The organism is Hymenobacter psoromatis (genome assembly GCF_020012125.1).
Classification (GTDB): domain Bacteria; phylum Bacteroidota; class Bacteroidia; order Cytophagales; family Hymenobacteraceae; genus Hymenobacter; species Hymenobacter psoromatis.
Genome location: NZ_JAIFAG010000004.1, coordinates 1 through 57,671 on the forward strand (window position 1 = coordinate 1; position 57,671 = coordinate 57,671).

Consider the following 57,671-nt stretch of genomic DNA (forward strand, 5'->3'; position numbering starts at 1 on the left):
CCACGGCCTCGTCGGCGGGGTGCGGATTTTCGCGCTGCACGTTTTCAATCAGACGGGCTTCTTCGGCCTGCCGCTCACTCATTTCGCGCACGTTGCACAAGATGGTGGGCAACCCGGCCCGCTCGTGGGCCGCGTAACGCCGCGCCCCTGCCACCAGGGCAAATTGCTTGCCCTCGACGGGTTCCGCCAGTGGGCGCACCGTAATGGGCTGAATCAGGCCCGAATGCCGGATGCTCTCGGTCAATTCTTCTAAGCCCGGCGCATTCATGGCCGTGCGGTAATTGCCACCGATGTACAACGCATCAAGCGGAAAGTGGCGCAGCTCAACGCCCATCAGGGCCACGGCGGCAACGGGTTGAAGCGCGGGGGCTTCGTTGGGCTCGGCAGCAGCTACCAGCGTCTCTAATTTTAGGGCTCCCATGATAATAGACAAGATTTTAACGGTTTAATGAGTTACCAATCTGCTCCTTTTGGTACCGGATAGGAGTTTCTACCCGGTACCGTGGGGGCGACTTAGGCGGCCAGCGCCATCTGCTTCGGCTGGGCTATAGCGGCCGGGCTGCTGGGCAGCGCCGGTATCTCCGGCTGGGGTGGCTCGTAGCCTAAAATCAAATTAGCGGCTTTCTGCGCGTGGCTGGCTGCCTGTATCAAGAGCTTCTTGTCGTTGCGGAGGCAACCAAGCCAGAATTGCAGATAAGCGGCCGTGTTCTCGTCGGTGGCTTCGGGGCTGATACCGGCCGCACCGCACAGGAAGGCCGCGCCCATCTCAGCGGTCAGCTCCTCGCGGGCGTACCCGGCGGCTCCCTTCGTGGCCATGTTGCCGGCGAGGTCAGGGCGGTTGAGACGCTTGGCGTGGCCGGTGGCGTGGGTGAACTCGTGGAACAGCGTTTTATAGTAGTGTTCCGCGTTGATGAAGCTGCCAAAAGCGGGCATATTCACGTAGTCCTGGCCGGGCACGTAGTAAGCGCGCTGGTCGAGGCTGGTGAGGCGGGGGCGGTCGGCCCAGCTTGATACAATGGCCTCCGCCACTTCGAGCGGCTGGTGCTTACCCGTCACTTCCTCGGGCAGTAGCAGGTTCACACCTTCCACGTCGGCCACGTTGAAAACGGTCGAGTAGCGCACGAAGGCCCGGCGCTCGGTATCCTCGTCCGACTGCGCGCCCTCCTTCATTTTCTCGGTGACGTTGTAGAAAATGATGGGAAAGCCCTTGGCCCCCTTGCGAATGTTGCCGCCCAGCTTTTTAGCCTGCTGGAACGTCACGAACAACGGCACGCCCTCGCTGAGGAAGTGCAACAGAAAGGCGTTGATGCCCGTGTAGACGTGCTGCGTGGCGTAGTTGCGGGGAGAGCCCAGCGAGTGCCAAGGCTTCTGCCACGGAATTTGGCCGGCCGCCATCTTTTCCAAGATGCGGTCGGTGATTACCTGGTAGGCGTCGGCTTTTGCAGCGCCGGCACCTGGGGTAGGAGTGTTGCGAACACTATCCATTTTGTGAGGATTTTTAGGAAGGGCTTCGTTACCCTTTCCTTACTATAAAGATACCGCTTTGTTGCTAAATTAGCAACAAAGTGAGCGAATATTTTCGCTGTTTTTCTATCTTTATTTTCTCGCAAAACTGCCTTAAATCGTAGCAAACGGACTTTTTCTTCCCTTAAGTTATTTCATCTGCTCAGCTTTAATGACGATTGTTTACGTGTTGCCCAAATAGCAATTGCAATGACCTTGCTAGTATCATTCAATATCTTTTTCAGAAAGACAATATCATAAATTCTCAAGCCAAGAATTTTTAGAACCCACTTCTTGACCCGATAAAATGAAGCTTCTGGTAGTCATAGGGGTTTTTGTTCCAAAAGGGCGGTTTTACACGCTAAGCCCTTTATCAAAAAGGGTAGCTCAAAAACCTACTTAAAAAGGGCGATTCCAAGAGATTGAGAGGGGTAGGGCAAGCCTATCCGAAAGGATTTTCTTTTTGATAAAACTGGCATCCCCTCTGGCAATAATCAATAAATCAATTGGTTAACTACTTAGCGTGTAAAACCGCCCTTTTGGAACAAGAACTCCTTTATCAGCTGCGAAACAGGAGAGCATCAAAAAGTGTGGGGCAGTCGCGGTCACCAATCTTTTGGCCGCTATAGGAGAAACCGTTGTCGCTAGCCACTTATCCAACTGCCCCACACTTTTTGATGCTTTCCTGATTACAGTAGTCAAAATAGTCAGCGACGCTGGCCTGCGTGTCGGCTAAGTCAGCAAAATGATAAGTATATTATTTATAATGAATATAATTTTTGCTAAAATGCATTCTGCATTTGTCTTCCACCATTCGGCAAGCAAAAGTATTCATTCAGCGAGTGATTGACCTAAAATATAATTTATGACCATCTTTATTGGCAATAAAACAGTTTTAATGGCATGGTTATAGTACTTTGGCAATAACCTCTGCTCTCTTTAATTACTCATTTACTAGCGGGCCGCTGCCAGAAAAGCGGATTTTACAATAGCCCTAGTGACCGTCAACTTTGATGATAACTAGCACCTAACGCGTTACGTTATTGAACGCTTCAGGTCTTTATACCTTAAAAGATGTCGCACTTAGCTTACCTAATCGAAAATGACCATATCACGGCCGTCGTCACCGAATTGGTACTGCGGAAAAACCTGCGGCGAGGGGAAGTACAGCACTTTGTCAATGGCCAAGTCGCCTTCAACCAACTGCTGGCAGATGTAAAAGCAGTCGATAAGATTCCTGATTTAATATTATTGGACTTAAATATGCCCGTCATGGACGGCTGGGAATTTCTGGATGCGTTCATGAAGCTTCCCCTGACTAAGCAGGTGTGCGTGTTTGTACTCACCTCTTCTATTCATCCCGACGACCGCGAAAAAGCCAAGCATTATGGCATGGTGAAAGGCTTTTTCTCCAAACCGCTGGATGGCAATAGTGTGGCGTGGATGCAGCAGTTTGTCCAACTGGCGGGGGCCAGTACCCGGGCAAAAAGGTTATACACCAGTCAAATAGTCTAGGGGCTCCTCCAAAGGCCAAGTAGTGCTATCTCAACCATTTTACTGATACTTTATTCGTGTCAACGCTACTTAAACAGCATCCTGAGCTAGCCGCGTCAATCACCTATAATCCGGTGGTGGTTGACTTTCTGCAAAACTCGTTGACGGATGGTCTTTTATACTGGAATTTGTTGCTACCCACCGAAAGTTGGGTGAATGCTGCCTTCTGGCAGACATTAGGCTATTCTCCAGACCAAGTGCCTACTAACCCCGCTGCCTGGCGCGCTTGTATCGACCCCACCGACTTAGCCACCGCTTGGCAAAGGGCAGAAGTATGCGCCCAGGACCCCTCCCAGGATTTCGACCTGGTGCTGCAGGGTACGTACCGCGAGGGCTCGCCCGCGTGGCTACGTTGCCGGGGGGTAGTGCTGCGCGGTGATGGGGGTAGTGCCTCCTGGCTGGTAGGGGCGCTGTTCGACGTGACGAAGGAAAAACACAAAGAAGCCTATGCTCAGGAGGTAGCGACCCACTACAGCTCTATTCTGAGTAACCAGTCGGTTTACATCTTAAAGACGGACCCGCAGGGGAACTACACCTACGCGAATGACTTTTTCTACGCGCGCTTCGGCTGGGATAACAACATTATTGGCACTTCGTCGCTCCTCAGCATTGTGGAGGAAGACCGGCCGAAGTGCCTGGAAGTAGTGATGCAGTGCTTTCAGGCCCCGGAGGTACCGCACCAGGTGATTCTGCGCAAGCCCTACCGCGACGGCTCCATCAAGTCCAATCACTGGGAGTTTAAAGGTATTCTGGGCGAAGGGGGCGAGCTAAAGGAAATCCTGTGCGTTGGCTACGACGTGACCTTGCTGCTGGAAAACCTCCAGCGGGCGCAGCACCTGCTCGACGTGACCAGCCAGCAGAACCTGCGGCTGCAAAACTTTGCCTACATTATTTCGCACAACATTCGCTCGCATTCGGCCAACCTGACGTCGCTCGTGCAGCTTTTGTCGGAAGCCAAGGGCAAAGAGCAGAAAACCATGTTTTTGCAGATGCTGACTACCAGCACCGAGCAACTGGCCGATACTATCGTTAACCTCAACGATATCGTCACCATCAACAACAACGTCAGCAAGCCCAAAGCGTTGCGCACGCTCAAAACGGAGATTGACAAAGCGCTGGAGGCGCTGAGCGTGCTCATTCGCCAGCACCACATTACGGTGGAAGTGGCGGTGCCCCCGGCCCTGACCGTGACCGTAGTGCCGGCGTACCTGGACAGCATTCTGCTCAACCTGATTAGCAACGCGGTCAAATACCGGGCCCTGGACCGGCCCGCCTTTATTCGGCTGCACGCGCAGGCTACGCCAGGGGGGGTAGGGCTGACGGTACAGGATAATGGGCTTGGGATTGATGTGGTCAGGTACCGCTCGAAGCTCTTTGGCATGTACAAAACGTTTCATGACAACGAAGACGCGCGCGGGGTAGGCCTGTTTATTACTAAAAACCAGGTGGAAGCCATGCAAGGCACTATCGCGGTAGACAGCGAAGTCGGCGTGGGCTCCACCTTTACTATCCAATTCCATGAAAACCCCTAAGCTGGCCTACGTAGTGGAGGATGACCGTATTACGGCCGTTATCACGGAGTTTATCGTTAAAAAGGACCTGCGTTACCGCGCGGTCCAGACGTTTGGCAACGGGCAGCTGGCCTTCAACCAGCTGCAGGAAGTGGTGCGCACGGGGGGTAGCATCCCAGATTTGATTCTGCTCGACCTGAATATGCCGCAAATGGATGGCTGGGAGTTTTTAGATGCTTTCGGTACCCTACCCCTGGCGCAGGAAGGGGTGCGCGTGTTCATCCTCACATCGTCCATTCAGCCCACGGACATAGAAAAATCCACGCATTACAAAGAGGTGAAAGGCTATTTTTCCAAGCCCTTGGGCAAGGTAAACGTGCAGCGTATGAAGTCTTTGCTTTGGGAAGCGAGCGATTAGCAGCAGGAAGCCGTCCATGTGTAAAGCTCGTCCTTTTTCTACTTTCTTAGGGAAGGTATCTGGGCTGATGTGCGCTATTCTTTCCATTATTGCAATGCCTGCTTTGTCGGCCACGAACTCGTTACCGCCCTATTTTTCTTATCTAGCCGTGGCAAGCGCTAGCGGGGTAGGACTGGCTTTTCCGGGAGTTACGCCCGCCGTATTGGGGCCAATAGTAGTGGTGGGCCTGGTAGTGTTGGGCTTAGCGCACGGCGCTTGCGACCAGCTCGTGCTGCCGGCCACGGGGCAAGTGCGCCGTAGCCAGCGAGCCTATTTGGGTAGGTTTGTGCTGGGCTACTTAAGTTTGGCGGCGGTAGCAGGGCTGGGCTGGTGGTACTGGCCGGGGGTAGCGGTAGGCTTGTTCTTTATGCTAACTATTTGGCACTGGGGCTCGGCCGATGCGCCGGCCCAGCCCGGCCAACTGCTGCTCTGGTTGGCGCACAGCTTGTTGCGCGGGGCACTCTTATTTGCGGTCCCGGCCTGGTGGTGGCCCGCCGAGATTCAGCACAGCGTGAATGGTCTGCTGACGTTTGCTGGGGCGGTGCCACTAGGGGCGGCTGGGTTTACCAGCGTGGCGCAGGGGCTCTGGCCGCTGGTAGGCGTTGGGCACCTGGTCCTGTGGGCCTACTACATCAAGCACCGGGAATTTAAGCGTGCGTATACCGATTGCAGGGAAGTAGTGCTCCTAACCGTCCTGTTGCTGACCGTGCCGCCGCTGCTGGCATTGGGAGTGTATTTTGTCTTCTGGCACAGCTTACAGCACATGCTGCGTCTCAACCGGGTGTTCGGTCACGTTGCCCTAGGGGGGCATCGCAGGGCGTGGGCAACGTTGGGGCAGGAGGTAGTTTTTTTTATTCGGCGGGCCCTGCCCTTGTTGGTGGTAAGCTTGGCTGTGCCCATCGGCTTGTATCTGCTTGTGCCAGCCAAGCTGGCCGCGCTCGATACCTTATTGGGAATCGTGGTAATTACGGCCGCTATCCTGACCCTGCCGCACGCACTGCTAGTGAGTATCGCTTTAGATTCCGCTAACTGGCGCGCCGGGAAAGATAAGCCGGGAATGGCGGCGTAAAACGGAGGTAAATTAAATAAATATATAATTTACTTGTATCTTTATTACGCAGCCGTTTTCTGTATTGTGTAATCATGTAAGATACTACTTAGTAGTGGATTATCTTCTAAACTACGTAATTATTTTGTCCTTCACTTAAGTAAAAGTTTAGCGCTTGCTGGCCCCACCTCCGCTGAATCAGTGCCTAGCCATCCCCAGTATGCCCAAATCTGATTTGAAGCTAGTTTACGTGATTGAGGATAACCACCTCACGGCTACCATTACGAAAGTGCTTGTAGAAAAAAGCTTGCTCGAAGCCCAGGTGCAGCTCTATGCGAATGGCCAGCGGGCGCTAAAACAGCTCACGGCGGTGCTGCAGGAGGGGGCCAATCTGCCAGACCTCATTTTGCTCGACCTGAACATGCCGCTGATGGACGGCTGGGAATTCCTAGATGCTTTCGAGTCCCTACCCCTCACGCACCCCATATGCGTACTGCTGCTAACGTCCTCCATTAATTCGGAGGACCGGCTAAGAGCTGCCCGCCACCAGGCGGTGGCGGGCTATTTTACGAAGCCGTTAGTACTGAATGTGATGTCCCGGATACTACGCTTGCACCGGGATGCCAGTGGGCCAGATGATGGGGAACCTGTACGGCCAGGGGGACTCCATTATCTGGTTTACCAGAGCCACGCCACAATGCCATTTGGCGATGTGCAACTGGCGAAATTGCTCGCTCAATCCCGCGCCTTCAATGCGTCCCACGGCTTAACGGGGGTGCTGCTCTATAGTCACGGCAATATCGTGCAATTATTAGAGGGAAGCGAAGCCAACGTGCGCGCGGTTTTCGCGCGCATCGCACAGGATCCGCGCCACACCAACATTATAAAGCTGGCCGATGGCTTGGCAACTCACCGGTTATTTGCCCAATGGTCGATGGGGTTCCACACTAGTAATCCGGTTGATTTTAGGCAGCTGACCGGGTATCGCAACCCCGACGACCAGAATTATTTCGGGGACAGTGCTGACCTGCTAGAGGCGGAGTTACCGAGGTTACTAGCTAACTTTTTTACCGATAGCAGCTTAGCTGGAACAGTCGTGTAAGCTTGCTGAGCGCACGTGCAGTAGACTATGCTTCACAACTTACTCTTTCTCGGCTACTTGACTTGGGCTGCTCTAGAAGAGGTAGGAACGACTAGAAGAAGGGTGCAATAGGTTGGCTTTCTAGGCGAGCTGATTAAGGCTATACCTTGAACAGTAAGACGTTAAGTGCTAATGGCACGGGCTTTGTCCTGTTTAGAAGAGCTGCTCAATGTGACCCATCATGGCGGCAATGTTAAAGTGGAGGTTGGAGGCGAGCCGCTGGTGACTTGACTAGCCCACATTGCGCCAAAGACGAGAACGAAATTGTATTAAGCTTGAAATGCGAAGACCAGCTTGCGATAAATACTGATTAATAAAAAATAAATAAAAGCCGTCAAACAGTTCATAATTAGCTAAGTTATACGTAGCGGATTCACAACCCTCCACCGCCTCACCAACTAATCATCAAATAGTACTTTTAATTGTTTTCTTATGAGCTTACCCTTACTCACCGCCAGTTTGTTCACGCCCTCCTCCCATATCCCGGAAAACGAAGTCGTGGGCTACTCCTTTTTTTACAGCACCTTCGCCCTGCTGGGGGCCGCCATTTTCTTCTTGTTCGAGCGTCATAACGTCCCCAAGCGCTGGCGCGTCAACCTGACGGTGGCCGGCCTCATCTGCCTGATTGCCTCGGTTAGTTACTTCTACATGCAGGCCATGTACGTGGGGCAGGGTGTCTCGCCCACTCGCTTTCGCTACACTGACTGGCTGTTTACGGTGCCGCTGATGTGCACGCAGTTTTACCTGCTGGTGCGCCCGGCCGGCGCGCCCACCGGCTCGCTCTGGCGGCTGGTGTTCGGGGGACTGTGGATGATAGGGTGCGGCTTCTTCGGCGAAAATACCGAGCTGAACAAAACCATTATCTGGGGCTTGATTTCGACGCTGGGCTACCTAGTAGTGCTCTACGAAGTGTGGTTTGGGCCGCTGGCCAAGGCCGTGGACCGCTCGACCGACCGCGACGTGGTACGGGCTTTCACCTACCTCTCGTACTTCGTGCTCTTGGGCTGGGCCATCTACCCAATGGGCTACATGACCCTGCCGTTCAATGTGTTTGCTACCCTGCACCTCGACCGTAACCTGGTCTACAACTTCGGGGACGTCATTAACAAGGTAGGCTTTGGGCTGGTCGTGTACGTGATGGCCCGCAAATCGGCCGCTCGTAAGGCCACCGCCCGGCGGGCCCGCCAGCGGGAACTCGTAGTGGAGTAGTACTGGGCGGCCCGCCGCCGCGCGGTTCCGCCCCCAGCCTCTTAGTTACTAACTAATCAATCCAACCCGACCGGCCGTTATGTACGGCCGCCTGACTCTTATGCCTGCCAATCAAATTTTTAAGCCGGGCACGCGGGAACTGCTGCCCACTACCCGCGATGCTTACCTGCGCAACGCGCTGGACCCCGCCGAGGCACGGGCTATCGAGCAGGTGCTCGCAGCCGACTCGGTGGAGCGGGGCGTGACCCTGGCCCGCTACCACGAATTAGCCCAGCTCGCCCAGGTGCCCAGCCCCCCGCAGTGGGTACGGCGGCAGTTGCGGCGACAGCCCAGCGTTTCAGCTTGGGGGCCGCTGCGGCGACCCGTGCTGCGGCTGGCGTTGGGGCTATTGCTGCTGCTAGGGGGCTTTAGTGTGGTGCAGTGGGTGCGTAACCAGCCCCTGGTGCCGGTGCCGGTCGTAGCGGCCTTTCAGCGCACGATAAACTCGGCGGCCCAGGGTCTGGGCCGGCCGGTGGTGTACACCCCGGCCGAGCTAGCGGCCACCCTAGCTCCCGAAAAGCCAGTGCCCGCTGCGCTGGCCCGGCCCGCGCGCGTGCCGCGGGCCAGCCGCCGTGCCCCACGCGCGGCCATTCGGGAGCTAGCGTCCCAGCCCATTACCCCCATTTCCGTACTGATTCCCCCGCCTGCCGATACCTCTGATTCGCTGCGCCAGCGCGGCGCGGCGCTGGCGGGTAGCGACAAGGCCAGTCCGGTGCTCCGCGTGGTGCGGGGCTTCATCTACGACCCCCTGGGCAAGCCCCTGGCCGGTGCTACCGTGCTGGTAAAGGGCACTACCCAGGTGGCGGTAACTACGGTTACGGGGGTTTATGAGGTAAGCGTGCCCCTTGGGGCAGTCTTGGAAGTCGGCTACGCGGGCTATCAGGACGAAACTATGCAGACGGGCCAGGAAACGGCGGTGGATGTGACCCTGCAGCCCCTGGGCCAGCGGGAGCGCCGAAAAATGCGGGGCGCGCACCCGCGCTAAAGTTGGCGGGCCATTTACCCGGCTAGGGGCAACCCCATTTGCTACTAGCTGCCCATTAGCTCGTTACGTCCCTCAACGCGGCAACTTAAGCTGCCAGTAAGATGTCGCGCGTAGCTTATGAACTTGAAAACGACCACCGAACCACTTTCAGCACGGGACTGACTTTACAGAAAACTCTTCGCTAGGTCAAGGTCCAGCACGTGGTAAACGGCCCGGTAGCCGATGATTAACTGCTGGTAGACGCGCCAGGATGGAAAAATATTATCTTGCCTACCCTCTTGCCGCTACGCTGGTAGCCTGTCTCTTGCGGCTGGCTAGTCCGGCCGGCGCGGCTACGACCCTCAGCGACCCCCGCACCACAGGCCCGGCTACCAAACAGGCACCTGTTGTCCCGCAAACCGCTTGCTGCGCCGCGACTGCGCCGGGCGCTCAGCAGGGCCCAACCCCGAAGTCGAAGGTCCCTGCTGCTGCGGTGACCGAAGGAGCGACCCCGCAGCTAGTGCAGCTGCGCGGCATCGTGCTGCGGTCCGATGGCCAGCCTTACGCCGGGGCCAGCGTGTATCTGGCCGGGGCTCCCCGCCAGCTAGTGGTAACCGATGCCAAGGGCGCTTTCGCGCTGCCCGTACCCGCCGGTACGGCCCTCTCACTACGGGTCGAGTACTTCGACGAAGGCAGCAGTCACGTGGAACTACCAGCTCCCAGCAGAGAGCCGCTCCGTATTATCCTTGGGTGTTGTTAAACAAATAGGGGAAAACCTCCGACTCGGCAGTTAGATAGCTTAAATGCTACCGATAAGGCACAAATGCGTCGTAAGAGTAGCGAGAGGCGATAGTGTCACACGTCCCTTAAGAGCATCGAAAGAGCATGGCGAAAACGAACGTTTATGCTATCGCTCACGCCGTTGCAATCGGTATTTTATTACTTGGCAAGGTGTTAAGCCTGGGAAATAGGCAGATGTGCTCCTGAGTCGGAGGTTTTACCCTATTTGTTTAACAACACCCCTCTTACGGCGTATTTGTGCCTTGTCACCAGCGTTGAAGCTGATTGGCTGGGGAGTCGGAAGTTTTCCCCTGTTCATTCAACAACACCCTCTAAAGTACGCCCCGTGCGTAAGTCCTATTTTAATACAATGCCATGGGTTTTATAAATAATGTGCCGAGGCAGGTTTTAGAGCCTCTTGACAACGAGACCCTTCAGCGCATGATTGCGGAGGAAAGGCGCAAAATGGTGGCGAAATATGGCCCAAGTGGCCCCGACCTGCCCGTGTTGGATGATTTATCGCTCTATTTCATCAGCGACTTCGACTTCAGCGGCCTGAACCTGTGTGGAATCCATGCTCATAAAACGGTGTTTCAGCGCTGCCGCTTCGTCGGGGCCGACCTATTCGGCGCTGATTTATCTGAGATGGTAGCACCCGGCGCTGATTTTCAGCGGGCAATTCTGGCGAAGTCAACTATCAACGACGCAGACCTGAGCAGCGCAAACTTCGATGATGCCAACCTGATACGGACTGATTTTTTCAATTGTGACCTGCGGGGAGCGACGTTTCGGAACGCTGATTTTTCCGGCGGCATAGTCTCAGGCTGCAATGTAGCGGGGGCCATCTTTGGTCCAGGGTATGTCCAAATAATGTAATCAGGGGGCCGGGGCCGCCCCCAGTGCGCCTACCCCCGGCCCCCTGCTCTACAAGGCCACACTTGCAAAGCGCGTTGATGAACAACGACTTGGGGCTTGTAGTAATTTTCCGCCCCATTGGATACTGATACTGCAAGAACCCCTACGAGCGCTACGCACCACTGCGTCTTACCGCTGCGAGCGAGCTACTGTGCGTAAGTTCTAACTAAATAAACCTGCTTGGGCGGGCTGCCAGCCATCTTCCTGCCCGGATGCAGCTAGTGGCTCCGCCAATTTTTTATGCTTATGCGTTTCACCACCGCTCCCCGCTACCAGACCTTGACCGCGCTTTGGGCCACCGACAACTACGCTACTAGCGACACGGCCCCCTACGCCGTGGCCAACTTGCGGGCCCTGGACTATAAGCTGGAACCGGGTGAGGTATTGCGAGAAGAGCTTGTTTTTCAAGGTTTTATCAACGCCGTTAACTTGTCCATGCGCAACCCATTTCGGGACGGGGCCCGCGGCCGGCTGCTGGACCGCGCCACGGCACTCTACCACTTGAACTGGTACCTGCGCTACGGGCAGTGCTGCGAAACAGCCGTTTTCGACGCCCGCCCCGATTTGGCGCGGCAGTTTGGCGAACTGTTCGCTGAACTAGTGCCGGCCGACGCTTTTTTTTACGAGGTAACGGACCCGAAGTTGCCCACCGCCTCCTACACCGACCAAACGGCGCTGACCTGGCTCGGGGCCGAAACCGTGGGCGTGCTATTTTTTCTGGGCTACGACTAATGGCCTTGGGTAGAAGATTGGTCCAACAGTTAAACGGGCCACCGGGCACCGGCCCCTGAGCCGCGCCCACCTACGTAGCTGACCGTACTTGCAAGTAGAGCGAACTCGGGACCAGCAAGGCGCAGTGGCTGTTGCAGAAGCAGGTGGCCGGCCAGTTGTATCTTAGGTCTATGCAAGGCCACAAGCCGTTCACCGGTAAAGTCGTGCTGCGCTTTCGCTTGTTGGAGCACGTACCGAAGCAGAATCTCTACCGCCGGCTAGCCGAGCTGCTCGACTGGGACTTTCTCTACGAGCAGACCCAGAGCCTTTACAGCCACACGGGCCAGCCTTCGCTCGACCCCGTCGTGTTCTTCAAGTTGATGCTTGTCAGTCGGCTGGAAAATCTGGTCAGCGACCGGCACCTGGTCGAGCCCTGCAGCTTGCGGCTCAATATCCTATCCTTTTTAGGCTATGAGGTGGATGAGGACTTGCCCTGGCACTCCACTATCAGCCGCACCTGCCAACTCTTTCCAACTACCGTTTTTGAGCACCTGTTCGACCATGTCTTTACCCAGTGCGTGGCTGCTGGCCTAGTCACGGGCCACACCCAAGCCGTCGACTCCGCCTTCGTCAAGGCAAACGCTTCGCTATAGAGCCTGTGCGAAAAACAGCCCGCCGAAGTCCTAGGGGGTGTTTACAGTTAGGGCCGACCTTTAAGCATGAATAAAGACCGCAGTGTGTTAACTGCTGCGCAGTGGGTACGGCTTTCGCCGCTGCTGCCAGGCCAGGAAAGTTCGCCGGGTACGACGGCTAAAGACACGCGCTTGTTTGTGGAAGCCGTGCTCTGGCGGGCCCGCTGCGGGGTGTCGTGGCGCGATTTGCCGGCGGAACGGTTTGGCCCCTGGCACACGGTGTACGCCCGGTTTCGGCGCTGGCGCAAGGCCGGCGTGTGGCCGAAGGTGCTGGCCCAAGTGCAAAATGCGACGGGGCTGCACCGGCTCATGGTCGATTCCACCGCCGTGCGAGCCCACCAAGTGGCCGGTAGCGCGGAAAAAAAGACAGCCCCGTCGGGCAGGCGCTCGGTCGCAGCCGCGGTGGGTTCACCACCAAACTCCACCTGAGTTGCGACGCGCTGGGCCGAATTTGTGCCCTGGCCCTGACCGGGGGCGGGGGCCAGGCTGGAGATTGCCCGTAGGCCCCCGGCCTGCTGCGCAGTCACCTGCGGGCGGGGCAGGCAGTAGTGGCCGACCGGGCCTATGAGGCGGACTACGTGCGCACCCAAATCCAGCAAGCAGGGGCTCTGGCTGTGATTCCAGGCAAGAAAAACCGGACGGTACCTGTCGAACACGATGCCGAAGTTTATAAAGAGCGAAACCATCTTGAACGGGCCATCAACGGCTTAAAACGTTTTCGGGCGGTGGCAACCCGATTTGATAAACGGGCCGCCAACTACTTTGCCACCTGCTGCTTGATTGCCGCTTTGACTTGGCTCTGATTGTAAACACTCCCTAGCTTAGGCTATGCTCGCGCACGATTTGGGCCACGGTTTGCCCGCTGTGTTGTTGTTCCAAAATCGCAACAATTTGCGCTTCGCTGAATCGTCCTTTTTTTATGAGGCTGTCGTTGAAAATGCGCTTTTCTCTACTGCCAACTGGCTCACTATTTAGGGGAGCATACAATCCTGCACCCGCGCATAAACGCGAAAGTCCAGGGGCAGAAAATCTCCGCTTTACCCGCTGCTATGCACCAGATTGGCCAAGTCGATGCCCGTGACTACGCCGTAGACGTTACCGGAATACTGGCGCTGCGTCACTTCAATAAATCGACTATAGCGCTTGTCTTGCACACTGTCGTCCACGAGCAAAAAGGCTTCGGGCGAATTCGCCAGCAGAGGCTCCACTAACATGCGCAACTAACTGGATGAGAACGTACTATCGCGCAGAAAGCAGTTCACTTAGTTATGGCTCACCTCCGGCAACTGGGTCGCTAAATGCGTCCCTGTATAGTTGTGCGGTGTGTTGAGTAGAAAATAAATATGCGTGCGTTGAGTTAGCGTAAGCAGCCTTTTTTGGTCCAAAGTACGTCCCGTGCGTAAGTCCTAAACTAATAACTCAAGCGGCGGCATCGCGGCTTGGCTCAATTATTAAGCAAATAAATTCCTTCCGTGACGCTAGCAGCCTCCGACCCGTCTGACCTGTCCGCCACCCCGCCCCCCTTCCCCAAGCCGGCGGTAGCGGCCCCGGCGTATCCGCCGGCGGCCGACCCTACCGAGGCCGACTACAACCGCAAAACGGTGGAACCGCAACCCAACTCGGGCGACTTCCGGTCGGTGGTGCTGCCACTACTGGCGCAGCCCGAACCTGTTTACTACGTGCTCACCGCGCGCTGGGAAGAGCGCGTGCACAGGGAAATACGGCGTACCATTATCAAAAAGGCGCTAACCCTAACCAGCTCGTTTCAAGGCCAGTACCTGCTGCTTACGTTGACCACGGCGGCACCCACCCTGCGCAAGCCAGACCCGACGCCGCTGGAAGAAATCGTGCTGTTACTGGCGGCACTTTACCAGCGGTTGGTGCTGAGGATAACCCGGACCGGCCAAATCCTGGAACTGGTGAATTACGAGGAACTTTTGCAAAGCTGGGCGGGAATAAAGCAGCAACTCAGAGCCCGCGCCGGCGGAGGCGAACCGGATACCATTACGGCTGCGCTGTTAACTGCCATCGAGGAGCAACTGCGGCACCCAGAGCAGGTCCTGGCCTCGTTACGTTACGACTACGCGTATTATTTTTTCTTTAAGAATATTTATTACCAGCGCTTCGAGAGTAACTTTCGCTACGGGCAGGCCGCGGAGTTTCCGCGTTTTTTCGCCGGCACCAGCCTGTATTTTCACGAGCGCATGACGTTAGCGCTGCCCACCGCGCCCGGACGCACCTCGCTTAGTTTCCGCGGCGAGTTGGACGAGGCGCAAACGGACCGGGCCGTGGTAGCCTGGGAAGTGGCTGCGGGCCTATTGCCGGCGCAGGACCCGGCGACTCGGCCGCTCCCGGACCCTGCCGCGCTGGCCTTCGCCTACGCGGCTACCTATGACGTAGATGCCGTTACCGGGTGGCCCCTGGCCATCGAAGCCCGAGTAAATTGCTGTAACCCCGCTGGCTACGCCAAAGAATACGACTTAACCATCACGCGCACATGAGCCAGACCGGACAGCAGTACGTGTGCAACGGGGCCATGTGCCACTGCGATAAGGGCACGCTGCCCAGTCCGCTGCAAGTGCTCAGCAACCAGACGGTATACTTGCAGGGCAAACTCATGGCCACCAACCAGGACAAGCTATTTGTCCCGTTTGGCACCTGCGCCCTGAAGAACAATACGCCTTGCGTGTCCGCCCTGCTGCTGTGGGAAGACTACTTCGAGCGGGTCAGCGTGACGCCCGGTGGCTACCGCCCGCTGCTCGAAAAAAGCACCATTAAGTGCGCGGTGGGCGGCACGGTAAGTATCCTTTCAACCTTGCAAATCAAGGTACCGGCCTCCCCCCTGCCCGCGCAGGTGGAGGCCTTGCGCAACAGTATTATGAGCTTGTGCCCAATGCTGAGCGAAGCAGCATCTTACTTTAGGAATGACTCATGAATACTCCCTTGAAATCTCACTCGCCGCCGCAGCCGGGCGTTGGCTTGGTAGTGGTGGGCCAAAAGTCAAAACCTATTAATAAACCGCTAATGGATATGACAGCGGCGGTCTACTTTGATGGCACCGGAAATAACCGTACCAACGTTACCTATCGCATTCATGCGCAGCATAAAGAATATAATGCTCAGTCAGTTATCGTTAATGGCCACACGATGCCCTTCACCGACAGCTATGGACGCGGCTACTCTAACATTGCCATCCTGGAGTATATGTCCGTGGTGGCTCCCAATCACGTGTCCATATACATCGGCGGGGCCGGCGCGCCATCCGGGGCTTACCCGGACCAACTGGGTAATGCCTTTGGGGTAGGTCCCACGGGCGTGCCCAATGCCGTTACCCGCGCCATCGGTGAAGTAACAAAAGCCATTAACAAAAAGCTGAAAGCCAAAGGAGCTCAGTTGGGTAAGCTCCGCGTAGACGTTTTTGGGTTTAGTCGCGGGGCGGCGGCAGCCAGGCACTTCGTTGCCCGGCGCACAGGGCAGCATTTTAACTTCTTCGGTCCCTATAATGACCTGATTTCCAGCCTACAAGTGAGGCCAACGGCGATTACCATTAATTTTGTAGGCCTCTACGATACCGTTTCCTCCTACGGGGGAGAGAACACGGGCCGCAAAGGGGCTACTTTAGCTTATGAGGCAGTGATTAGCACTTCAAAAGCCACGCGAGTTGTCGTTGATACAGTAGGACTCGGACCTCTTTTAGATGAAAAAATAAAGCCCGTTGCTCCCAAAATTAAATCTACTCTCGAACCATACACTGCCCACGGCACGACGGAGGAAGCAGTGAAGCTAACGACCGAGCTGGCTGCTCAAGCTGCTCCGGTGCAAATGGCAGGTGACCACCCATTTGGCAATAATGTAGAGCTATTACACCTAGCTATTGGGGGAGACGCCACTTACGTAGTGCAACTGGCTGCCGGGGACGAGTACCGCAAGCTCTTCCCCCGTACTACAATTGATAGCTCGGTCAATGCCGGCAAAGGTTTTGAGTGCGTAGTGCCAGGCTCTCACGGCGACGTGGGGGGCGGCTATAACCCTCGTATGACGGAAGTATACACGGCCTACACAATGACTGAACGGAACCGTCTTATCAATGAAGGATGGTTTAAGTCGCAAGAACTGACTACCCTGAAAGAAGACCAGTGGCATTTTAGAAATCCATTTTCAATATACACTGGCATTATTCAAAAAGACCTTGGGTCGATGCTCACGCATAAAACGGAAGTGTTGAGATATATGGGTACGCGACAGCTCGTCCCTGATTATCAGTTCGTAACGCTCGGCTTGATGCTAGACCTAGCAAGCAAGCACGGCGTTGAATTTGCGCGTCTTCGTCAACGCAATCTTCGCTGGCAGGTGCCGCTCAAGCTTAAGCCTCTTTATCATAAGATGCACGCCTATGTAATGGGCCGCTTGCATACCTCTGGGCCGAACGTTTTTAATTTAGTAGGAGGAATATTTCAGGGGGTACGGGTACGTCATCAATACTTGCACCTTTCGTCTGTCATGGCGGGGAAGGGCAGCTTTCCCAATAAGCTTCAAGGACTTGTTCTCGGAGCCCGAGAAGTCAATGGGGTGCCGACGAGACAGATTATTCGGGATGATGCACCAGGTCATTATCTGCCCGCCCACTACAAACAACAGGACTACCTCGTGCCGCCAGTCGTCCCACCCTCTCCTAAAACTACCACCCCTTCCCCCCCACCTATTCCTTATGAACCAAGATATCCTCGACCAGGCCATGATGCACTCGGGCGGCCTGTGAATAGCTACGGACAGCCTTTGGAAGAATAAGCAGTTGACGCAGGGTAAAATCTTGGTTTCACACGCTGATGCTCATAGTTCAGCTCGCACCGATATCCATGCATTTTTCTAAATGTAAATTAATTATTTAACTTATATGCAGCCGCTCTCCTCCCCCGAATTTAAACTTTCGGCGGCGCCCTGCGCCGCCGCGGGCTACCCGATGGAAATTCACGCGGGGGTATTTCGCGGTCCGGGGAACAAAGCGTTTCCAGTGCCCTCAGGCCACTATCTGACCGGCGACTGGGGGGATTCGGCGATTCACTGGGCGCTGAGCGACGAGTTGCAGCCTGCACCGGAGACCCTGGACCTGCTTTATTTCTCTTACGCGGAGGACCGGTTTTACGAGGGTCAGTTCTGGCTACCTCATGCGCAGCTGCAAGCGTGGCTGCAAGCGGGCTACTGGGACACCGACGAAAACGGGCACGCCACCTACGACGAGTTGGTCGTGTGCGTGCTACCCAAGGGGGCTGTGGTGCTGTGGCTGGCGGGCGTGGGCCAGCAGGTGCTGGTGGGGCGATATCAGGCCGGGCAGGCGATGGTGGACTTCCGCCAGCTCTACGGCGAGGCCGACCGGCTGCTGATGCTCCAGGAGACGCGGGCCGAGCTGTTACCCGCCGTGCGGCAGCAGCTGGCGGCAGGTACCCTCAGTGCCCGGCCCTGGGATGACTACCTGGTGCGGTATCCGTGGCAGCTAACTTTCAATCAGCCGCTTACCCTTAGGAATTATACCATCACTTATCTCAGCGGCGAAAGCACGGCCTACCCGCTCACCCGCGATTTGGTCCTCTACTGCCAGGTTCTACTCGGTCCCGAGGCTAAGCCTATGCCGCTCCGCTGGGTGCTGCACGTGACGGATGAGGCCCAGCACCTCTACTTGCTGCGGGTGGACCCCTTCGACGAGGCCGAAATGATGGCTGCTTTTCGGGCCCTGCAGCAGACCAGCCCCACCAGCCCGCCAACCCTGGAGGTCGAAACGGATAAGTACCTGAAGAAAGCTGCGCTGGTGCTGCACCACGGAGGCCGGCGCATCCCGCTGACTAAGAGCCGGGTTGAGATTCTGGATGGGGATTAAGTGGCAAGGACTACCCGCTCACCAACTCGCCGCGCGCCCGGCGGCAGCCTCGCTGCCCCGCCCCTCGGGGGCGGGGCAGCGACCAAACTGGCGGCCTTACATTTGTCCCGGCCCTCGACCAACCGCCAACCACTCGCCGCCAGCCCACGCTTGGTGAGGTCTGACCTCCTTCTGAGGTCCTCCCATTTACTGGACCGGTCGAAAGTAGATAGAAGTATGGGTTGACCTCCTCCCACTAAACTAGGCCAATCACTACCAATCTGTACAGGTTCAGGATAAGTTATGATAACCTTTACTTATGACACCAGTCTAGTAATAGCCCTGATTGAAAGCTTGATACAACTGTTACACCTCCCTTTCGGCTAAGAACTGCCACAGGTGGTGCAAGACCGCAGCGGCTTCCTCCTCCTGCGGAACATGGCCGCAAGTAGGCAATTCGACGACCGTCGCGTGGCGAAAAGCTTGGGCAAATCGCCGCAAATACGTAGGCCCACAGAACTTGTCACGCATCCCCCACAGCAGCAACACCGGGCGGTCCCGCAACTGGGGGAGCTGCTGCCCAAGCGCGCCGAACCAGGGTTGCTCGTGGAGCAGGGCCTGCGCGAAGCCCACCATCCCGTTCCGCTCTTTTGCTCGTCTGAACGGCGCGATGTACTGCCGCCGCACGGCGGGGGACAGCGGACGGGCTCCAAACGAGGCCGGCAGTAAAAAGCGGGGCGAGAAGTTCAGCCACCGGTACAGCCACGGCAAGAGTGGGCTGGCCAGCACCGGGCGCAGCTTGGCAAAGGCCGGTTCTGCCGATGTATCCCACAGCCAGGAGTTGAGAATAACTAAGCGGCGTACGTTATCGGCGTGCTGCACGGCGTAGGCCAGCCCAATCGGCCCGCCGAAATCATGCACAATAAGCGTCAGCGCCCGCAAGTCTAGGTGCGCAATCAGGTGTTCGAGGTTGCGGGCGTGCTGTTGCGGCCGGTAGTCGTAGTGTTCGGGCTTGTCGGAGAGCCCAAAGCCCACGTGGTCCACGGCCACGCAGCGAAAGGCCCTAGAGAGTCCTTGGATTTGCCGCCGAAAGTCAAACGAACATGAGGGGGTGCCGTGCACAAACAGCAGCACCGGGCCTTGCCTCTCGTCGACGTAGTGCAGATGGGACCCGTCCAATAGCAACAGATAATGCGGGGCGAAGGGATACGCTTGGGTATCCAGCCAGGGGAAGTCAGCAGCGGGCATCAGGCAGCGGGGTTAGGGGAATGCTGCCGCAAAAGTGAAGGGGAATGCTTTGCCCAAAGTTGGTCTATACCAACCTTTACCATGCCCCGGCGTTGTAAAGCTTGCTGAAATTGGTGGGGCTGATGTGCAGGTAGCTCGCCAGGTATTTGTGGGGCACGAGTTGGAGTAAGTGCGGGCTGCGCTGAGCGAAGACCCGCAGCCGTTCGGCAATGGGTAGGGTACGGAGCTCCAAATGGCGGGTGATGGTGCCGGCCAACAGGTGTTCCGTCATTTTGCGAAAGGCCCGCTCCAGGGCTTGGTGCTCGTCCAGCAAGGCCATTACCTCAGCGTAGGGAACGGCGAGGAAGCGGCTGTCGGTGAGCGCCTGCAAGTGATAGGCCTTCTTATAGCAGCGAGAGGGTAAAATTACTGTAAGCTATTTCGAGCCAGGACCAGAAAGCCGTAACTTATTGACCCTGTAGGTTTTGCAACCTATTTAACCAATTAGTCCGGCAAAAAGGGTTCAGAAAAACAGTCCAAAAAGGGACAGCCAGTTGAGTTATTGAACCTGACTTTTTGGACTGTGCAAAATTGACATCTTCTTAAAAACCAAGTACATGTTATATCTGATATGTTCTTAACGTAAGTTTGAGGTGGTCCAGTTACGCTGGACAGTTTAGGGCACTAAATTGAAGAAGCTGTTGGTGAGTGTGATACGGCATCTGGTAGTCGATGCTGGAGTGTAGGCGTTCGTGATTGTAGTAGTCAAAATACTCGGCAACGCTGGCTTGGGCGTCGGCCAAGTCGGCAAAAACGGGTCGCTCGCGGACTTCGAGCACTTCGGTTTTGAGGCGCGACCAGAGGCTTTCGGCCTGGGCATTATCGTAGCAGTCGCCCCGGCGGCTCTGCGAGCGCAGCGCCTCGTGGTTGTGGAGCAGCTGTCGGTAGGCGTTGCCACAGTACTGCCCGCCCCGGTCGGAGTGGACTACGAGGTCCGGCGTGGGCGGCTGCGCCCAGAAAGCCCGTTGTAAGGCGCTAGTCACCAACTCTTCAGGCATGGTGGCCATTACCTGCCAGCCGACTACCTGCTTGCTGGCCATGTCTTGAAAAGCGCACAGGTAGGCCCAGTCGCCGTTAGCCAGCGGTAGATGGGTAATATCGCTGACCCAGACCCGGTTAGCCTGGGTAGGCTTGGGCTGGTCGAGCAGCCGGTTCGGCGCGCAGCGCAGCCCGTGGGTCGAGTCGGTGGTGCGCGGGGTAAAAGCCTTGGGTTGCAGCGCGTGCAGACCTCGGCGGCGCATGGCTGTGCGGAGCCGCTGCCGACCGACGCGGTAGCCCTGGCGGCGCAGTTCGGCGCGGAGCCGACGCGTACCATAGCAGCGTTTATGGACCCCAAATACCTTGACTAGTGCGGTTTCCCAAGCTGGCTCTGGCTTAGCTACTGCTTGCTGTTGAAGCTGTTGCCAAGCATAGTAGCCGCTGGCAGGTACCTGCACCAACTCGCAGAGCAGGCGCACGGGGTAGTGGTCCCGCTGCGCCTCGATAAAGCGGTAACGACTCATTGGTCCGGTGTCTGTGAGAAGATGGCAATGGCTTTTTTTAAAATATCTAGCTCCTGGGCCTGCCGCCGATTAGCCGCGCGTAGTTGGCGCAACTCGGCGGCCGTGGCGGGGTCAAGTTCTGCGCCTCGGGCGGCCGCCACGGGGGTAAGCGCTTCTTTCTGCCACTTATAAATTCGTTTGGGGTCGATGTTGAGGGCGCGCGCCGCGGCCTGGGTCGAGCGGCTTTCACTAGCCAGGCGTAATGCTTCGGCCCGGAAGGCGGCATCATAGCGCCGGCGTTTGGCAGGTGGAGGGCTGTCTTTCATGACATTCGAAAGTTAAGACCCTATTCTGTCCAGATTTACCCGACCACCTCAGTTTAACCCCTTTCTACTATAAGAAGGCCTGATAGCGGGAAGGCGCTTGCAGACAAAAGGATTCGGGAATGCCACTCAGCGAGGGCGGATAGGTAAAGGCGATCACGTGCGGGGTGCCCTCGTAATCCAAGTAAGACATTTGGACCCCCGCTTCCACCAGGAGCAAGTCGCGCTGTACCTGGCCTTCCCGCGTAATCAACTCCCCCCGAGCAACCACTTTCTCACGCCCGGCTCGCACTAATTTCGCCATCACCTCGCGCGAGACCGGGCTAACCGCATTGAAGAAGGCAAAGTAGTCAATAGGCATGCGATGGGAAGGAGCCGGCACGGGAGCAGAGCAGCGGTGGCCGAGGACGAGTAAGCACACCAAGCGGTTGGCTAACTAGACAAAACTACGGTTCCTATTTCAGTATACCAGTTGTTATCCTAATGCTCTCCCGTGACTTTTCTGCCGACCGTCCCGTTGAGTTTCGGGCTGCGCTGCACGCCGCCGCTGGGCCGTGAGGAGGCGAAGATGTGCCAACTGCTCGACGCCTTGCGGCATATTAAACGCCTGCCCGCCATCTCGCCGCTAAAGGATTTGCTGCACCGGCGCAAACCTGATTACCATTACTACAGCAGCACTGGGGCTGCGGTAGGGTTTTGTTAAAAGACACTAAACCAAGGCTTACAGAGCATATAATCTGTTCAACTCTCACCTTAGCAGGTACTAGTACCTGCTAAGGTACGAAACAAATGTGGACTTGTTGTGATAAAAACTCTTCTTTATTGCGTTCAGGCTTGACTTATTCAGAAATAGCCTGTAACTTTGCCTGAGTGCCTAAGGTACTAGTATCTTAGGCACAGCGAACGGTTTTCAAAATGGCCAATAAGACGCGCTTTCAAATTGCGAAGAAGGATATCATCGCCTTTTTCAGCCAGCGGGAACAGCGAGTATACCGAGAACGGGAGTTAGAGCAACTGCTCGCCCAGCAACGAGAGGGCTGGCGCTTAGCTGCGGGCACTCGAGTGCGGGATTTTCTCGACCTGATGCTGGATTCCACGCAATTGCGGACGGTAACAATCCAGGCCGGTAGTCAGCCCAGAACCTATTACACTTGGGGCGAAGTGACCGCCTTCGAGTTGGGCAGTCACCTGGTACCTCGCGCCTACCTCTCGCACTATACCGCGCTTTATCTACACGGACTAACCGAACAGATTCCCAAGCAGATTTTTGTTAATCAGGAGCAGAGTGCCCGGCAGCCGGTTTCGCTACCTATCCTAACCCAGGCCGAGTTGACGGAGGCTTACGCCCGTCCCGCGAAGCTTACGTCCCCCAGCGCGTACCACGGGGACTATGCTTTTGTGCAGTTGCATGGCAAATTCACGGGGCAACTCGGCGTGGTAACGCAGGACCACTTCGCGGCGGGCCGGGTAGCCCTAACCGGGCTGGAGCGGACGCTACTGGACGTGACGGTGCGGCCCGAATATGCCGGGGGCATCTACCAAGTACAGGAGGCCTATCGACTGGCCGCGGGCCGCGTTTCCATTAACCGCCTACTCGGGCTACTTACCAAGCTCAACTACCGGTACCCGTATCACCAAGCGGTGGGACTCTACCTGGAGCGGGCAGGGACCTACAAAGCCTCGCAGCTGCAGCTTGTGCGCAAGTTTCAGCCCGCAACCCTGGACTTCTACCTGGCGCACGAACTAGTCAATCCGGCTTACGATGCCCAGTGGCAGATATATTATCCGGCGCATTTTTAAGCAGTAGCTGCCGGGCCGTCCGTCGACGGCTTCAGGAGGTGGCTGAAGTGCGTAACGACGTAGTCGAAGTACGCGTCAAAGCCTAGTAGCTGGGTGACGGCCGTCACGTTTGCTTCCACTGACTTATAGTCGGCGCGGTGCAACTCCCGATAATCGGCGATGGTAGCCAGGTAGACCTCCGGGACGCGCTTGGCTCCGAACACCTGCCGCAGTACCTCAAGGGCGGCGTCACTGGTTGAGTCGATGGTAAATTCGTGGGTGAGCGTATAGATGTCGTAGAAATCCCGCGCCCGCCCTGATGATTTATGCCCGCCCACAATCTCACTGTAAGGGGGCATCTGCTGGCAGATGGCTCGGAGCTTCTCAAAGACGACGAGCTGGGGCGGGTATACGTAGTACGTGTACCCGTTGAGGGTTTTCTCTACCTTCAGCTCACAGTATTCGAATGGGCTAATGTCGACCGTGAACTTGCGGTTCTGCTGCTCGTCAAACGTGAGCGAGTTGCGCCGCAGGGCAGCCAAGTCGCCGGCATGGTGGCGAACCTGTGCGGCCGGGGTCAGCTTGAACTCCAGCAGGTAGCCGCCCCAGAATGACTTGAGGTGCTCGGCGAGCTTGCTGGGCCGCTGCTGCCAACGTACGTCGAAAGCGTGCAGGCCCTCCTCGGCAAACACCGTCACCAGAGACCTTTCAATAGTGGCGAACGTTGCCTCCAGGTCCTCAAAATCGTCGGCCATGGAAAAATCGAGGTCGGCCGAGCCCCGGTTACCCACCTCGTAGGCAATGCTGATAGCATTGCCGCCTTTGAGCACGAGCGTTTCCATGAGTTCATCGTCGGCCACCAGGGCGATGATGACTAAACGCTTAATTTTATCGAGGAGCGATAATTCCATGCCTTAAAAGTACGCATTGCAGGGGTTAGCCCCGAAATGGCAGGGCCGAGCATGCGGGTCCGTAAACTCGGCCGTCGGGAAACCGAGTTCAGCTGGCTTGCCAAGAACCGATAGCTACCAATCGGACACTAGCCAGTCGCTCGCTTTAAAACAAAACTTAGGTACCATAACTCTTACTTATCGGACCTAAGTTTTATCTACCTTTGATGGACACTTGCCACCCGCAAATTCTGCAATTGCCCCAAAGTAGATGGCTCCAATGGGAAAAAAGAACCTGCCGGCTGTGACCGGCGACTTGCCAGCGTTAGCTCTAGCCAACGACCTGGCCGGCCAGGTCGCGCCGAACGTCGGACGCTACCTGACCCTTGGCCTCGAAGGCGCGGAGAACACCCGCCTGGCGTACTCGGCCGACTTGCGGAGCTACGAGGCTTTTTGTGCCGAACATGAGTTCACGCCCTGGCCGGCCGCGGTGGCCACGCTCGCCAGCTACGTCGCCCACTTGGCCGACATCCCGCGCAAGCTGGCCACCATCAACCGGCACCTGGCCGCCATCGAGAAAAACCACCAGCTGCTCGGGTTACCCTCGGCCATCAGTGCGCCGGCGCTGGATGTGCTACGCAAGGGCGTGGCGCGCGTGGTGGGCAAAAAGCAGAAGCAGGCCCCGGCTTTTTCGGTGGCCCATCTAAAAAAATGCATTGCCGAGCTTGACTTGAATAGGCCCGAGGGTGTACGCGCGCGCGCACTCCTATTAATAGGCTTCACCGGGGCCTTCCGTCGCTCCGAGTTAGTTGGTCTGAATCTGGAGCATATCGAGCTAACTGATGCTGCCCTCATTCTGAGCCTGCCCAAAAGCAAGACTAACCAAGCCGGAGAATTGGAGCAAAAAGCGGTTTTTTACGCTTCTAATCCCCTTTTCTGCCCCATCCGCGCCTATAAGGCGTGGGTAGAATTGCTGGGCGGGCGCACTGAAGGGCCGGTATTCGTGTCACTGGCGCGGGGCAAGACCGGCGAAGCTGGCACGCCCTCGCGGCGGCGGCTGTCGGACCGGCGCGTGAACCTGCTCGTGAAAGAGCACTTAGGGGCGAAGTATTCGGCCCACTCATTGCGGGCTTCCTTTATTACCACGGCCAAGCTCAACGGCCAGTCCAACGAATTCATCAAAAACCAGACGAAGCAGAAAACCGACGCCATGATTAGCCGCTACTCCCGGCTTGATGATATCATTGCGTATAATGCGGCCCACTCGCTAGGTTTATAACTTAACGCATCTATCATATAAGGTATGGGACGCGTTGAAAATCAAAATACTGAGTTGATAGACCAAGTCGAGCGTAAAGAGCACTACGAGTTGATGATTCGTTGTGGCCTCTTTCAAAGTCATGCTAGTGAAGTTGACGAATGATGTAATATCTTCAACCGCTTAATTGGAGGTCTAGCGACAATAGCTAAAAACAGATACGACCAGTTTTGCTTTTGGCTCTTTTTGAATTGCAAATGCCCCAGTCAACTCCCAATGCATCCGGCCCGTCACAAACTGCTAATGCAGAGCTAGCTGCTCAAATAGTGGTCGCGCTTCGGAATTCCGAATTTATCAAGGCTTCCGACGAGAGTGTGGCGGTTACACTGCTTACCATGGGGAATCCCAAGCTAGGGGATTGGCGGCGGCTGCTCGAAAAAAACTTGCCTGCTATTTCTACCACTATCAACACCGACCATGCCGCAGCGCATCACGCAGCTTAAGCTGCTAAATTTTCGGGGTGCTACGCAGCCAGTAACGGTGAAGTTTACGCCTGAGAAGGGAGGACTGAAAACCAATATCGTCGTTATTTTTGGCGAGAACGGCACTGGTAAATCAACGATTGTAGATGCGCTGGATATCATCGGCAACGCCTCGTTTGGGTCGCTTATCCGGCCTGGCATTCTAACTCCGCAGAAACATGTGGCCTCACTCACCCAAGATGCTCAGTCAGTTGAGGTTGAGTTGACTACTAAGGTGGGGCACACTTGCAGAGCTAGGCTGAGCGGCAAAACGATAGTTATCACCCCAGGGAGTGATGATGCCCTTATGCCTGAGATTAGGGTTCTGCGGCGGCGTGATTTGCTACAACTAATTGATACAACTGCGGCCAAACGCTACGAAGCCATTCAGGAATTCATTGCCGTAGCTGGCGTGGATAGCGCCGAAGCAGCCTTACGGGTCGACTGTAACGCGGTAGAAAAGGAGTTCGGAATTGCTGAGGCTGCTAGAGCTAAAGTAGAAGAACTACTACGAGCTCTTTGGGCTCAAGAAAAGCAACTCGGTGAGCCAGATAGTGACCCTCTGACTTGGGCCATGTTTCGAGCGGCGGAGGATGTTGTTGAACTACAAACCCAGCTTGATTTACTAACTAAGGGGAATACAGCTATAGAGTATACGCTGAACGCTGTTGCACAGTGGAAGAATGCTCAGACCAAGTTTAATCTGGAAAAAGACGAATTGGATACGGCCAATGCTGAACTATTGGGCTTGAGCCAAGATGCTGATGACCGAAGCACTGACCTTATAAATCTACTAAATTCTGCTGAGCGCTATTTGGCTTTGCCCGCCGAGCCAAGCAACTGCCCATTATGCGCTAATGGCGTACAGGCTGATGAACTTCGCCAGCGTATCCAGTCGCAACTTGCACAGTTGCAGACCTCTCGCCTACTACTACAGAAAGTAGAGGCTGCTAAGATTCGCTTTAAAACTGCTGATGACGAGAATACTCGCTGTAATAAGGAAATAGTACGTATAATCCAAGCTGTAAGTGCCCGCTTTACGGCTCATGAACCAGTTGCGGTGAAGGCATTAAATATCAACTGGAAAGTACGAGGAGCGGAGTTGGTAGTAGATAATGATGCTACCAGCGCGCAAGTCAGCAAGCTTAGTGAGCAACTAGCGGCAGTAAGTGACGCAGTGCAAGCGGAGCGCGATAGCCTACGAACGCGGCTTGCTGTTTATACTAGTATTCAAACGAATGCCAAGTCATTAAGCAAGAGTACTGCGGAAGTAGCCAATTTAAGTGCCATTCTCAACCGGTTACGCAACGCCTGGACCCTAGTCGTAAATAAGCGCCGTGATTTTGTGCAAAATATTCTGGATGAAATCATTGAAGAAGTAAATTCCTTATATCAAGTTATTCATCCTGGCGAAAAAATAGGTCTGCATCGCCTCGAAGTGGATGATGCTAAACGTGCTTCGCTCGAACAACAGGCTACATTTGAAGACAAGAATGGGGTCGTACCACAAGCTTATTTTAGCGAGTCGCACCTCGATACATTTGGCTTTTGTCTCTGGCTTGCTTTAGCTAAGCGTAACAACCCGAAGAACCAGGTACTGGTACTCGACGACGTTTTTACTTCGGTGGACGCGCAGCACTTTTGTCGAATATCGGACCTGCTTGCTGCAGAAGCAGTTAATTTTCAGCAGGTCATCATTGCTACGCACAACCGACTCTGGCACGACTATTACAAAAACAGCGGCGCAAGTGTCCACCTTCTGAAGCTTGAGTACTGGACGTTAACTCGTGGTTTACGACCTCACGAAGACCAAATACTAGCGGCTGAATTGGTGGCGGCTTTAGAAGCCGATATCTTTGACCGGCAAGCGGTGGCTTCTAAAGCTGGCGTACTGCTAGAAAATGTGCTTGACAATTTGGCGGCGTACTACGAGTGCAGTTTAAAATATCGCCCAGGCCGTGGCCACACCCTAGGCGACTTGCTACGCACTACCAAAACGCTATTTCGAGACGCTAGGGTTCGACGGGTGCGGCGCGATGCTCAAGGCCTACCTGTGGCACCGCACCTTGAAGAAAACTGGGTGGAAATTGCGTTGAAGCGGTACCACGAAAAGCTCGATGCGATGAAACTCATTCGCAATGAGGTAGGTGCACACTTCAACTCATTGGGCAATGATTGGTCAGATAACGATGTGCGCGAGTTCGGGCAAGCGGCATATGACCTGGCTGAGGCGCTCGCCTGCCAGCAGTGCGGACATATTCCGAAGAATTTACGCACCGACCACCGAGGATGTATCTGCGATGCAAAACACCAGACCAAGCTTTATCCACTTAGTCTTAATTGATAGTATTGCTGCTAATGTTTCAGCTAGGCAGCTTATTTACTCCTCTACCAACGGCGATATCTGCTACGTACCAGCTTGTAGTCCCATGTTCACCAGCAATAGCCATCACAGCTGGTAATCCTTTTGTTTGGCTCTCACGTTGCAGAGTAGCAAACAGTCTCTTATCATCTTCACTAGGTAGTACGCTGTAACCGTCCGGGTGTGAGTGCCATTCTCCTACGTACAATACCTGCCGGCCTGTGCATTCGCTGATACGGGCAAGTTCTTCTGGTACCCCCTCCACGCCACGGGTATAAGCGATGGGGGATTCCTGACTATCTGCCGGCGAGAGAATAAGGTCTACGATGTACACCCGGCGGTGCTGTGTATCGAAAACGCCAATTAATACCCCACCGGTTTCATTGGGTAGACGCACCTGACGCTGCTCGCGTATTTCCCGCAATAGTTGGTGCGGTACAGCTAAAGTCCAGCTACCCACCGTCACTTCCGCATAAGTAGACACCTCAATTTCATCAGCCACTACAGTCAAATCAGGCTGTGCCCGCCAGATTTTGATGCGAGCACCCGGTTCAGCCACCGATGTGCGGACGGCCCGGGCTCCGATGGCCGCTTGTAGGGCGGCTTGGTCCTGTGGCAGCTGCACGGAAACATCACGACAGGCGTGCGAATACCGAATGGGTTGACCAGCGGTGAGCAGGTGCTGCTGTAATTGGGGTTGGCGTAGCAAAGCCCGGTAGTATTCCATCTCCAGCTGGTCGAGGCGCAGCGAGCGGTCTTCTGGTTCCGTCAGCAGCACCAAGTCAGTTCCAGATGGATTCAGGAACAGCGATAAGCGGCGGGCTGGGCTTTCAATATCCAGCGCCAGGTGCCGAGCCACTGCCACTGAGGCTGACATATCCAGTATGACCTCTGCCGCGCTGTATGCCGTCATTACCTGGGCGGAGGTCGAGTGTAATACGTTGGCCGCAATGGCCAGCAAGTCCGTTTTCTCGTAGGTATTCTTCAACATCGATACCATCGCGTGCGCCTTGCCCAAGCCTACCAAACTGCTCGGCAAATAGTGCCGTGCCGCATTGTGGGGCAGATACTGGTCTTCATCGAGCCATACCCAATTGCCCTGCCCGGCACGCACCAGGTTATTGACTACCTGCGACCCTAAGCTACCCGCGCCCACTGCTACGAAGCGCGTAGTGGTAGACAGCAAGCCATTGTAAGCAGCAGCCAGGTCGCGCGTGAGCGCCCGCACTGGACTGAGCAATTCTAGCCTACTATGCTGCCCGATGCACACAGGGTCGATAGGGTAAAGGTCGGCTAAGAGGTTTTCGTGCATGGCCCAAATTCCGAGTTCTGTGCCAAGCTCAGCCAGCATGCCGACTGAAGCGAAGGCCCATACTTCCACTGTCTCAATAGCCTCCGTTGCCGTGCGCAACTTCGGGAGCCGAACAATAATCAGTAATTGAAGGCTGCGATTAAAGCCTGGAGCATCTTTCAAGTCACTCAAGTACCGGCGTAGCGTGTTCGTAAAATCCACATCGCTACCAGACAAATAAGCTTGGAGTTCAGCTATTGTACGTGGCTGTTCCCGAATCAAACCGTGCACCTGCGGCGAAGCCGTATACACAAAACTGGTGAACTTTGCCTGCTGGCCCTCGGGTGCTGATGCTGCAGATGCATACGAAGCAACCAAGGTCGTTTTGCCAAGCACTGTGCTGACGAAACGCACGTGCAGAGGTTCTTGCATAATTGCGGCATCAGGCGCAAAAACAACAGTTGGCAATACCAGCCGCTCCGGTGGAGCGTAAAAGGCTTGCTCCAGCGCCTGGTCGGCAGCATGTAACTCTCCACGAGCCGTTTGAGTCAACCAGCGCTGTAGCTGCCGTATCAGTGCAGCAGCCGTCCAGGTTGGCTTTAGGTCTGCATAGGCAATCTGGTACAGACACAAGCTACGCGGCATCCCTTCGCGGCCAAAGTGTAGGTGTGGTACCAGTGGAAAATCCTCGCGTAGCGCCCATACCAGCTGATGTTCTATATCAGCCGGGTTGAAGCCAATTGCGATGCGTTCGACATTTTGCACCTCGTGCACCGGATACTGCGGCACTTCCGGCTCGACATCCACGACCACGAACTCGTACTCTTCAACGCGCAGACAATCTACCAGCCGGATATAGGGCAAGCCCTGACTTTGCAGGGCTTGCACCAATTCAATGGCTTTTGGTATTGCCAGAGAGCCAGCCTCAACTGGCTCTCCCGACAGTGGATAGTATCCCATTTCAAGCAATTCCATCTTTTCAGCCGTTAGTTGCTCCGGCCAGCCCGAGGCGCAGGAATGCTACCGCCCGCCACGCTGGCGGCCGCAGCCAGCTTACCGATGCTGGCCCCAAGCTGGTCAATCTTGATGACGATGGGCTCGGGGTACAGGACGCTCGTGTGCTCCATCGTGACCAGGAACTCCCCTCGGAGCCGCTCAGCCTGGGCCTTGTAGTAGGCTGCAGCCTGGCGGTGTGGGGGCTGCTTGTCATCGTCGTTGATGGGAATAGGCTTGCTGGTCGAGATGAGGCGGCCCCGGCTCTGTCCGTATGTCTCGAACAGCTTTTTCACTTCGGCGTCGGGCACCGTTATTTCACCACCCTTCTCACTGCTGAGCGACAGGTAGCTGCAATGGTGGGCAATTTTGAAGATGTCCCATTCCAGCCGTTCCGTGCGGCCGTAGTACTCGGTTACCTCCACGATGGACTTAATTACCGGCCAGTCGATGTCCGAAAAGAAGTGCATCCGGGTTTTCCGGGTTCCTTCCATAAAGGTCGCTTGAAAGGTCAGCGCGTCGCTATTGCGGTCCATCGCGGCCAAGCCACCGCCTGCCGTGCGGCTGGCAAACGGGGAGTGCACGAAGAATTCCACACCATGCGTGACCAAATCGAATCCGGGAATCAGCGTACCAGCATCCGTAATGAGGTGCTGCCGGTCGGCTACGGTAAGGCCTTGGGTGGCTAGCCAGTCGGTGAGTTGGCCGGGGCCAGAGAATACGCGGATACCCTCGCCCTTTTTCAGCCGGTAACGGGCTTCCTGACGCAGAATACGGGTTTCGTCCTCGCAGCCATCCTCCACGAGAACGGCCGCCGGCACCCACAACTCTTTGATTTTCACCCGGTCTCCGCCCTGGTATTTGGCTGCGTGCAGCAGCTCAAAGAATTCCGAGGCGCCACACGTGTGGTCATTATCGAGGTGGGTAAATGCGACCACATCGTAGTAGTCACGTTTCGCGTTTTTCAGGTCGGCGCGCAACTGCACCGGCAAGTCGATGCGCTTGTCCTTCGGGTCGGTAGCGCACCGCATATTGGCGTAGTCAATCAGCAACTTTTCGCCGTTCGCGAGGTCAATCCGCGAGGTGTCGGCATTACCTAAGTTAAAAATGGTGATTTGGTGCATGCTTTTAAGCAGTTAAGTTATTGAAACCATTCGCCAGCGACTCCGCTGCCTTCCAGTTTCAGCCAAGCAATGGTTGGTAAAAAGTTAGGCCTTCCCCTCCAGCCGATGTCCGGCTACAGCCAAAAGGGAGAGGCTTTCTCCATTGCTAAGGCAAAGCAAATTGTGAACTGTGCAACCTTATTGCACAGTAAAAATTGACCCAATATATTTTTGCTATGATGTCAATTTTAAATCATAAAACACTGATTATCAATAAAATAAATTAACTAGCAAAAATCGTCAAACAGCTTTTTAGTCTCCTTCGGCAGTGGAATGCGCAAGCTGATTGCACACTAAGCAGTGAGCAGCTTGCGGCTACGCTGCCGCCTACTCTCGTTAACTAATTTGAAAAGGCCGTTCTTCGCAGCGTGAAGTTTCTCACTGGCCGATGTGGGCTGTGAACAGGCTTAACCCTTGGATTTCGATGCCGGTCGGTAAAAATGCTTACAAGCGTTACCTCATTATTGATAAGTGCCTACAACGGCGCAACCTCATCTGGACCATCAAGGACCTGCTGAAAGCAGTAGATGATGAGTACCGCGAAACCACAGCCAAAGGGAAAGGCGTGTGCGAGCGCACGCTCAAGGGAGATTTGCACGACATGAAACTGCCGATGCACCATGCTGCCCCCATTGAGTACACCCGCAAGAAAGGCTACCATTACACGGAGCCGGGCTACTCTATTCGCAAAACCCCGCTTACCAGCGCAGACCTGATGATTCTTCACCAGAGCCTGCATACGTTGAAAGCTTTGCGTGGCCTAGGCCTGGCGGATGACCTGGATGAGTTGGTTCAGCGTCTGGAACAGCATCTGCCCAGTGATGGAACCGTAACCAACCCAATTCTTCAACTAGAAGCAGCGCCGGATTATACTGGCACTGAGCACTTGAAACCTCTGTATAAAGCTATTCGGGAGCAGACGCCGCAGGTGATGCAGTATCAATCTTACCGTGCAGCACAGGCCAGCCCAGTGAAAGTCCACCCCTATCTGCTCAAGACGTACAACGGGCGCTGGTATCTGATAGCCAGCAATGAAGCGAAAGGCGCTCATCTTCAAAACTACGCGCTTGACCGCATCAAAGGACTGGATGACAGCCCTTTGAAATTTCGTCCGACTGATGTCGATTTTAGCACCTATTTCGATTCTATCATCGGGGTAACGATGCCGGAGAAAAATCCGCACTCCGAGACTATTCGCTTGCACATTGCGGCTGGGCGAGCTCTCTACGTACTTACCAAAGCGCTGCACCCAAGCCAGGTAACCATAAGTGACACTGCGGATGGCTTGGTAATCGAGCTACGCTTAATTATCAATCAGGAGTTCAAGACGCGCCTGTTTAGTTTCGGACCTGATTTACAAGTGCTAGCGCCCAAATCCTTGCGCGACTCTATGCACGAGAAGCTCAAAAAGGCCGTCTCCCGCTACAAATAATTGCCTGATATTCAAACCATTCAGCTACTTCCAGTTTTTGACCATTACGCGATACTGTTCGAGCAGTTTACTCACATCGCTGCTTGCTGGCGTGGTAAAGCCAGTTACTTTATTGCGAATTTTGTACGAAGTTGGCTGGGTATAAGCGCTAAGGTTCTGGGCTGGGTGGCCTTGGTCGCTCAGCAGCTCTAATAAAGAGTTTTCACATTCCTGTTGAAACAATCGACTAGCCTGCATTTCGGCCAACAGGTTAGGTAAACGGTCAACGGGTAGCCCAAGTACTTCCAAATAGCGTACTGCGAACTCAGCAAGACTTTCGTCGGATTGGTGCGCTAAATCATCCTCCGACTTTGTCAGTAAGGCTTTCGTTTGTTGGTAAGACTGTTGCACCGTGGGCTTGAACGGGGCGATACCGGTTTGTTTTTCCAGTTGAGCCAATTGTTCCAGCAATTCTTCGGGCGGTTGCGTCAGCAATGCCTGCCGATATACGGCTCGGCACAGCGCATCAAGCTCATACACAAGGCCAAGTGCTTGGTGTGCTGCCTTGGGTAGCTGGTGCTTGACGAAAATACCGTGAGCATTTGCACACCTACTAGTTACTTGGCTGAAGGTATCGCGCTCTTGAGGTGTAAGCGAAAGCTGCTCATTTGCTGTAAGTAGCAGCTGCGTGTGTTGAATATCCAGGAAGAGAGTAGCATCCAGGCGAACGGCATAGGCCAGCAGCACCTCGTCCTTATGGTTGTAGGCATAGGTAGCTGCGGCTTTACTTCGGTCAGTAATAGCCGTAATTATCTCAGCGGTGGCCCGAGCACGGTCTAGTTGTACGCTGTGCGCCAGCGGGGCTCCTAGCTCCGCCCGAATTTTGGCATAAGTCGCATCGCGGGAGAAGGTTGTCGAGAGTAGGATGCAGAGGTTTTCACAATTATAAACTGTAAGCAAATGCTTTTCACGCAACTCAATTGGGGCATCGTCTATCTCCCGAAACAGGTCCTTAATAGAAGTGAGCATCGGCCCGGCATTTTCTACATACCAGGAATTAACTAGACTCAGGTAGATAATATTTAGGCTGAAAGTGAGGGTGTTAATAGAGGAAGTCGTTCGCTGTTTGAGGCTGGCTAACTCGTCAAGCACGGTGCTACGGGAAGCCTCACCTTTAGCCAGCGCCAAGGCAATGCGAGAAAATGCCAGCAAGTCCTGCTCCGCCTCGTCGTATTCTTCGGCGGCGCATTTGCGCAGGAAGTACTCTGCTTCAATCAGTACCCCAGTGTGTGTATTTGCCAGGGCAGCTAGAAACAGTAACCGCTTGGATGCGCCAATGGTACGCGGCGGTAGCCGGTTTAACATATCCAGCAGCATCCGGTAATCGCCGAGGTTGAACAACAGGCCACCGTAAATTTCGAGCCAGGCGGCCAGTTGGTCGGGGTCATTAGGATTAGGCAGAGGGGTGGATTTGTCGCTGACTTCGGGGGCGAAGCTGGTCAGGCCATACTGACCACCGTATTGCCGCACTAGTCGATGATGCTGCTGGTAAGTATGGCTGACCTGATTATGCAGTGAGCGCAGTGCCTCTTCGTCTAGTATTTGCTTGGTCAGATGCAGAGTAACCTGCTTCTGCTCGCGCCATTCGCGAGTCGCCTCCCTGCCTTCTAACCGATAAACCAGTGCCTCCACGTAATCGAAGTAACAAACTTGCTCGGCAGCATCGTAGAGGACGATGATACCGGAAGCCGGCGAACGACGACAGAGGTAGCCAAGGCGTGAGGTATCAAACGGTAACGTCACAAACTGTTGGCCGTCCTGTTCCACAAACCTGACACTAGCCGCGCTCTTGATTTGCACCGCAAATTTGCGGGAAGTAGCACCCGACTCATCTACTAGCTCCACATCTAAATCCACCCCATAATCGGGTGTTTCGGTGCGGCTGATAAAGCCATTTTCCAACGACAGCAACGACATTACAGCCCGCACAGATTTTTCACTTTGCAAGGCATTCTTATCAACTAGTGGTTGCTTTGCGAAGCTCATAAGCGTGGGGATAAGGGTAAGTTCATCAGCTTGATAGCGCAGCGAACTACGCGGCATACTTATTCTCCTCCTCCACAAAGCGCACCAGCGACATTAGCTCCAGCGTATCGAGCAGGGGCTGCACCTTCTTGGCGCTGCTGCCCCGGAAGCGGGCTGCTACCTGTGCCGCGCCCAGCGGCGCGGTGGCTTGCTGCACCACGGCTCGCACAGCCTGCATTTGCTGGGCCAGAGCGGTGGGCCAGGGCTGCGGGCCGGTTTCAGTAGCAGTGCTGGCAGCGGCGGCGGCTTCCTGGGGTAGTGCCAGGGCCGACTGCTGCTGGCCGGGAGCTTGGTAAGCAGGGCGCAGGTAGCGAATGGTACCGGCAGCTTCTTCCTGCTGGCGCTGGTGGTTGAGTTGCACCAGACGGGTGAGGATATCGGCCTCAAGTAGGTCAGCCGGCCAACCATAAGCTTCGGCTACGACCGCGTCGAGTTGCTGGTGCAGGCTGAGCACTACGGCGGCCAAGCCCTGCTCGTGGGTGGTTTGCTCCTTGACTGTGAGCGGCTGGCCGACGCGCAGCTTCTCCACCACGTTGTAGAGGTCGGTGAGCGTGAGGCTGGGATGCTGGACCTGCTGACGCTTGCGGTGCGCGTCAAATTGTTCGGCTATTTCGCGGATGCGAGCTTTTTGAGCCTCAGTGGCAGCAGGAAATGGGAAAGGCTCGAAGCATCGGGACTTGTTATATACAGGAGTGTCACCTACCCCCAAACGTCCACCAGCGGCTAGTGCCCATATTGCATGTGACTGACTACTCAGTATACCTAATAAATAAGCATCATCAGTGGCAATGACTATTGCTTTACCCTCTGATACCCAGTCACCAGGAACAAATTGAAACAAGCGGTGCTTGGCTGTTTCGACAGTAACGATATACCTTGGCAAACCTTCAATTGCTCGCCGCATACTAGGCTGATTCTCGCCAAAAAGCCACCATTTTTCTTGTCTTGTTTCTCTAGGGTTATGGTCTCGAGCGGGTTTAACGTGAAGCCATAGCCACTGATAAGCATCAGGATATTTGCTTACCATTTCCTCTAATGTTAATCCAAACGCATCTATTACTGACCGTCGGCGAGGAGTTTTAGTTAAATCCTGTCCACTGACAAAAGGCTTCACAAGTGGCTGACTTGAGGTAGCTGATAAGCTAGCCGCTTCTGTTTGGTCTAACTCAAAGCCTTTTCCATAGAACTTAACACCTACAAAGGAGACGTTTTGGTTTGCCTGCAATACAAATGCTGTGGTTACATCTGCGCCTAATGACAAATCAGAATTGATAAGACCCTCTGATTCAACGATTACTACTTCAATTGCATCATCCTCTACTGGTATTTCGCTCACGACTGTTGCGTGAATGCCATTGTGAATACCACGTTGTGCTACCGTCATTGCAATGCGTACCGCAGCTCCATCGCTAGTATCTACCCATGGATGATTTGGGATTACAAAACTTAATGAGATAGGGTCTTGAGAGTTATTGAGGTAGGCCTCCATTACCCTGCGATTATATATTTGACTTATAGAGTTTGTTGTGATAAACCCTATTCTATCGACGTTGCTCGCTAAGAGTTGTTGGCCTGCTTTATACCACCAATACATTACGAAATCGGCAGAATCAGGCACTTCTGCACTGTAAGCGTCGCGTAACGCCTCAACATACCCGTCTCCTAAATCCTCTCTCATCTTTAGTTTGCCTATGAATGGAGGATTACCAATAATGAAGTCAGCTTTTGGCCAAGTTGATTGTTGCGGATTAGGATAGTCATACACAGGAACTTGAGCTGTTTCGTCGGGTACTTCACGACCAGAGATAGGATGCACCTTCTTTGTGCGACCATCCCAACGCATTAAAACTTTTCCATTTATATCCAGCCGTGCTACTGGATTATCATACTTTAAAACAGCATCTTGTTGCTGAATATTCTGATAATCATCGAGCAGCGGCTCGCGCAGTTGGGTGAGCCCATAGGTACGCAAGTGCCACTGCAAGTAGCCGATACGCAGCACCACGTCGGCAATAGCCGCAGCGCGGGGGTTCAGCTCTAGGCCCAGCAACTGGCGTGGACCTACAGTGGTGCCATCGCCCAACTCCAAGCGGCCAGAGCTGCCCAACTGGCCTAGGGCCGTGAGCACCTCCCCTTCCAGCCGTTTGAGGTGTTCGAGCGTCACATAGAGGAAGTTGCCCGAGCCGCAGGCCGGGTCCAGAATCCGCACTGACGTGAGGCGGCGCAGGAAGCGGTGTAGCTCGGTGCGGGCCTCTTCTACGGCTTTTTTGCCTTTGCCTTCTTCGAGGCGCTGAGCACTGGCGGCCTGGGCGGCGGCCCACTCGCGGCGCAGCGGCTCTATCACGGCCGGCAATACTAAGCGCTCTACATAACGGCGCGGGGTGTAGTGCGCGCCCAAGCTGTGGCGCTCTTGCGGGTCGAGGGCACGTTCAAGCAGGGTGCCGAAGATGGCGGGCTCCACCAGCGTCCAGTCGGCGGCAGCGGCCTCTTGCAGCAGTTTTATCTGGTCGGCATTCAGGGGCAGTGCCGTCGCATCGTGAAATAGCTTGCCATTGAACTGCCGCACATCGGTTCGCAGCGCTGCGGCGAAGCCCCCGGTGTCCATGGCAGTCCATAGGCTTTGCAAGGCTTTTGGCAGATTGGCTCGCAGTTCAGGCGTATCGGCATACTCGGCCAGCAGCTTGGAAAAGGACTTCTTGGGAATTAGCTCCACGTCCTCGGCAAACATGGTGAAGAGGCAGCGCATCAGGAATTGGGCCACTACATCGGGCTTGTGGCCTGCTTTCTCTAACTGGGTGCTGAGCCCGGCTAGGTAGCCCGCCAACTGGCGTGTTACCTGGGCCGCCAGGCGGGCGGGGTCGAGCTGCTGCGGGTCGGTGAAGAGCAGCCGGAGCCGCTCGCGCACGGCGGGGTCGGCTAGCGCCAGCAACGGCACCCGGAACTGTTGCGAGTCAGGAAACGGCACGTAGCTGTCGCCCACGCCCGCAAAATTGCTGTAGAGGTCGACGGAATAGCCCACATCAACTACGACCACAAAGGGTGGGCGGGGCTCGCTGGCCGGTAGGGCGCGCACGTAGCGCAGGGCCTGCTCGCGGGCCGCTTCCACCATCTGGCCCCATTTGGCGGTGCCGCGCACGGCGTGGCCCTTGCGGCGCTTGCCAGCGGCTTGGCCCAGCTCGGCTTTGGCGGCTAGTGCCTGCTGGTCGGGCGTATCGGTACCCTGTTTGGTTTCGAGCACGAAGCAGCCGCGCTTGTATAGGTCGATGCGGCCGGTGCTGCGCTTTCCTACGCCGTCGTCGAACGTCACGCCGCGCTCGAACACGTAGGCATCCTGGGCGGGGTCGTCGGTGGTAGGGTCAGGCCGGGGCACGCCCAGCAGGTCGCAAAGGTCTTGCAGGAAGAGGCCGTAGTTGGCGTGCTCGGCACCGCCGGAAGCTTGCCAGCGGGCGAGGAAATCGGGGTAGGTCACAAAAATTCGGAGTAATGCCAGCAATCTAGCCACTAAAACTAGTACCGATTCAAACTTAGCTAATTTTGCTAGCTAACGTAGCTTTGCTTTTTAGCTTCCCTTTCCCGTTTTCAAACTCTTATCGCTACCGACAAATACCTGTGAAGATTCTACCCCCACATAAGATTAGTGGTGCTTTATTCGACATCATTCACGAGGCTCGGCAAGAACTCGTGTTGGTGTCGCCTTATGTTGACCTAACGCACTGGAAACAACTAGCCAGCGCTCTTACGGCCGCCCGCGACCGGGGAGTACGTATCACGTTCTATACCCGGCACGAGCCCAACAAACCAACCAGCAAGGAGCAGGTTGAGGCCTTAGGCATTACGCCCCAGCTCGTAGCTTGGCTGCACGCCAAGTTTTATTTCAACGAAACCAACGGTCTCATCACGTCGCTCAATCTGCTGGGCTCTTCCAACAGCAACTCGATAGAAATAGGCTCGCAGCTTGAAACCGCCGAGGAACTGGAGGTACTGCGTCATTTTGTGAAGCAGTACCTAGTGCCTCAAGAGTTAGGCAAGAAAGTGAGCGATGAGGATAAGTACCTCAACACGGCGGACTTCGGCCAGACCCTGTCAGACTACTTAGAAGAATTTGTGGATGACTCGTGCGAAGTGACCGGCGGTTCCGGCAAGAGCATATCCATCCAGGCATTGAGCAATTCTTTCACCGCTACTATTGATGGCCTCAAGTATCAGCTCGTGTTGGACGGCATCATTTCGGGCCGCGAAGCTGACCGATATAGTGCAAAGCGCGCAAAGCACTTCAAGTATGCGGCTTTGCGTTACGAATTGCAGCGCGGTGACAAAGGGTATTATGATATGATTTGTGCAACGCTTACCCAGCCGCTTTCAGCCTCAAGGTTCAATAAGCTAACTCCGGCCGAGAAAAAGCACCTTTGCACTGTCATTGCTGATTTTCTGACGGCGGTACGAGCGTTTAAAGACGACTACTAGCAACTCAGTACTCCGAGTCCTTAATGCTCCAATTGTCAAGGTCCTATTACTCATTCATCGTGCACGCATGGCATTTACTCGCCGCTTTGGCTTAGCCTTATCCGGTGGTGGCTATCGGGCGGCCGCCTTCCATTTAGGTACGCTCAATAAGCTGCACGAAATGGAGCGACTAGCCACTATTGACGTTATTTCCACTATTTCCGGTGGTTCTATCACCGGCGCGGCGTACTGCCTGCATCAGGGGGCTTTTGAGGACTTTCACGCTAAAATGACGGAGGCGTTGCTTCGCTGTAACGTAATCAGCCACGCGCTGAAGTCTTGGTCGTTTGTGCGGTTTTTGTTGGTAGTACTGGCTTTTGTCGTGCCGGGCGTGGCCTTGCTTTTTACGCGCTGGGCACCTTTGTCGCTGCTACCGTTACTCGGTTTGCTGCTCATTGTGCTTCGCTATCAGTTTCGCATTCTTCCGGTTAGCCAGGAGATAGAGCGGGCCTACGATGTATTTTTTTATCAGGGGCAGACACTGCAAGATTTACGTCCGACTCCCATTCTGGCAATTGGCACTTCGAATCTGCAAACAGGGCGGCCATTTACTTTTTCACGGGAGTGGATGGCTGACTCGACATACTCCTACTACCAGCCCCCGGTACACTTCAACGCGGCTAACTTCCCAGTGGCGCGCGCAGTAGCAGCTTCCTCCTGCGTTCCGTTTGCCTTCACCCCTATTACTATTGGCCCAAAATACTTTCGGGAACCAGCTGATGCTACCCGTGCCCACCCACAGCTCATCGACGGCGGGGTCTACGACAATCAGGGCATCCAAAAACTCACGCAGGCTAATAGCCGCTACGAGTGTAATACCATCATTGTATCGGATGCTGGGGCAGGTCTGAGCCCGTTGGGCGGCCGCCCTTATCCCAATACAATTGCCCTCTTGCTGCGCACGGTGGATTTATTTATGAACCGCATCAAGAATGCGCAGATGATGGCCAGCCTATTTCAGCGCGCAACGGAACACAGCAAATGTGTTGCTTATCTATCGCTGGGGTGGGAGCTTAAAAACAGTATTCCGGGCTTCATCGACAACTTAGCGCAGGGCAATATCCCACCAGCAGTAGTGGCGGCTAGGCAGCTGCGCGCTGAATGGGTTGCCAATCCGAAAGAGCACCGCCTCGCCCTCACAGAATACTTGGAGCAACAAGTGAATTACATTGAGTTAGCAGCTCGCGACCTTACCTCTGACGAATGGCAAGTTGTGTGTCAAGTCGCTACTAATCTGACACCACTAACATCTGCTCAGCTTAGCTTATTAACTCGCCACGCTGAAAACCTGACGGAGTTACAAGTCAAGCTATACTGGCCTTGAAATAGCTTAAGCTAAACTGCAAACAGAGCACTTTGAGGTGGTCCAGTTACGCTGGACAGTTTAGGGCACTAAATTGAAGAAGCTGTTGGTGAGTGTGATACGGCATCTGGTAGTCGATGCTGGAGTGTAGGCGTTCGTGATTGTAGTAGTCAAAATACTCGGCAACGCTGGCTTGGGCGTCGGCCAAGTCGGCAAAAACGGGTCGCTCGCGGACTTCGAGCACTTCGGTTTTGAGGCGCGACCAGAGGCTTTCGGCCTGGGCATTATCGTAGCAGTCGCCCCGGCGGCTCTGCGAGCGCAGCGCCTCGTGGTTGTGGAGCAGCTGTCGGTAGGCGTTGCCACAGTACTGCCCGCCCCGGTCGGAGTGGACTACGAGGTCCGGCGTGGGCGGCTGCGCCCAGAAAGCCCGTTGTAAGGCGCTAGTCACCAACTCTTCAGGCATGGTGGCCATTACCTGCCAGCCGACTACCTGCTTGCTGGCCATGTCTTGAAAAGCGCACAGGTAGGCCCAGTCGCCGTTAGCCAGCGGTAGATGGGTAATATCGCTGACCCAGACCCGGTTAGCCTGGGTAGGCTTGGGCTGGTCGAGCAGCCGGTTCGGCGCGCAGCGCAGCCCGTGGGTCGAGTCGGTGGTGCGCGGGGTAAAAGCCTTGGGTTGCAGCGCGTGCAGACCTCGGCGGCGCATGGCTGTGCGGAGCCGCTGCCGACCGACGCGGTAGCCCTGGCGGCGCAGTTCGGCGCGGAGCCGACGCGTACCATAGCAGCGTTTATGGACCCCAAATACCTTGACTAGTGCGGTTTCCCAAGCTGGCTCTGGCTTAGCTACTGCTTGCTGTTGAAGCTGTTGCCAAGCATAGTAGCCGCTGGCAGGTACCTGCACCAACTCGCAGAGCAGGCGCACGGGGTAGTGGTCCCGCTGCGCCTCGATAAAGCGGTAACGACTCATTGGTCCGGTGTCTGTGAGAAGATGGCAATGGCTTTTTTTAAAATATCTAGCTCCTGGGCCTGCCGCCGATTAGCCGCGCGTAGTTGGCGCAACTCGGCGGCCGTGGCGGGGTCAAGTTCTGCGCCTCGGGCGGCCGCCACGGGGGTAAGCGCTTCTTTCTGCCACTTATAAATTCGTTTGGGGTCGATGTTGAGGGCGCGCGCCGCGGCCTGGGTCGAGCGGCTTTCACTAGCCAGGCGTAATGCTTCGGCCCGGAAGGCGGCATCATAGCGCCGGCGTTTGGCAGGTGGAGGGCTGTCTTTCATGACATTCGAAAGTTAAGACCCTATTCTGTCCAGATTTACCCGACCACCTCACTTTTACCTAGACACCCTCGCGATTACCGCGCTACCGGCTCCTACCGTACGCACGCAGTCGAACCGGCCCATTGCCGTGTTACTCAGTGGCATGACCGCTAGTTCGGGGGAGATTGTCGCGATTAGTCTCCAAGGCCGCCCAGCCACCCGCTTTTTCGGCGAGCCGACCTACGGCGCGACTACGGCCAACACCAGCTACCCCATCCAGGGGAAATCGTACCTGACCCTAGCGGGTTCGGTCGATGCGGACCGAACCGGCCGCGTTTACCCGCTCCGCCTCCTACCGGATAATTTAATTACAGAAGGCGATAATTTTGCTGATTTACAGCAGGATGCCAAGGTATTGGCCGCACTGAACTGGCTGAAAACGGCCAAACCTAGTCGCAACAAAGACGCTGGCACAGCCAAGAAGAGCCACTAACCAGCTTTTACACGCTGCAAACGGTGGTGGCTGTTGCAGAACCCAGTCAAATACATCGCCTACTGCCACCATCAGCCGAATCAGCCCTAAAAACGAGCTTAGAAGCGGTTTTCTCACGCTTCTAAGCTAACCGAACCCTGGTCTATAGGGAGCCGGCAAGTTCTGCAACAGCCACGGTGAGTCACAACACGTAAAGCCATTGCTACGAAGAATACTCCCGAACCTTAACGTGCAATATTTTCCGTTTTCTGAGACGGACCTAACTAAACGTGAGTGAGTAAAAGGGCTGGTGAGGTTATAACCTGCGGACGGCTATAAACGAGGTCCCCGACGCGGGCGCGGCTCCTGTTCCGGCTCTTTGCCAGGCTCCTGCCCTATCGTCTGGGCCTTTTCCTTGAGCTGCTCCTTCAGTTGGTCGTTCCAATCGTTGGCCTTCGACTTCTCCAACTCGACCTTGGCCACCATAGGAAAAGCGTTGATAAGTGCCTGGTTGAAAGCAGACAGAGTTTCGAGGCGCTTGGGCACGTGGAATTGATAGCTGTGGTCACCCACCTTCGAGGCCTTAATCAGTTCAATATCAAGTGTGGGTCCAGAAGCAGCCTCCGGCCCCGCCACCTTGCGATAATTCTCCAGCACCTGCTGATTGTAGGCCTTAGCCTCGCGGTGCAGCCGGCTTACCGGCTCGTCCTGCACCGAGTGGATGGCCACGGTTATCAGGCCGGGCAAGGTGCGGACAATACCCATTGGGGTAGCTGGGCGCGCCAGGCCCACAATCATCCGGGTATCAAATAGATGCCCTTCCAAGTTGTTATCGAGCGCCAGCTTCACCGTTTTGAGGTTGTTATTCTCGACCAGGTGCTTTAGCTCCGTTACTTTATTATCGGTCAGCTGACCCGACGTGGAGGCGTAGAGCGCGTTGGTGGGCTGCTTCAGCTGGTAGTGCGAAAGCGCATCGATGGCACTTTCCGCTACCACGAGCGTCGTGGTTTTGCTGTTGGTGTTCGAGAGCCACAAGGCCGCCGAGTTGAGTGAGTCGGCGGCCTGGCCCTTGAACCCGTTGGCCTTGATTTCCAGCCCAACGATGCTATCCTGATAGAGCTGTGGGAACGCCGTATTGACAAACTTATACGGGCGACCGTCCTTGGTTTCGCCGGTGTGCACGTGGTTCAAGATACGGCCGGCAAACAGAGGGCTAGCCAGCGTCTCGGGACTCAGGCCCCGGTGCATGAGATAGGCTGTATCCGTGAGCGGGGTGGTCTTACGCAGGAAGTCCGGCACGTAGGCGTCGCCGCGCTGCACGGGTTCAATGCGCTGCTGCAACTGGTGGCTGGTACTGCGCTCCGCTGCCGGCAGATTCAGAAAGCGTTTAGCGTTTTCAATAACGCTGGCCCAGATATTCTTGCCTGGGGTGGCCATTACCCCGTCGATACGCGGGTTCTCGATGCGGTGCTTCAGAAAGTCGATGACACTGCCCTTGTCGCGGTCGTCGGCCCGGTTGAAATAGAGGTAGTCGCCAGCCGGATTCTTATAAATGATAACCTGGTCAAGACCGGGCTTGCCCTTGTAGTCGAACGTGTGAAACTTACCTTTTTCTATGTCCGAGCCACTTTTGGCGCGGTTGTGTTGGTAGCCAAGGGTAAGCACCAAATCAACCAGGTTGATATCCTTCTTTACCTGGTTGAAGTTGAGTTCTGGTTCGCGGGGCTGTTGCATGTGAAAGAGAGTTTATAAAAGAAAATCAGCCCCTGAAGTATCAGAGGCTGATTTTCTGGGCTATCCAGGCCGGTTACACGCCCACGCCACGCCGGCGTGCTGGCTGCTGTACCTGGGATTGGGTTTGCTCCTGCGCAACACGGGGCTGCGAGTCGCGGAACGTGAGTTTGCGGGCTAGTGGGTCCAGCTGCACCGTGGCATCGACCAGTTGCTGCTTGCTGTTGGTCATCCCCTGAATGCGGGTTGGGCGGCCTTCGAGCAGCTGCTTGCTCTGCTCGGCACTTAGCTTCACGCCGTGTACCTCGCGGGGTACGCTGATGCCTTCGCGGGGCACAGCCACCACGCGCTTCATTTCCTTATCAACCGCCAAGTAAGCGGCAAACGGCTGGCCCTGGCCATCTTTAAAGCCTTCGGACAGCGGCACGACGCCGTTGGCCTGCAACTGCACCTGCATGGCCGGCGTGATATCCTTACCCATTATCTGTTTGGGAATCTCCAGTTCGTATTTGGGCAAATCGACACGCAGACTAGCAACGCCCTGGGCATCGCGTTGCAGCACAAGTTTAGCTTCGAACGGAATGGCCACCCCGTCTGAGGTAGGGAGTACGAAAGGAATGAGGTCGGTCTTTTTTCCCTCTAGTAATCTTTGAAGCTGCCCCGACTTCTCCAAGTCTGCTACCTGTACTCCTACCCTAGCCAGTTCTTCAGCCGATACATCGGCCCGCTTGAACTGAGTTGTCGGCGCAACCTCCTGGGCGGCCTGCTGCACGGCAATCGGCTGCTGCGTTTGATACACTGTTTCAGCTGCGCTGAATCCTACGAGGCCCTTTTCCGTCACGCGCCAGCCGTCGGCCGTGCGCGCTAGCTGAGTCGGCGTCTCAACCGCTAGGAATGCCTTGCCTTGCTCCGGACGGCCGTTCAGGTGGTAGGCATTGTCCATGATATCCCGAAGCGAGTTGACTAGGCGCCCATCAGCCCCGGGGGCCGGCAACAGAATGGCGCGGTTGCTGTCTTGAGGGTCTACCCGAATTTGAAACATCGAGTAGTGCGCGGCTTGGGCCTGGAGCACCTGCTTGTTGAGATTACCGCTCGAATCGGGCGGGGCGGCTGCGTAGATAATTTCGGCTCGGCTCTGAGCCGGGGCGGGCGTCGGTACAGCCTGGCCAGTGGCCGGGGCCTGCTGCGCTACCTGAGCGGGAGCCGTAGGCGCTATCTGCTGCGCGGCACCCATCAAGGGCTTAAACACGTTGCCAGCGGTATCGGTCAGGGCCAACCTGCCTTTGGTAACCACTTCCCAGCCTTTCTCCGTCTGCTTCATCTGACCAGGCTCAGCTAGCCCGACATGGGCAATCTTGAGGCCCGATGTGGGCAACTGATAGTCAAAGAACTTACTCAGGCTGGAAATACCGTCGCCAATCAGCCGCTGCTGGTTTACCTGAGGATTGATGCCAAACTCCCCTTTGTCGCTCATGGCCACATTGAGCTGCGGGCTAGCGTCGTTCGACAACTTACGAGGCTCTAAAACGCCGGTTTCGGTCGAGGGTGCAAAGCTGGTGTAAGCCGGGTAAGCCTGGAATTTGGGAGCGGCCTCCTGCACAGATGCGACCGGTGTGGCCACTACTTGAGCGGCAGGCATGGGTGTGGGTATTGCTTGAGCAGTCGGCGCGGGCATGGCCATTGGCTGGGTGGCCGGGACTTCGACAAACTGAGCACCTGCCCCAACTGCGGGCGTGGCCTGGGCTACAGATGGCTTTGGCCCTACCGCGCTTACCTGCTGGGTGCGGCTGAAGTTGTCGGTAAAGTTGCTGACAAAGCTCACTACCACGCCATTGCGCACGGTGATGTTAAGCATGCCATCCTTATCTAGTTTGTTGCCTGCCCGGCGCATGTCTTTGGCCTCCGGCATGTTTTTCAATGCCGGATTTTGGTCGATGGTTTTGTACACGCTGGCCAGCAAGTCTTTTATCGACTCCTCTTTGGCGGGGGCCTGAATCTGCTCAGGGGCCGGCGCACGCTCCATCGACTTCGTTTGCAGGATGGCGTTGGCCACCAGTTCCAGCTTCTTAGCCTCCTCGGGGTTACCGGCCTTGCGCAGGGCCGCCGCTACCGGGAGCGCATTTCGGATGAATTCGTCGCGCTCATCGACTGCGATTTTGGCCTTAGCGGCCGGCCGGGTGGCGGGCTTCATCTGAGCGGGAGCCTGGGTGGCCTTAGCTGATTCCTGAACTAGCTCAGTATCAGTACGGGCCTTCTGGCTAGTGCGTGCAACCGGGAGTGGCGTTTCCTGCTCACTCCCGGTTTTTGGTTCGATATTTTCAGCCATAGTGCTATCAGTAAGTTGGTTGCGTTCTCACCCCAGATTTCCAGGGGCTACCAGAAACAAATATACCAAGCTCAAGCCTGAATTATCATTTTTCAATAATTAAACCTCTCGTTTCTCATTAGAGAATCATTGTGCAGACTACACGGTCAAACGCGATAATAGTTTATCAGTCTCAATGCCAAGCATTTGCTTGAATTCTTCAAGCTCAGACTCTACCAAATGCGCATCAATAGCTCTTGTGGTATCGCTTAGTGCCATCTTTGAAACCGTCGTGTTATCAGGCAGTATAATCCAACTGATATTGTAGCCGCGGTGGTGATAAAAATGGAGAATGGTTAGGCAGACTTCAATGCTACCCGAGAAGGTTTGCTCCAGACGGGCCACCACGTTGCGCGTGAGGCCGGTTTCCTCAGCCAAGCGCACTTGTGACCAAGCATCTTCCCCAGGGCAAGCCAGCTCGTCACGTAGCTGAGCGAGTCTCTTACCTATCTTTTCTCTGTTTATCATGCCTTCTTGGCTGGTTTACTTTTTACTAGATGCGTCAGCAGAGGGTCACGTTTAATCCGGTTCAATTCACTCACAACCATAGTGGCAATATCGGCCTTGATAGCGTTGTAGTTAGCGCGGATTATCTGTTCAGTTTCGTCCTCTTCTGTCGTCGAATTCGCAAAACTAGTTATGTCGGGGATAGGTTGGTAAGCCTCCTCTTCACGTTTTACTTTGGCTACGTCCACTAAAATCTTAGCGTGAAATACTTTCTGGTCTATTTCCTCCCCGAAATTATCCGCTACTGCCCCCACGAAAGTGCCCTGCGTGAGGCCCGAAATCTTACTGGCCGGAATCATGCTATCGAGCTGCGTCGAGATGCTGCTGCTCGTATCCTTGCTATTGATACTCAGTGACTGGCGTTTTTGCAAGATACGTCCAAACCGTTTGGATAGCGCCTCGGCACTCTCGCCAGTTACCTGGCCGGAAACTACGTTACCGAGCGTGTTTTGGATTACCGTCGATTCGGCTTTTCCATAGTCACGGTCAAGCTGCGATTTATCCTGAATTCCCAGGCACGTGCTCACCTTATTACTGCGGGCTGTGGCAATGAGCTTATCCAGCCCCTTGAAATAGATGGTGGGCAACTCGTCGATGATGATAGACGACTTGAGCTTATGCTTCTTATTGACCAGCTTCACGAGACGGGCATTGTATAGCCCTAGGGCAGCGCCGTAAATTACTTCCCGGTCGGGGTTGTTGCCTACGCACAGGACCTTCGGCTCGTCAGGATTGTTGATATCAAGCGTGAAGTCGTTACCCGACATCACCCAATAGAGCTGCGGGCTAGCCATGCGGCTAAGCGGAATACGGGCCGAGGCAATCTGGCCCTCTAGTTGCTCGCGGGCATCGCCGTCGAAGGCGTCAATGAAGGGCCGCACGTAGTTTTCAATTTCAGAGTAAGAGCCCAGAATAGGGAACATCTCCTCGTACTTGCGGCCCAGGAACTCAATCATATGCGGGAAGGTGCAGAACTTACCCCCCTCGTATATTTTCAGAAACCAGATGATGGCAGCCACAAAGTTGATGGGCGACTCGACGAAGAAATCGCCTTGCTTCTGAATCCACGTCTTGTTGAGGTTCAGCATGATGGTGGCGGCCGATTCGTAGGCATCGACAATATCCGTCATCATGGAGGGCAGCAGCGGGTTGCACCGGTGGCTCTTGGTCGGGTTGTCGAAATTGATGACGTAGAACTGCACCGGGGCGGCATACTTGTCCTCGTTCTTCAGCAGTTCGTTGTACACGATGGTGCTGAGGTCGGGAAACTTGAAGTCATACACGTACATCGAAAAGCCCTTATTGAGGTGCTGCTTGATGAATTGGTTGATGACCGCGAACGTCTTGCCTGAGCCAGGTGTACCGTAGACCACGGTGCCCCGAAATGGGTTGACTATGTTCACCCAACCCTTGCGTTGCTTCTTTTGGAGTTGGTAGCTGGTGGGTAGGTTCACCGAGTACTCGTTCTCCATCTTGCGCTCTTCCTGCGGGAACGTCTCATTTTCCAGGTTGAAAATGTCGCCCATCAGGTTCACTTTCAGCATTCGACTTAGTAAGTTGCCGGCGCGCAGTAGCAGCAGAAACCCAAGGGCCGTAGTGCCAGCATACAGCGCCGCCACCACTACTGGTGCATAAGAAAGCGTGAGTAGGAACCCATTGCCGAAAAACACGCCGGCACCAAGCACGAGGTACGCTAGGATGGGCGGCCACGTCTGCGACTCGCTGAGCTTGCCCCGCGTGCCGAAGCAGGACAGGGCCAGAAAGGTTGCCGCCGCTCCCTTGGTTATGTAAGGAGCATAGAACAGGGCCGTTTTCGTACTGAACCGGGTTAGGATACTACTTAGCCAAGCAGTTGTAAGGTGCTGCTGGGCGAAATACCCATAGCAGTAGTAGTAAAGGTGCAGCAGCACCAGAACGACGCTAATCAGGCGCATAAAGTCCATGATTTTGCGCATTGCGCGTTCATCTTCCATTAATGTTGGGCTGGGGATATGGTGGGAGTATGGTTGATTGCCTTCTAAACTGCCTTGTTGGCACTCTGAGGCCCGTTTTCCTTGGTGATTGGCGGCCTACACTCGGCGGCGGCGACGCTTCTTCGACGTGTTTTCGTTCTGCTCGGCATCATCAGTACCGCCGCCCTGGCCACCCTCCTCTTCAAAGCTGAGCAGCGGCCCGGCCTGACTAGCGCTTGGCGTCACTGCTGAAGCGTTGTGAGTGGGGCCAGTTGCACCGGACTGCACGTGGTCAGCCGTGCGCAGAGCCTCGCGGCCGAAAGGACTGAAATGGTCGCGCAGCTGCTTAGCCTTTATCCCGACTTCGGTTCCCTTCACGCTGACTTCCTGGTAGCGAAAGCTGCTACCCACCAGCACGCCCTTCGCATCGCGTTTCAACGTGGCCTCAATCTCCTTTTCCCTCAGGTGAGCTAGTAGCTTTTCGAGGGAGTTGATGCGCGGGTCGGCCAACGCGGCGGTGAGCACCTCACGCACGTAGCCGCGGGTCACCTGCTTGCTGGGGTCAAGGTCGTTTGTGGTGTGCCGGCGCTCGGGCAGTGGCTGCAACCCTAGCTGCTCCCGAATCTTCAGCGTGGCCTTCACATTACGGGCGTAGTTCTGGCTCGTGTCGAGCGCAGGTCCGCCGTCCATGGGCACGCGATTGATATAGATGTGCACATGGGGATGCTCCTTATCCTTATGCTCATAAACCGCTACTTGGTGTCGCTCTAGGCTCGCTCCCATCAGTTCGCAGTAGAGGGCTGCCGCCTTCAGCTTTTGCTCGCGGCTAACCTGCTCACCCGGGGCCCACGACAAAACCGTATGCCAAACCGGCTGCTGAATCCGGCTACTCATGCTGGCCACCGCTTGCATCTCGGCTGCAATTTGGTGCGCGTCTTGGCTACCAATATTAGCCACGCTCAGCAACTCTGATTGCTTGTTGGTACGGTCGGAACGCAGGCCTGCTCCGTACTCCAGGGCACCCGTAAAATCATTTCCGGTAACGGTCTTGGCTATCATCGAAGGGTCTCTAGTAAGCGGTTCACTAATTCATTCAGCGCCTCAATGCCGACGCCAGGCAACTTGCCAGCGTTAGCCAGCTTCGTGAGTTGATTCAGGTTATTACCTGCCCCACCCAGCTGCCGGCGTAGCTCAATGGGCACCCGTTCCACTACCGGTTTATCGAGTACTGCCCGGCGACAGTACTCTGAGAAGTTGAGGCCTGCCTTCTCGGCTTTAGCCTCAATCTTGCTTACTTCATCGGGGGTAGCGCGGAAGCGTTTCACTACTTCCCTATTCACTTTCGCCGGCTGCGGCTGCGCTTCTTTCTCTTCCATAACGGGCGGGGTCTGGGGTTTCCCCAGCAAGACAAGGAGAAATAGCTTGCGTCAATTTCTCCGTTGACTTTGTGCGCGCAAACTGAAGGTTTGTGGCCACAAAGTCATGGCTTGCTGGATACGTTAAGGGCATTTTGGCGAGCTGGTAAAGCACATTCCTCTACACTGGAATCGGCCCTACAAAACGACTCCACAAGCGAGTGTTTTTTATCAATCTATCAGAACTGTTACGTAACAGTTCTGATAGATTGATAAAAAACATGTTTGATAGTTATAAAACTTCGCAGTTCGATAGAAAACTTGTTTTTTAGTTTTTGAACTTGATGATATGTTTGATAAGAAACATGCTTCGTGCTTTTGTAGGTGTGTAGTCTGATAGTTTTTCAAGTTGTTTCTTGGGTAGTTTTACTCATACCCGACTAACAAATATAACAATCTGTTAAAATCATTTTTAAATCTTTGTTCTCGTAACTGTTGCTTTTTGAATCAATCAAACTAGTTTTGTAACAGTGAGAGAGTGCAAGGATTTCTTCGACCAGTTCCAGCAGTCCCAGTTTTCCAATCTTTCATAATCCCAAAGCCTCGTTCACATGAGCACCACCAAGTACATCTCCATCTCTTCCCAGAAGGGGGGCGTTGGTAAGACCACCATCAACATCCTGGCGGCTTCGGCCTTCCACTTCCTGGCTAAGCAGAAAGTGGCCGTCATCGACTGTGACTATCCCCAGCACTCGCTAAAAAACCTACGGGATAAGGAGTTAGAGCTATTAACCAGCAGCCCTGAGAAGGCCGCTGAGTTCATGGCCATGGGCCAGCAAGCCTATCCAATCGAGTCTTGCCAAGTTAAAGACGCCCTAGGTGTAGCCAAAGGGATGGACGGGGAGTTTGACCTAGTATTCATCGATACGCCCGGCACTATCAACATTGATGGCATCCTGGAACTGTGGAAGCAGCTGGATTACATATTCATGCCCCTGGAATCCGACCGCCTGAGCGTTGAGGCCACTATTACCTACGCCCACATGCTGGAGCACTTCGTGAAGGGCAAACCGGATAGCCGCTTGAAGGAGTGCTATGCCTTCTGGAACAAGCACATAAAGAGCGAGAAGCAGGATTTCTACGAGCGCACCGAGGCATATTTTGCTGAGGAAGGAATCCCCTTTCTAAAAAGTCGGCTGGAGCATAGTGTGAACTACAAGAAGGACGCTATGCGCTCGACCATGTTCCCGTTGGGTAAAGAGTTTCAACGCTTGGGTATCAGCGGATTAATTAAAGAAATGGCAGATACAATCTACGGGGCCGCACCTGCTCAACCGCTTGACGCAGTGGCAGCTAAAGGAGATAACTAAGCCTTTTAATCTGCTCGCATCATGTCTAAGAAGAACCCCACCGCGCCTGCTGTTGACCTCGCCAACGCAATGAACTTCGTCGCTACTCGCAATACTGCACCACCCGTCGCCCCGGCGCCTGCCTCAGCCGCAGCACCCGAGTCTACCCCCACTGTAGTCGCCGAGCCTACGCCCGTTGCGGCCATCGAACCTACGCCCAGCCCAACGCCAGCTACTGTCCCTTCCCCAGAGCCGGAGCCGGCAGTTGACAGTCAATCAACTACAGGGAAAAAAGAATCTGCCCCGACCGAATCGTTTGATTACGCCGGCGTCTTCCTAAAGCCTGTTCGCTCCCGCAAAACCAAGGCTATCTACGTGGACGAGGACCTACACACGGCCTTGTCCACACTGACCCAGGCTGGTGGTATCGGCCTGGCCGACTTGCTCATCAATATTGCCAATCACCACTTCGACACGTATCGCCTGGCCATTCGCCAGTTTTTGAACGACCAAGAGAAGCTTAAGAAAAAGAAGCTACCCTACTAACCTCCCCTCTTTTAAGGACTTCATTTTCACACGCTTAAAATGAGCGTGTTAGCTACTGCTTTGTCCTTTTCCAACCATCCTTAACCAGCAACGAATATGTTTAAAGCTATCTCGTGGGGCCAGTTTACCGGTGTCTTACTCCTGGGGCTGATACTCTATTACGCTTACATAGGGCTGACCTACTACCGCGCTGAACTGCTGGGTCTGGCCAAGGGTAGGGGCAAGGCTGCGGATGATGCCCCGGCGCCAGTTCGGCCTTTGTCATCGCTCATCGGCAAAGGTCCACTTATCGCTAAACCCGCGCTTACGCCACCAGCTACCCCGCCTGAATTGCCGGCAACCAATGCGACTGTGACCAAATCATCGGAAGCAGCAGGGGAGGAGCTGGATGAGGAATTGGAAACCGACGAAGAGCAAGACGACCTTGGAGCCGATGAGGTAGACCAAGAGCTAGGTGACTTACCAGCCCTAGACCTTCCTACGGCTGATGACTCAAATAACTTTATTGATGGAAATTCAATCGAAAGTGTTTCATTTGATGCAAAAGCAATTAATTTTACTCGGCCAAACGGTACCAACTCGTTCCAGGATACCGAAATCGGAGTGGAATCCGCACCTGAGGAGTACGACCCTAGCCAAACCATAGGCATTGCCCAGCTTGGCAACTACTTCGAGCGGGCTGCTGAGGGTCAGTTCACTCAAGATGATATAGTCGAGCAAGCACCTGTTATGCAAAACACCAATCTGCTAATGGCCTTCTTCCAAGCCAGCAGTAAGAGCGCCCAGCGGACTACTGCGCACCTCTACGCTGGAATCGAAGAACCTGAACTTGACTAAACGATTTAGTAGCTTTTCACTTCATTTTTTTTCGCTCATTCCATTCCTCAACTTTTCCCCAAGCCATGTTAAGCAACCTCACCAGCCGCGCTACCAAGCGCCTGAACAAAGCCCTCAGCACCGGCCTGCTCGTGCTGGGTACCACTAGTGCCGCCCTGGCCCAGGGTGGCCTCAATGCCGGCAAGCAGGGCATCCAGGATGCTACCACTGCCATTGCCGGTTACTTCGACCCAGCTACCCTACTCATCTACGCCATCGCGGCCATCGTGGGCCTCGTAGGTGCCATTAAGGTGTTCAGCAAGTGGAACTCGGGTGACCAGGACACCCAGAAGTCAGCTATGAGCTGGTTCGGTAGCTGCATCTTCCTGGTGGTCGTGGCCACGGTGCTGCGCGCTTTCTTCTTGTAAGTCGATGGGCCACTACCCACTGAACAAGGGCATTAACAAGCCTATCGAACTCAAGGGGCTAGTGGGCTCGCGCTACATCTTCATGTTGGTTGCCGGCCTCGGCGGTGTGTTTTTGGGCTTCATCGTCCTGCGCATCGTCGGGGCCAACACGTACCTCTCGGTAGCGCTGGCCCTAGGTGGCGGCTTCGCCTGGGTAACGCGGGTATTTGCACTTAGTGCCAAATACGGCGAGCACGGCGCCATGAAGCTACGCGCCAAGGGTCGCCAGCCCCAACGAATTGTAAGTCGTAATGCTCGCCTTTTCAAAGATTTAAAGCAGTCATGAGCAATCTCCTTCTCAACTCGGCTACGCTGGAAAGCAAGCAGCCCATCTACAAGGTGGAGAGCAACTGCCTCATCAGCAAGAATGCCGACATCACGGTGGGCTACCGCTTGGAATTGCCCGAAATCTTCACGCTTTCGGCCGGCAACTACGAGTCGCTGCATTCCGCTTTCAGCAAGGGGGTCCGCATTCTGCCCAACCACACGGTGGTGCACAAGCAGGACTGGTTTGTGGAGGATAAGTACACGCCGGAGTTCGGGGAGGGCGATACCATGCTCTCGCACGCTTACAACCTCCACTTTTACGAGCGGCCGTTTCTCAACCACCACTGCTACCTCTACCTCACCAAAACGTCCTCGGCCCGCGACTCGTGGAACAGCATGAGCACCATGCTCTCCCGGTCCAGCATCGTGCCCAAGGACATGATGAAAGACGAGGTGCTGAACGAGTTCTTCACTGCCGTAGGTCAATTTGTACGGGTGCTCTCCGATGCCGGCATTACCCTTACCCAGCTGACGGATGATGAGATTTGCGGCACCGAAGCGAGGACGGGCATTCTGGAAAAGTACCTGTCGCTCGACCTGCGCGACAAGTCGCCGGCGGTTGACATCGACTTCACCAATGGCCTGAAAGTGGGCCCTAGGGCGTGCAGCTGCTTCTCGCTTGGCCGACTCGATGACCTGCCCTCCGCGCTGCAAACGGAGGGTAAGTACGGGCCCCTGAGCAAGGATAACTCGCCGTTCTACGTGGGCTTCGCGGCCCCGCTGGCCCTGCTACTGCCCGTCAATCACATCTACAACCAGTACGTGTTCGTGGATGACCACAAAAAGGCCATTAAGAAATTTGAGAAGAAGCGCGACAACATGAACTCGCTCTCGGGCACCTCCCGCGAGAATGCCATCAACAAAGAGTTCTACGACCGCTACCTGAACGAAGCCATCTCCGATGAGAAGCTAATCGTGCGGGCGCACGCCAACGTGCTGGCCTGGACCGAGAATCCTCACGAGGAAAAGGCCCTGCGCGAGGCGGTGGGCTCGGCCATCAACTCGCTCAACTGCGCAGCCCGGCAAAACACGGTTGATATCGGGGCGCTGTACTGGGCGGGCATCCCGGGCAATGCCGGCGACTTCCCCGGCGAGGAAAGCTTCTACACGTTCGAGGATGCCGCCACCTGCCTGTGGAACGTGGAAACCAACTATCGCGATTCCTCCAGCCCGTTCGGCATCAAGCTCAGCGACCGCATCAGCGGCAAGCCCGTGCACGTGGACTTGTCGGACGAGCCCATGAAGCAGGGCATTATCAAAAACCGCAACAAGTTCGTGCTGGGGCCGTCCGGCTCGGGCAAGTCGTTTTTCACCAACGGCATGGTGCGCCAGTACCATGAGCAAGGGGCGCATGTGCTGCTCGTGGATACCGGCAACAGCTATAAGGGGCTGTGCGAGCTGAAAGGCGGGGTATACTTCACCTACGAGGAAGCCAAGCCCATCAGCTTCAATCCATTCTACGTGGAGGGGCGGCCCGACGTGGAGAAGCGTAAAAGCCTGCACACCCTGATTCTGACGCTTTGGAAGCTGGCCGATGAGAAAGTCACCCAGTCGGAATCGGTATCCATCTCGAATGCCATCGCCCAGTACTACCAGCTGCTGGAAAAGGACACGAGCCTCAAGGCCAGCTTCAACACGTTCTACGAATTCCTGAGCGGTCCCTACCGTACCCACCTCGATACCGAGAAGGTACGGGAGAAGGACTTCGACATTCACAACTTCCTCTATGTGCTCGCGCCCTACTATAGGGGAGGAGAGTACGACTACCTGCTCAACTCAGAAAAGCAGCTCAACCTTACCAGGGAGTCATTCATTGTCTTTGAGTTGGATAACATCAAAGACCACCCGATTCTTTTTCCGGTGGTGACCCTCATCATCATGGACACCTTCCTACAGAAGATGCGCCAGCTCGACGGGGTGCGCAAGATGATTCTAATTGAGGAGGCGTGGAAAGCGCTGGCCACGGCCAACATGGCCGAGTACATCAAGTACCTGTTTAAAACCGTCCGCAAGTTCTTCGGGGAAGCTATCGTCGTGACTCAGGAGATTGAAGACATCATCGGCAATCCGATTGTGAAGGACACCATCATTAATAACTCGCATTGCAAAATCATGCTGGATATGAATGACTTCCTGAGCCGTTTCGATGATATTCAGCGCATGATGAGCCTCTCCGACAAGGAGAAAGACCTAGTGCTTTCCATCAACCGCAACAACCGCCCTGGCGCCAAATACAACGAGGTATTCATCACCCTGGGGGGACGGGTATCGAAGGTATATGGCGTCGAAGTGTCGAAGGAAGAATACGTGACGTACACCACCGAGCAGACCGAAAAAATGCAGCTGTTCAAGAAAGTGAACGACGGCATGGACATTTCTTCGGCAATCCAGGCCTACGCTGACGAGCTGCGCGCCGCCTAGCTTCCTTTTCCCCACCTCATTATGAAAGCATGCAACCTCTTCCTACTCGCCGGCCTGGCCACGCTGGCCACCAGCTGCGGGCAGGATGCCGCCTCGAAAAAGCTGGCTGATGATACCGAAGCCCGGGTAGTGGCCAGCATTAAGCAAGTGCTGGTGCAGGGCCCCGCCCAGGGCGACTTCACGAGCCAAGTGCACACTTGGTATCAGAGCGAAGTCCCCAACATCATCAAGCTCGACCCAAGCGCCGCGGCGGTCTACGAGAACCACGCTACTATTCTGAAGGAGGTGGCCACGAATGAGACTAAGCTGGCAAGTGACCCCATTCTGACGCCCGAGCAGGGCCAGGGGGTGCGGGCCACCTACCAAAAGCTGGTTGATAAGAGCACCACCAATGTGCAGCAACTGACCAACCTAGCCAGCAGCAAAACCACCATGAGCGAGGCCGAGCAGCGGCAGTTCGTGGCCGGCCTAGCAACTAAGGAAAACCACCAGCTCCAACTGGTACAGTACTTCAGTAAGCGCACGGCGGCCACCATCGACCAGAAGACGCGGCAGAAAAAGTCGCGGGAGTACAATCAGAAAGTGTGGGGCCACGAATAGCCCCACCCGAGTCTAACTAACCCCCTTTTAGGTGATGAAAAATACACAGTTTACGCTGTGCCTGGCCGCGCTTTGCCTGTTGGGCAAGCCCGCCGCCCACGCGCAGGCAATCGTTTCGGCCCCCGTCCTGGAAGGCACCAACTTCATCCAGACTGGCTTGCAGGCCACCTTGAAGGCTCTGAACGCCAAGGCGAATACGCTGGCCGATGATGGTGTGGTCGAGCAGGTGCTGACCAAGGGCTTTACCGAGAAGAACATGCTCTTGGCCAAGGACTGGTACGATGGGCTGCTAGCCATCAGCAACACCATCAAGAAGTACCGGCGCGTGCAGCACATTTTCGAGCGCCAGACGGCCATCATCACCATCTACTCCAACTACATCAGCCAGTTCAAGGCGGACCCGAATCTGACCCCCAGCCAGGTCGGGGGCATGGTGAAGGGCTACACGACCCTGATTCAGGAGAGCGCTACCTACCTCGATGATTTG

54 protein-coding genes and 1 pseudogene (1 of these 55 running past the window's edge) are annotated in these 57,671 nt (G+C 55.2%); 34 read left to right on the plus strand and 21 right to left on the minus strand.

Annotated features, from left to right (window positions below; translation table 11 throughout):
* Both LC531_RS22140 and LC531_RS22145 read right to left on the minus strand, forming a co-directional pair.
* The coding region (locus tag LC531_RS22140) for a ParB/RepB/Spo0J family partition protein (RefSeq protein ID WP_223654439.1) at positions 1–421 on the minus strand (421 nt) is incomplete at its 3' end.
* 92 nt (positions 422–513) lie between these two features.
* A complete protein-coding gene (locus LC531_RS22145) occupies positions 514–1,485 on the minus strand; it encodes an ArdC family protein (protein ID WP_223654440.1) in 972 nt (323 codons plus the stop codon).
* Positions 1,486–2,577: 1,092 nt separating this feature from the next.
* Between LC531_RS22145 and LC531_RS22150 the strand changes: the two genes are divergently transcribed.
* The 13 genes from LC531_RS22150 (at position 2,578) to LC531_RS22210 (ending at position 13,327) form a co-directional block, all read left to right on the plus strand.
* The gene (locus tag LC531_RS22150) at positions 2,578–3,018 is read left to right on the plus strand and encodes a response regulator (protein WP_223654442.1); all 441 of its coding nucleotides are present in this window, start codon (positions 2,578–2,580) and stop codon (positions 3,016–3,018) included.
* Between the two features lie 56 nt (positions 3,019–3,074).
* Positions 3,075–4,589, plus strand: coding sequence for a PAS domain-containing sensor histidine kinase (locus LC531_RS22155; RefSeq protein WP_223654444.1), 1,515 nt, complete (start codon positions 3,075–3,077; stop codon positions 4,587–4,589).
* The gene (locus LC531_RS22160) at positions 4,576–4,986 is read left to right on the plus strand and encodes a response regulator (RefSeq protein WP_223654446.1); all 411 of its coding nucleotides are present in this window, start codon (positions 4,576–4,578) and stop codon (positions 4,984–4,986) included. Before LC531_RS22155 ends, LC531_RS22160 begins: the two co-directional genes overlap by 14 nt.
* Before the next feature lie 148 nt (positions 4,987–5,134).
* Positions 5,135–6,094 (plus strand): Brp/Blh family beta-carotene 15,15'-dioxygenase, encoded by a 960-nt coding sequence (locus LC531_RS22165; RefSeq protein WP_223654448.1) that lies wholly within the window; start codon positions 5,135–5,137, stop codon positions 6,092–6,094.
* 199 nt (positions 6,095–6,293) lie between these two features.
* A complete protein-coding gene (locus tag LC531_RS22170; protein ID WP_223654450.1) occupies positions 6,294–7,175 on the plus strand; it encodes a BLUF domain-containing protein in 882 nt (293 codons plus the stop codon).
* Between the two features lie 471 nt (positions 7,176–7,646).
* Positions 7,647–8,423 carry a bacteriorhodopsin gene (locus tag LC531_RS22175; protein WP_223654452.1) on the plus strand — a complete coding sequence of 259 codons (777 nt, stop codon included), beginning with the start codon at positions 7,647–7,649 and terminating at the stop codon, positions 8,421–8,423.
* A gap of 100 nt (positions 8,424–8,523) precedes the next feature.
* Complete coding sequence (locus LC531_RS22180) at positions 8,524–9,447, plus strand: carboxypeptidase regulatory-like domain-containing protein (protein WP_223654453.1); 924 nt, start codon at positions 8,524–8,526, stop codon at positions 9,445–9,447.
* 472 nt (positions 9,448–9,919) lie between these two features.
* On the plus strand, positions 9,920–10,186 hold the full coding sequence (locus tag LC531_RS22185) for a carboxypeptidase-like regulatory domain-containing protein (protein ID WP_223654454.1): 267 nt from the start codon (positions 9,920–9,922) through the stop codon (positions 10,184–10,186).
* Positions 10,187–10,581: 395 nt separating this feature from the next.
* Positions 10,582–11,082, plus strand: a complete 501-nt coding sequence (locus tag LC531_RS22190; RefSeq protein WP_223654455.1) for a pentapeptide repeat-containing protein — start codon at positions 10,582–10,584, stop codon at positions 11,080–11,082.
* A 285-nt stretch (positions 11,083–11,367) separates the two neighbouring features.
* Complete coding sequence (locus LC531_RS22195) at positions 11,368–11,853, plus strand: hypothetical protein (protein ID WP_223654456.1); 486 nt, start codon at positions 11,368–11,370, stop codon at positions 11,851–11,853.
* A 170-nt stretch (positions 11,854–12,023) separates the two neighbouring features.
* A complete protein-coding gene (locus tag LC531_RS22200) occupies positions 12,024–12,485 on the plus strand; it encodes a transposase (protein WP_223654457.1) in 462 nt (153 codons plus the stop codon).
* 66 nt (positions 12,486–12,551) lie between these two features.
* Positions 12,552–12,953, plus strand: coding sequence for an IS5 family transposase (locus LC531_RS22205; protein ID WP_223654458.1), 402 nt, complete (start codon positions 12,552–12,554; stop codon positions 12,951–12,953).
* Between the two features lie 98 nt (positions 12,954–13,051).
* The gene (locus LC531_RS22210) at positions 13,052–13,327 is read left to right on the plus strand and encodes a transposase family protein (protein WP_223654536.1); all 276 of its coding nucleotides are present in this window, start codon (positions 13,052–13,054) and stop codon (positions 13,325–13,327) included.
* Positions 13,328–13,564: 237 nt separating this feature from the next.
* On the opposite strand, the pseudogene LC531_RS23075 reads toward LC531_RS22210, so the two are convergent.
* A pseudogene (locus LC531_RS23075) lies at positions 13,565–13,894 on the minus strand (IS701 family transposase); the annotation flags it as partial.
* A gap of 102 nt (positions 13,895–13,996) precedes the next feature.
* On the opposite strand from LC531_RS23075, the gene LC531_RS22220 reads away from it, so the two are divergent.
* The 4 genes from LC531_RS22220 to LC531_RS22235 all read left to right on the plus strand — a co-directional run bounded on the left by LC531_RS22220 (position 13,997) and on the right by LC531_RS22235 (position 18,396).
* Positions 13,997–15,025, plus strand: a complete 1,029-nt coding sequence (locus LC531_RS22220; protein WP_223654461.1) for a hypothetical protein — start codon at positions 13,997–13,999, stop codon at positions 15,023–15,025.
* Positions 15,022–15,459, plus strand: a complete 438-nt coding sequence (locus tag LC531_RS22225) for a DUF4280 domain-containing protein (protein ID WP_223654462.1) — start codon at positions 15,022–15,024, stop codon at positions 15,457–15,459. The genes LC531_RS22220 and LC531_RS22225 overlap by 4 nt, the downstream gene beginning before the upstream one ends.
* The gene (locus tag LC531_RS22230) at positions 15,456–17,312 is read left to right on the plus strand and encodes a DUF2235 domain-containing protein (RefSeq protein ID WP_223654464.1); all 1,857 of its coding nucleotides are present in this window, start codon (positions 15,456–15,458) and stop codon (positions 17,310–17,312) included. The genes LC531_RS22225 and LC531_RS22230 overlap by 4 nt, the downstream gene beginning before the upstream one ends.
* Positions 17,313–17,418: 106 nt before the next feature.
* Positions 17,419–18,396 (plus strand): DUF2931 family protein, encoded by a 978-nt coding sequence (locus tag LC531_RS22235; RefSeq protein WP_223654467.1) that lies wholly within the window; start codon positions 17,419–17,421, stop codon positions 18,394–18,396.
* Between the two features lie 345 nt (positions 18,397–18,741).
* On the opposite strand, the gene LC531_RS22240 is transcribed toward LC531_RS22235, so the two are convergent.
* From LC531_RS22240 to LC531_RS22260, 5 genes are all read right to left on the minus strand, one after another.
* Positions 18,742–19,623, minus strand: coding sequence for an alpha/beta fold hydrolase (locus tag LC531_RS22240; RefSeq protein WP_223654469.1), 882 nt, complete (start codon positions 19,621–19,623; stop codon positions 18,742–18,744).
* Between the two features lie 76 nt (positions 19,624–19,699).
* The gene (locus tag LC531_RS22245) at positions 19,700–19,993 is read right to left on the minus strand and encodes a Crp/Fnr family transcriptional regulator (protein WP_223654471.1); all 294 of its coding nucleotides are present in this window, start codon (positions 19,991–19,993) and stop codon (positions 19,700–19,702) included.
* A 271-nt stretch (positions 19,994–20,264) separates the two neighbouring features.
* Positions 20,265–21,164: an IS3 family transposase gene (locus LC531_RS22250; RefSeq protein ID WP_223654473.1), complete on the minus strand. Its 900-nt coding sequence runs from the start codon at positions 21,162–21,164 to the stop codon at positions 20,265–20,267.
* On the minus strand, positions 21,161–21,469 hold the full coding sequence (locus tag LC531_RS22255; RefSeq protein WP_223654475.1) for a transposase: 309 nt from the start codon (positions 21,467–21,469) through the stop codon (positions 21,161–21,163). The genes LC531_RS22250 and LC531_RS22255 overlap by 4 nt, the downstream gene beginning before the upstream one ends.
* Before the next feature lie 67 nt (positions 21,470–21,536).
* Positions 21,537–21,827, minus strand: coding sequence for a cyclic nucleotide-binding domain-containing protein (locus LC531_RS22260; RefSeq protein ID WP_223654476.1), 291 nt, complete (start codon positions 21,825–21,827; stop codon positions 21,537–21,539).
* A gap of 132 nt (positions 21,828–21,959) precedes the next feature.
* Between LC531_RS22260 and LC531_RS22265 the strand changes: the two genes are divergently transcribed.
* Positions 21,960–22,169 (plus strand): hypothetical protein, encoded by a 210-nt coding sequence (locus LC531_RS22265; RefSeq protein ID WP_223654477.1) that lies wholly within the window; start codon positions 21,960–21,962, stop codon positions 22,167–22,169.
* 380 nt (positions 22,170–22,549) lie between these two features.
* Positions 22,550–23,266 (plus strand): type IV toxin-antitoxin system AbiEi family antitoxin domain-containing protein, encoded by a 717-nt coding sequence (locus tag LC531_RS22270; protein ID WP_223654478.1) that lies wholly within the window; start codon positions 22,550–22,552, stop codon positions 23,264–23,266.
* Here LC531_RS22270 and LC531_RS22275 read toward each other — a convergent pair.
* Positions 23,263–24,156, minus strand: a complete 894-nt coding sequence (locus tag LC531_RS22275) for a nucleotidyl transferase AbiEii/AbiGii toxin family protein (protein ID WP_223654479.1) — start codon at positions 24,154–24,156, stop codon at positions 23,263–23,265. The genes LC531_RS22270 and LC531_RS22275 overlap by 4 nt on opposite strands.
* Before the next feature lie 250 nt (positions 24,157–24,406).
* On the opposite strand from LC531_RS22275, the gene LC531_RS22280 reads away from it, so the two are divergent.
* The 3 genes from LC531_RS22280 (at position 24,407) to LC531_RS22290 (ending at position 28,258) form a co-directional block, all read left to right on the plus strand.
* Positions 24,407–25,414 carry a site-specific integrase gene (locus tag LC531_RS22280; protein ID WP_223654480.1) on the plus strand — a complete coding sequence of 336 codons (1,008 nt, stop codon included), beginning with the start codon at positions 24,407–24,409 and terminating at the stop codon, positions 25,412–25,414.
* A 215-nt stretch (positions 25,415–25,629) separates the two neighbouring features.
* The gene (locus LC531_RS22285) at positions 25,630–25,896 is read left to right on the plus strand and encodes a hypothetical protein (RefSeq protein WP_223654481.1); all 267 of its coding nucleotides are present in this window, start codon (positions 25,630–25,632) and stop codon (positions 25,894–25,896) included.
* Positions 25,871–28,258, plus strand: a complete 2,388-nt coding sequence (locus LC531_RS22290) for an AAA family ATPase (protein WP_223654483.1) — start codon at positions 25,871–25,873, stop codon at positions 28,256–28,258. Before LC531_RS22285 ends, LC531_RS22290 begins: the two co-directional genes overlap by 26 nt.
* Positions 28,259–28,277: 19 nt before the next feature.
* Here the strand turns inward: LC531_RS22290 and LC531_RS22295 are convergent, their stop codons facing one another.
* Together LC531_RS22295 and LC531_RS22300 are read right to left on the minus strand one after the other, a co-directional pair.
* Positions 28,278–30,542 (minus strand): Mov34/MPN/PAD-1 family protein, encoded by a 2,265-nt coding sequence (locus LC531_RS22295; protein WP_223654484.1) that lies wholly within the window; start codon positions 30,540–30,542, stop codon positions 28,278–28,280.
* Positions 30,543–30,553: 11 nt separating this feature from the next.
* A complete protein-coding gene (locus LC531_RS22300; RefSeq protein ID WP_223654485.1) occupies positions 30,554–31,684 on the minus strand; it encodes a ComEC/Rec2 family competence protein in 1,131 nt (376 codons plus the stop codon).
* A 427-nt stretch (positions 31,685–32,111) separates the two neighbouring features.
* Here LC531_RS22300 and LC531_RS22305 point away from each other — a divergent pair, with 427 nt between their 5' ends.
* Positions 32,112–33,155 carry a helix-turn-helix transcriptional regulator gene (locus LC531_RS22305; protein ID WP_223654486.1) on the plus strand — a complete coding sequence of 348 codons (1,044 nt, stop codon included), beginning with the start codon at positions 32,112–32,114 and terminating at the stop codon, positions 33,153–33,155.
* 24 nt (positions 33,156–33,179) lie between these two features.
* On the opposite strand, the gene LC531_RS22310 is transcribed toward LC531_RS22305, so the two are convergent.
* The gene (locus tag LC531_RS22310) at positions 33,180–35,180 is read right to left on the minus strand and encodes a DUF4365 domain-containing protein (RefSeq protein WP_223654487.1); all 2,001 of its coding nucleotides are present in this window, start codon (positions 35,178–35,180) and stop codon (positions 33,180–33,182) included.
* A 46-nt stretch (positions 35,181–35,226) separates the two neighbouring features.
* On the minus strand, positions 35,227–38,688 hold the full coding sequence (locus LC531_RS22315) for a class I SAM-dependent DNA methyltransferase (protein WP_223654488.1): 3,462 nt from the start codon (positions 38,686–38,688) through the stop codon (positions 35,227–35,229).
* 140 nt (positions 38,689–38,828) lie between these two features.
* Between LC531_RS22315 and LC531_RS22320 the strand changes: the two genes are divergently transcribed.
* Entirely contained in the window at positions 38,829–39,683 is an 855-nt protein-coding gene (locus tag LC531_RS22320; RefSeq protein WP_223654489.1) for a phospholipase D-like domain-containing protein, read from the plus strand.
* A gap of 67 nt (positions 39,684–39,750) precedes the next feature.
* On the plus strand, positions 39,751–41,046 hold the full coding sequence (locus tag LC531_RS22325) for a patatin-like phospholipase family protein (protein ID WP_223654490.1): 1,296 nt from the start codon (positions 39,751–39,753) through the stop codon (positions 41,044–41,046).
* A 46-nt stretch (positions 41,047–41,092) separates the two neighbouring features.
* Here LC531_RS22325 and LC531_RS22330 read toward each other — a convergent pair whose 3' ends face one another.
* Positions 41,093–41,992, minus strand: coding sequence for an IS3 family transposase (locus LC531_RS22330; protein ID WP_223654473.1), 900 nt, complete (start codon positions 41,990–41,992; stop codon positions 41,093–41,095).
* A complete protein-coding gene (locus LC531_RS22335; RefSeq protein ID WP_223654475.1) occupies positions 41,989–42,297 on the minus strand; it encodes a transposase in 309 nt (102 codons plus the stop codon). The genes LC531_RS22330 and LC531_RS22335 overlap by 4 nt, the downstream gene beginning before the upstream one ends.
* A 73-nt stretch (positions 42,298–42,370) precedes the next feature.
* Here LC531_RS22335 and LC531_RS22340 point away from each other — a divergent pair, with 73 nt between their 5' ends.
* The gene (locus LC531_RS22340; RefSeq protein ID WP_223654537.1) at positions 42,371–42,769 is read left to right on the plus strand and encodes a S41 family peptidase; all 399 of its coding nucleotides are present in this window, start codon (positions 42,371–42,373) and stop codon (positions 42,767–42,769) included.
* A gap of 312 nt (positions 42,770–43,081) precedes the next feature.
* Here LC531_RS22340 and LC531_RS22345 read toward each other — a convergent pair whose 3' ends face one another.
* The 6 genes from LC531_RS22345 to LC531_RS22370 all read right to left on the minus strand — a co-directional run bounded on the left by LC531_RS22345 (position 43,082) and on the right by LC531_RS22370 (position 50,679).
* On the minus strand, positions 43,082–44,482 hold the full coding sequence (locus LC531_RS22345) for a toprim domain-containing protein (protein WP_223654494.1): 1,401 nt from the start codon (positions 44,480–44,482) through the stop codon (positions 43,082–43,084).
* 73 nt (positions 44,483–44,555) lie between these two features.
* Entirely contained in the window at positions 44,556–46,670 is a 2,115-nt protein-coding gene (locus tag LC531_RS22350) for a DUF3945 domain-containing protein (RefSeq protein WP_223654499.1), read from the minus strand.
* Positions 46,671–46,943: 273 nt separating this feature from the next.
* A complete protein-coding gene (locus LC531_RS22355) occupies positions 46,944–47,312 on the minus strand; it encodes a hypothetical protein (protein ID WP_223654501.1) in 369 nt (122 codons plus the stop codon).
* Positions 47,309–49,324, minus strand: coding sequence for a conjugal transfer protein MobC (gene mobC / locus LC531_RS22360; RefSeq protein ID WP_223654503.1), 2,016 nt, complete (start codon positions 49,322–49,324; stop codon positions 47,309–47,311). Before mobC ends, LC531_RS22355 begins: the two co-directional genes overlap by 4 nt.
* Before the next feature lie 96 nt (positions 49,325–49,420).
* Positions 49,421–50,362 (minus strand): relaxase/mobilization nuclease domain-containing protein, encoded by a 942-nt coding sequence (locus LC531_RS22365; RefSeq protein WP_223654505.1) that lies wholly within the window; start codon positions 50,360–50,362, stop codon positions 49,421–49,423.
* On the minus strand, positions 50,359–50,679 hold the full coding sequence (locus tag LC531_RS22370; protein ID WP_223654507.1) for a MobC family plasmid mobilization relaxosome protein: 321 nt from the start codon (positions 50,677–50,679) through the stop codon (positions 50,359–50,361). The genes LC531_RS22365 and LC531_RS22370 overlap by 4 nt, the downstream gene beginning before the upstream one ends.
* A 590-nt stretch (positions 50,680–51,269) precedes the next feature.
* Between LC531_RS22370 and LC531_RS22375 the strand changes: the two genes are divergently transcribed.
* From LC531_RS22375 to LC531_RS22410, 8 genes are all read left to right on the plus strand, one after another.
* Entirely contained in the window at positions 51,270–52,028 is a 759-nt protein-coding gene (locus LC531_RS22375) for a ParA family protein (RefSeq protein WP_223654509.1), read from the plus strand.
* Positions 52,029–52,097: 69 nt separating this feature from the next.
* On the plus strand, positions 52,098–52,553 hold the full coding sequence (locus tag LC531_RS22380; protein WP_223654538.1) for a DUF3408 domain-containing protein: 456 nt from the start codon (positions 52,098–52,100) through the stop codon (positions 52,551–52,553).
* Positions 52,554–52,649: 96 nt separating this feature from the next.
* Positions 52,650–53,390 (plus strand): hypothetical protein, encoded by a 741-nt coding sequence (locus LC531_RS22385; protein ID WP_223654511.1) that lies wholly within the window; start codon positions 52,650–52,652, stop codon positions 53,388–53,390.
* A gap of 65 nt (positions 53,391–53,455) precedes the next feature.
* Positions 53,456–53,797, plus strand: coding sequence for a DUF4134 domain-containing protein (locus tag LC531_RS22390; RefSeq protein WP_223654513.1), 342 nt, complete (start codon positions 53,456–53,458; stop codon positions 53,795–53,797).
* A 4-nt stretch (positions 53,798–53,801) separates the two neighbouring features.
* Positions 53,802–54,122, plus strand: a complete 321-nt coding sequence (locus tag LC531_RS22395) for a DUF4133 domain-containing protein (protein ID WP_140469313.1) — start codon at positions 53,802–53,804, stop codon at positions 54,120–54,122.
* Positions 54,119–56,584, plus strand: coding sequence for a TraG family conjugative transposon ATPase (locus LC531_RS22400; protein WP_223654514.1), 2,466 nt, complete (start codon positions 54,119–54,121; stop codon positions 56,582–56,584). Before LC531_RS22395 ends, LC531_RS22400 begins: the two co-directional genes overlap by 4 nt.
* A gap of 21 nt (positions 56,585–56,605) precedes the next feature.
* Positions 56,606–57,184 carry a hypothetical protein gene (locus LC531_RS22405; protein WP_223654516.1) on the plus strand — a complete coding sequence of 193 codons (579 nt, stop codon included), beginning with the start codon at positions 56,606–56,608 and terminating at the stop codon, positions 57,182–57,184.
* A 34-nt stretch (positions 57,185–57,218) separates the two neighbouring features.
* A protein-coding gene (locus tag LC531_RS22410) for a hypothetical protein (protein ID WP_223654518.1) crosses the window boundary here: on the plus strand, positions 57,219–57,671 show its 5' portion. Its footprint extends 198 nt past the window's final position; the window shows 453 of its 651 coding nt (coding positions 1–453); its start codon is at positions 57,219–57,221; the stop codon falls past the right edge of the window.

Bases quoted from the DNA above. Each gene is read 5' to 3' on its own strand.
- LC531_RS22365 (WP_223654505.1), bottom strand. From the start codon at position 50,362: ATGATAGCCAAGACCGTTACCGGAAATGATTTTACGGGTGCCCTGGAG.
- LC531_RS22350 (WP_223654499.1), bottom strand. From the start codon at position 46,670: ATGAAGCCCGCCACCCGGCCGGCCGCTAAGGCCAAAATCGCAGTCGAT.
- LC531_RS22190 (WP_223654455.1), top strand. From the start codon at position 10,582: ATGGGTTTTATAAATAATGTGCCGAGGCAGGTTTTAGAGCCTCTTGAC.
- LC531_RS22380 (WP_223654538.1), top strand. From the start codon at position 52,098: ATGAACTTCGTCGCTACTCGCAATACTGCACCACCCGTCGCCCCGGCG.
- LC531_RS22310 (WP_223654487.1), bottom strand. From the start codon at position 35,180: ATGAGCTTCGCAAAGCAACCACTAGTTGATAAGAATGCCTTGCAAAGT.
- LC531_RS22250 (WP_223654473.1), bottom strand. From the start codon at position 21,164: ATGAGTCGTTACCGCTTTATCGAGGCGCAGCGGGACCACTACCCCGTG.
- LC531_RS22180 (WP_223654453.1), top strand. From the start codon at position 8,524: ATGCCTGCCAATCAAATTTTTAAGCCGGGCACGCGGGAACTGCTGCCC.
- LC531_RS22305 (WP_223654486.1), top strand. From the start codon at position 32,112: ATGTGGGCTGTGAACAGGCTTAACCCTTGGATTTCGATGCCGGTCGGT.
- LC531_RS22330 (WP_223654473.1), bottom strand. From the start codon at position 41,992: ATGAGTCGTTACCGCTTTATCGAGGCGCAGCGGGACCACTACCCCGTG.
- LC531_RS22295 (WP_223654484.1), bottom strand. From the start codon at position 30,542: ATGGAATTGCTTGAAATGGGATACTATCCACTGTCGGGAGAGCCAGTT.
- LC531_RS22300 (WP_223654485.1), bottom strand. From the start codon at position 31,684: ATGCACCAAATCACCATTTTTAACTTAGGTAATGCCGACACCTCGCGG.
- LC531_RS22325 (WP_223654490.1), top strand. From the start codon at position 39,751: ATGGCATTTACTCGCCGCTTTGGCTTAGCCTTATCCGGTGGTGGCTAT.
- LC531_RS22145 (WP_223654440.1), bottom strand. From the start codon at position 1,485: ATGGATAGTGTTCGCAACACTCCTACCCCAGGTGCCGGCGCTGCAAAA.
- LC531_RS22395 (WP_140469313.1), top strand. From the start codon at position 53,802: ATGGGCCACTACCCACTGAACAAGGGCATTAACAAGCCTATCGAACTC.
- LC531_RS22260 (WP_223654476.1), bottom strand. From the start codon at position 21,827: ATGCCTATTGACTACTTTGCCTTCTTCAATGCGGTTAGCCCGGTCTCG.
- LC531_RS22230 (WP_223654464.1), top strand. From the start codon at position 15,456: ATGAATACTCCCTTGAAATCTCACTCGCCGCCGCAGCCGGGCGTTGGC.
- LC531_RS22205 (WP_223654458.1), top strand. From the start codon at position 12,552: ATGAATAAAGACCGCAGTGTGTTAACTGCTGCGCAGTGGGTACGGCTT.
- LC531_RS22175 (WP_223654452.1), top strand. From the start codon at position 7,647: ATGAGCTTACCCTTACTCACCGCCAGTTTGTTCACGCCCTCCTCCCAT.
- LC531_RS22375 (WP_223654509.1), top strand. From the start codon at position 51,270: ATGAGCACCACCAAGTACATCTCCATCTCTTCCCAGAAGGGGGGCGTT.
- LC531_RS22240 (WP_223654469.1), bottom strand. From the start codon at position 19,623: ATGCCCGCTGCTGACTTCCCCTGGCTGGATACCCAAGCGTATCCCTTC.
- mobC (WP_223654503.1), bottom strand. From the start codon at position 49,324: ATGGAAGATGAACGCGCAATGCGCAAAATCATGGACTTTATGCGCCTG.
- LC531_RS22235 (WP_223654467.1), top strand. From the start codon at position 17,419: ATGCAGCCGCTCTCCTCCCCCGAATTTAAACTTTCGGCGGCGCCCTGC.
- LC531_RS22170 (WP_223654450.1), top strand. From the start codon at position 6,294: ATGCCCAAATCTGATTTGAAGCTAGTTTACGTGATTGAGGATAACCAC.
- LC531_RS22275 (WP_223654479.1), bottom strand. From the start codon at position 24,156: ATGGAATTATCGCTCCTCGATAAAATTAAGCGTTTAGTCATCATCGCC.
- LC531_RS22255 (WP_223654475.1), bottom strand. From the start codon at position 21,469: ATGAAAGACAGCCCTCCACCTGCCAAACGCCGGCGCTATGATGCCGCC.
- LC531_RS22390 (WP_223654513.1), top strand. From the start codon at position 53,456: ATGTTAAGCAACCTCACCAGCCGCGCTACCAAGCGCCTGAACAAAGCC.
- LC531_RS22385 (WP_223654511.1), top strand. From the start codon at position 52,650: ATGTTTAAAGCTATCTCGTGGGGCCAGTTTACCGGTGTCTTACTCCTG.
- LC531_RS22400 (WP_223654514.1), top strand. From the start codon at position 54,119: ATGAGCAATCTCCTTCTCAACTCGGCTACGCTGGAAAGCAAGCAGCCC.
- LC531_RS22200 (WP_223654457.1), top strand. From the start codon at position 12,024: ATGCAAGGCCACAAGCCGTTCACCGGTAAAGTCGTGCTGCGCTTTCGC.
- LC531_RS22345 (WP_223654494.1), bottom strand. From the start codon at position 44,482: ATGCAACAGCCCCGCGAACCAGAACTCAACTTCAACCAGGTAAAGAAG.
- LC531_RS22225 (WP_223654462.1), top strand. From the start codon at position 15,022: ATGAGCCAGACCGGACAGCAGTACGTGTGCAACGGGGCCATGTGCCAC.
- LC531_RS22160 (WP_223654446.1), top strand. From the start codon at position 4,576: ATGAAAACCCCTAAGCTGGCCTACGTAGTGGAGGATGACCGTATTACG.
- LC531_RS22355 (WP_223654501.1), bottom strand. From the start codon at position 47,312: ATGATAAACAGAGAAAAGATAGGTAAGAGACTCGCTCAGCTACGTGAC.
- LC531_RS22280 (WP_223654480.1), top strand. From the start codon at position 24,407: ATGGCTCCAATGGGAAAAAAGAACCTGCCGGCTGTGACCGGCGACTTG.
- LC531_RS22335 (WP_223654475.1), bottom strand. From the start codon at position 42,297: ATGAAAGACAGCCCTCCACCTGCCAAACGCCGGCGCTATGATGCCGCC.
- LC531_RS22370 (WP_223654507.1), bottom strand. From the start codon at position 50,679: ATGGAAGAGAAAGAAGCGCAGCCGCAGCCGGCGAAAGTGAATAGGGAA.
- LC531_RS22270 (WP_223654478.1), top strand. From the start codon at position 22,550: ATGCTGGATTCCACGCAATTGCGGACGGTAACAATCCAGGCCGGTAGT.
- LC531_RS22405 (WP_223654516.1), top strand. From the start codon at position 56,606: ATGAAAGCATGCAACCTCTTCCTACTCGCCGGCCTGGCCACGCTGGCC.
- LC531_RS22150 (WP_223654442.1), top strand. From the start codon at position 2,578: ATGTCGCACTTAGCTTACCTAATCGAAAATGACCATATCACGGCCGTC.
- LC531_RS22195 (WP_223654456.1), top strand. From the start codon at position 11,368: ATGCGTTTCACCACCGCTCCCCGCTACCAGACCTTGACCGCGCTTTGG.
- LC531_RS22290 (WP_223654483.1), top strand. From the start codon at position 25,871: ATGCCGCAGCGCATCACGCAGCTTAAGCTGCTAAATTTTCGGGGTGCT.